General features: G+C 69.4%; 41 protein-coding genes. 31 read left to right on the plus strand and 10 right to left on the minus strand.

Going from position 1 to position 44062, the window contains the following annotated elements; translation table 11 throughout:
- Window positions 1-313: 313 nt before the first annotated feature.
- The 10 genes from rpoZ to Q0Q47_RS16385 all read left to right on the plus strand — a co-directional run bounded on the left by rpoZ (window position 314) and on the right by Q0Q47_RS16385 (window position 9364).
- The gene (gene rpoZ / locus Q0Q47_RS16340; RefSeq protein ID WP_293862069.1) at window positions 314-706 is read left to right on the plus strand and encodes a DNA-directed RNA polymerase subunit omega; all 393 of its coding nucleotides are present in this window, start codon (window positions 314-316) and stop codon (window positions 704-706) included.
- Window positions 707-907: 201 nt separating this feature from the next.
- Complete coding sequence (locus Q0Q47_RS16345) at window positions 908-3115, plus strand: bifunctional (p)ppGpp synthetase/guanosine-3',5'-bis(diphosphate) 3'-pyrophosphohydrolase (protein WP_293862072.1); 2208 nt, start codon at window positions 908-910, stop codon at window positions 3113-3115.
- Between the two features lie 238 nt (window positions 3116-3353).
- On the plus strand, window positions 3354-3938 hold the full coding sequence (gene pyrE, locus Q0Q47_RS16350) for an orotate phosphoribosyltransferase (RefSeq protein ID WP_293862075.1): 585 nt from the start codon (window positions 3354-3356) through the stop codon (window positions 3936-3938).
- 5 nt (window positions 3939-3943) lie between these two features.
- Window positions 3944-4708, plus strand: coding sequence for a pyridoxine 5'-phosphate synthase (locus Q0Q47_RS16355; protein ID WP_293862078.1), 765 nt, complete (start codon window positions 3944-3946; stop codon window positions 4706-4708).
- Window positions 4705-5118, plus strand: a complete 414-nt coding sequence (gene acpS, locus Q0Q47_RS16360; RefSeq protein ID WP_293862081.1) for a holo-ACP synthase — start codon at window positions 4705-4707, stop codon at window positions 5116-5118. Before Q0Q47_RS16355 ends, acpS begins: the two co-directional genes overlap by 4 nt.
- Window positions 5119-5251: 133 nt before the next feature.
- Entirely contained in the window at window positions 5252-6034 is a 783-nt protein-coding gene (gene lepB, locus Q0Q47_RS16365; RefSeq protein ID WP_293862084.1) for a signal peptidase I, read from the plus strand.
- Between the two features lies 1 nt (window position 6035).
- The gene (gene rnc, locus Q0Q47_RS16370) at window positions 6036-6743 is read left to right on the plus strand and encodes a ribonuclease III (RefSeq protein ID WP_293862087.1); all 708 of its coding nucleotides are present in this window, start codon (window positions 6036-6038) and stop codon (window positions 6741-6743) included.
- Window positions 6740-7672 (plus strand): GTPase Era, encoded by a 933-nt coding sequence (era, locus tag Q0Q47_RS16375; RefSeq protein WP_293862090.1) that lies wholly within the window; start codon window positions 6740-6742, stop codon window positions 7670-7672. Before rnc ends, era begins: the two co-directional genes overlap by 4 nt.
- 6 nt (window positions 7673-7678) lie before the next feature.
- Window positions 7679-8416, plus strand: coding sequence for a DNA repair protein RecO (gene recO, locus Q0Q47_RS16380; RefSeq protein WP_293862093.1), 738 nt, complete (start codon window positions 7679-7681; stop codon window positions 8414-8416).
- A gap of 375 nt (window positions 8417-8791) precedes the next feature.
- The gene (locus Q0Q47_RS16385) at window positions 8792-9364 is read left to right on the plus strand and encodes a hypothetical protein (protein WP_293862096.1); all 573 of its coding nucleotides are present in this window, start codon (window positions 8792-8794) and stop codon (window positions 9362-9364) included.
- A gap of 19 nt (window positions 9365-9383) precedes the next feature.
- Here the strand turns inward: Q0Q47_RS16385 and Q0Q47_RS16390 are convergent, their stop codons facing one another.
- Window positions 9384-10673: an alkyl/aryl-sulfatase gene (locus Q0Q47_RS16390; protein ID WP_293862099.1), complete on the minus strand. Its 1290-nt coding sequence runs from the start codon at window positions 10671-10673 to the stop codon at window positions 9384-9386.
- A gap of 209 nt (window positions 10674-10882) precedes the next feature.
- Here Q0Q47_RS16390 and Q0Q47_RS16395 point away from each other — a divergent pair, with 209 nt between their 5' ends.
- The 3 genes from Q0Q47_RS16395 (at window position 10883) to Q0Q47_RS16405 (ending at window position 14963) form a co-directional block, all read left to right on the plus strand.
- Complete coding sequence (locus Q0Q47_RS16395; RefSeq protein ID WP_293862102.1) at window positions 10883-11986, plus strand: Fic family protein; 1104 nt, start codon at window positions 10883-10885, stop codon at window positions 11984-11986.
- Window positions 11987-12072: 86 nt separating this feature from the next.
- Window positions 12073-14319 carry a DNA topoisomerase IV subunit A gene (gene parC / locus Q0Q47_RS16400; protein WP_293862105.1) on the plus strand — a complete coding sequence of 749 codons (2247 nt, stop codon included), beginning with the start codon at window positions 12073-12075 and terminating at the stop codon, window positions 14317-14319.
- Between the two features lie 80 nt (window positions 14320-14399).
- Window positions 14400-14963 carry a hypothetical protein gene (locus Q0Q47_RS16405; protein WP_293862108.1) on the plus strand — a complete coding sequence of 188 codons (564 nt, stop codon included), beginning with the start codon at window positions 14400-14402 and terminating at the stop codon, window positions 14961-14963.
- A 109-nt stretch (window positions 14964-15072) separates the two neighbouring features.
- On the opposite strand, the gene Q0Q47_RS16410 is transcribed toward Q0Q47_RS16405, so the two are convergent.
- The 6 genes from Q0Q47_RS16410 to hemB all read right to left on the minus strand — a co-directional run bounded on the left by Q0Q47_RS16410 (window position 15073) and on the right by hemB (window position 20646).
- Window positions 15073-15324, minus strand: a complete 252-nt coding sequence (locus tag Q0Q47_RS16410) for a helix-turn-helix transcriptional regulator (RefSeq protein ID WP_293862110.1) — start codon at window positions 15322-15324, stop codon at window positions 15073-15075.
- A 282-nt stretch (window positions 15325-15606) separates the two neighbouring features.
- The gene (locus Q0Q47_RS16415) at window positions 15607-16353 is read right to left on the minus strand and encodes an arginyltransferase (RefSeq protein WP_293862113.1); all 747 of its coding nucleotides are present in this window, start codon (window positions 16351-16353) and stop codon (window positions 15607-15609) included.
- A gap of 82 nt (window positions 16354-16435) precedes the next feature.
- A complete protein-coding gene (locus Q0Q47_RS16420) occupies window positions 16436-16900 on the minus strand; it encodes an RDD family protein (protein ID WP_293862116.1) in 465 nt (154 codons plus the stop codon).
- 71 nt (window positions 16901-16971) lie between these two features.
- A complete protein-coding gene (locus Q0Q47_RS16425; protein ID WP_293862119.1) occupies window positions 16972-18204 on the minus strand; it encodes a threonine ammonia-lyase in 1233 nt (410 codons plus the stop codon).
- Window positions 18205-18216: 12 nt separating this feature from the next.
- Window positions 18217-19563, minus strand: coding sequence for a branched-chain amino acid ABC transporter permease (locus tag Q0Q47_RS16430; protein ID WP_293862121.1), 1347 nt, complete (start codon window positions 19561-19563; stop codon window positions 18217-18219).
- A gap of 27 nt (window positions 19564-19590) precedes the next feature.
- A complete protein-coding gene (gene hemB, locus Q0Q47_RS16435; protein ID WP_293862124.1) occupies window positions 19591-20646 on the minus strand; it encodes a porphobilinogen synthase in 1056 nt (351 codons plus the stop codon).
- A 194-nt stretch (window positions 20647-20840) separates the two neighbouring features.
- On the opposite strand from hemB, the gene Q0Q47_RS16440 reads away from it, so the two are divergent.
- The 3 genes from Q0Q47_RS16440 to Q0Q47_RS16450 all read left to right on the plus strand — a co-directional run bounded on the left by Q0Q47_RS16440 (window position 20841) and on the right by Q0Q47_RS16450 (window position 23102).
- Window positions 20841-21926: an enoyl-CoA hydratase/isomerase family protein gene (locus Q0Q47_RS16440; protein ID WP_293862127.1), complete on the plus strand. Its 1086-nt coding sequence runs from the start codon at window positions 20841-20843 to the stop codon at window positions 21924-21926.
- A gap of 27 nt (window positions 21927-21953) precedes the next feature.
- Entirely contained in the window at window positions 21954-22385 is a 432-nt protein-coding gene (locus tag Q0Q47_RS16445; protein ID WP_293862130.1) for a DUF6163 family protein, read from the plus strand.
- Window positions 22386-22622: 237 nt separating this feature from the next.
- Window positions 22623-23102 (plus strand): MarR family winged helix-turn-helix transcriptional regulator, encoded by a 480-nt coding sequence (locus Q0Q47_RS16450; RefSeq protein ID WP_293862193.1) that lies wholly within the window; start codon window positions 22623-22625, stop codon window positions 23100-23102.
- 81 nt (window positions 23103-23183) lie between these two features.
- Here Q0Q47_RS16450 and Q0Q47_RS16455 read toward each other — a convergent pair whose 3' ends face one another.
- A complete protein-coding gene (locus tag Q0Q47_RS16455; RefSeq protein WP_293862133.1) occupies window positions 23184-24041 on the minus strand; it encodes a DUF1295 domain-containing protein in 858 nt (285 codons plus the stop codon).
- A gap of 276 nt (window positions 24042-24317) precedes the next feature.
- Between Q0Q47_RS16455 and Q0Q47_RS16460 the strand changes: the two genes are divergently transcribed.
- From Q0Q47_RS16460 to Q0Q47_RS16505, 10 genes are all read left to right on the plus strand, one after another.
- Entirely contained in the window at window positions 24318-25496 is a 1179-nt protein-coding gene (locus Q0Q47_RS16460) for a L,D-transpeptidase family protein (protein WP_293862196.1), read from the plus strand.
- A gap of 385 nt (window positions 25497-25881) precedes the next feature.
- Window positions 25882-27183 carry a serine hydroxymethyltransferase gene (gene glyA / locus Q0Q47_RS16465; RefSeq protein ID WP_293862136.1) on the plus strand — a complete coding sequence of 434 codons (1302 nt, stop codon included), beginning with the start codon at window positions 25882-25884 and terminating at the stop codon, window positions 27181-27183.
- 21 nt (window positions 27184-27204) lie between these two features.
- Window positions 27205-27711, plus strand: coding sequence for a transcriptional regulator NrdR (gene nrdR / locus Q0Q47_RS16470; RefSeq protein ID WP_293862139.1), 507 nt, complete (start codon window positions 27205-27207; stop codon window positions 27709-27711).
- Complete coding sequence (ribD, locus tag Q0Q47_RS16475; protein ID WP_293862142.1) at window positions 27711-28877, plus strand: bifunctional diaminohydroxyphosphoribosylaminopyrimidine deaminase/5-amino-6-(5-phosphoribosylamino)uracil reductase RibD; 1167 nt, start codon at window positions 27711-27713, stop codon at window positions 28875-28877. Before nrdR ends, ribD begins: the two co-directional genes overlap by 1 nt.
- A complete protein-coding gene (locus Q0Q47_RS16480; RefSeq protein WP_293862145.1) occupies window positions 28877-29515 on the plus strand; it encodes a riboflavin synthase in 639 nt (212 codons plus the stop codon). Before ribD ends, Q0Q47_RS16480 begins: the two co-directional genes overlap by 1 nt.
- A gap of 31 nt (window positions 29516-29546) precedes the next feature.
- On the plus strand, window positions 29547-30044 hold the full coding sequence (gene ribH / locus Q0Q47_RS16485) for a 6,7-dimethyl-8-ribityllumazine synthase (protein WP_293862148.1): 498 nt from the start codon (window positions 29547-29549) through the stop codon (window positions 30042-30044).
- Between the two features lie 3 nt (window positions 30045-30047).
- Window positions 30048-30515, plus strand: a complete 468-nt coding sequence (gene nusB / locus Q0Q47_RS16490) for a transcription antitermination factor NusB (RefSeq protein WP_293862151.1) — start codon at window positions 30048-30050, stop codon at window positions 30513-30515.
- A gap of 10 nt (window positions 30516-30525) precedes the next feature.
- Window positions 30526-31524, plus strand: coding sequence for a thiamine-phosphate kinase (thiL, locus tag Q0Q47_RS16495; protein ID WP_293862154.1), 999 nt, complete (start codon window positions 30526-30528; stop codon window positions 31522-31524).
- Window positions 31525-31534: 10 nt separating this feature from the next.
- The gene (locus Q0Q47_RS16500; RefSeq protein WP_293862157.1) at window positions 31535-32737 is read left to right on the plus strand and encodes an MFS transporter; all 1203 of its coding nucleotides are present in this window, start codon (window positions 31535-31537) and stop codon (window positions 32735-32737) included.
- 187 nt (window positions 32738-32924) lie between these two features.
- The gene (locus Q0Q47_RS16505; RefSeq protein WP_293862160.1) at window positions 32925-35078 is read left to right on the plus strand and encodes a sodium-translocating pyrophosphatase; all 2154 of its coding nucleotides are present in this window, start codon (window positions 32925-32927) and stop codon (window positions 35076-35078) included.
- 231 nt (window positions 35079-35309) lie between these two features.
- Here the strand turns inward: Q0Q47_RS16505 and trpE are convergent, their stop codons facing one another.
- Both trpE and Q0Q47_RS16515 read right to left on the minus strand, forming a co-directional pair.
- On the minus strand, window positions 35310-36833 hold the full coding sequence (gene trpE, locus Q0Q47_RS16510; protein WP_293862163.1) for an anthranilate synthase component I: 1524 nt from the start codon (window positions 36831-36833) through the stop codon (window positions 35310-35312).
- 4 nt (window positions 36834-36837) lie between these two features.
- A complete protein-coding gene (locus tag Q0Q47_RS16515) occupies window positions 36838-38739 on the minus strand; it encodes a SurA N-terminal domain-containing protein (RefSeq protein ID WP_293862166.1) in 1902 nt (633 codons plus the stop codon).
- Between the two features lie 379 nt (window positions 38740-39118).
- On the opposite strand from Q0Q47_RS16515, the gene tpiA reads away from it, so the two are divergent.
- From tpiA to argC, 5 genes are all read left to right on the plus strand, one after another.
- Window positions 39119-39880, plus strand: coding sequence for a triose-phosphate isomerase (gene tpiA / locus Q0Q47_RS16520; RefSeq protein ID WP_293862169.1), 762 nt, complete (start codon window positions 39119-39121; stop codon window positions 39878-39880).
- Between the two features lie 136 nt (window positions 39881-40016).
- Window positions 40017-40391 (plus strand): preprotein translocase subunit SecG, encoded by a 375-nt coding sequence (gene secG / locus Q0Q47_RS16525; protein ID WP_293862172.1) that lies wholly within the window; start codon window positions 40017-40019, stop codon window positions 40389-40391.
- Window positions 40392-40528: 137 nt separating this feature from the next.
- A complete protein-coding gene (locus tag Q0Q47_RS16530; RefSeq protein WP_293862175.1) occupies window positions 40529-42157 on the plus strand; it encodes a CTP synthase in 1629 nt (542 codons plus the stop codon).
- 196 nt (window positions 42158-42353) lie between these two features.
- Window positions 42354-42764, plus strand: coding sequence for a hypothetical protein (locus Q0Q47_RS16535; RefSeq protein ID WP_293862178.1), 411 nt, complete (start codon window positions 42354-42356; stop codon window positions 42762-42764).
- A gap of 231 nt (window positions 42765-42995) precedes the next feature.
- Entirely contained in the window at window positions 42996-43925 is a 930-nt protein-coding gene (argC, locus tag Q0Q47_RS16540; RefSeq protein WP_293862181.1) for an N-acetyl-gamma-glutamyl-phosphate reductase, read from the plus strand.
- Window positions 43926-44062: the final 137 nt, after the last annotated feature.

Genomic DNA, 44062 nt, shown 5'->3' on the forward strand with positions numbered 1-44062 from the left:
TGGTTCTGGCTGCCACGAACCTGATGATGTCAATTACTGTATACAATTGACTATCGCCGAGTGCGGGCGTTGCGCGTGTATCCGAGAAAGAGAGTCAGTGAATCTCTCTTCAACCAAAAGTTGCTGGAATTAAGGCTTAAATGCTTTCGGTGTCAATCTTTCCTTCTGGGTGGATTCATCGAGCGCAAGCTGTGCCATAAGGCGTAGGATCGCATCTTCGAAGGTGTAGCCGGGCGGCGCCTCTTGCCAAATCGGGGCGGAGGGTGTAGCAGGCCCAATCCCATCATGCCCGTCCTCGTTTCCGGGAGCCTCCATGGCGCGCGTTACCGTTGAAGACTGCATCGACAAGGTCGACAACCGGTTCGAACTGGTCCTTCTCGCGAGCCACCGTGCCCGCATGATCTCGGCCGGCGCTCCGCTGACCATCGAGCGCGACCGCGACAAGAACCCGGTCGTGGCCCTGCGCGAGATCGCCGACGAGACCATCTCGCCGGAAGACCTCAAGGAGGACTTCATCCACTCGCTGCAGAAGCACGTGGACGTCGACGAGCCCGAGCCCGAGACCGTGCCGCTGATCGGCGCGCCGGCCGCCGGTGGCGGGGCCGACGACTCGAGCGTCGAGTTCGACCGCATGACCGAGGAAGACCTGCTGCGCGGCCTCGAGGGCCTGGTGCCCCCGGCCGAGACGGACGACGAGGGCGAGTAAGCCTCGCTCCCGACCGCCTCTTCGAAAGCCCGGCCTCGCGCCGGGCTTTTTTTCATTGCGGCTGCTTTTTTCTCCGCCGATGCCCCCCTCGCGGCATCGTGCGGCCTTGCCGCCGCCCCCGGCGATCCCGATACTGGTTGGACGGTCGGAGTCCAACCCTGCCGGAGAGGCCCAGCTACCCCATCGGAAGGTCCAGCCGCCATGATGCGGCAGTACGAACTCGTCGAACGCGTCAAGCGCTACAATCCGAACGCGGACGAGGCTCTCCTGAACCGCGCTTACGTCTATGCGATGAAAGCGCACGGATCGCAGAAGCGCGCTTCGGGCGATCCCTACATGTCCCACCCGCTGGAGGTGGCGGCGATCCTCACCGAGTTGCGGCTGGACGACGCCACGATCGTGGCCGCGGTCCTGCACGACACCATCGAGGACACCGAGGCGACCCGCGAGGAGATCGACACCCTCTTCGGCCACGAGATCGGCGCGCTCGTCGAAGGCCTCACCAAGATCAAGAAGCTCGACCTCGTGTCGAAGAAGGCGGCGCAGGCGGAGAACCTGCGCAAGCTGCTGCTGGCGATCGCCGACGACGTCCGCGTGCTCCTGGTGAAGCTCGCCGACCGCCTGCACAACATGCGCACGCTGCACTACGTGCCGGTCGAGAAGCGCACCCGCATCGCGGAGGAGACGCTCGACATCTACGCGCCGCTCGCCGGCCGCATGGGCATGCAGGAGATGCGCGAGGAGCTGGAGGACCTGGCTTTCCGCCACTTCTCGCCCGAGGCCCACGCGATGATCTCGGCCCGCCTCGACGAGATTTCCGAGCGCAGCGGGCCGGTCATCGAGGAGATCGAGAAGGAACTCGCCACCAAGCTCGCCCAGTACGGCATGAAGGCCGACGTCAAGGGACGGCGCAAGCGGGCCTACTCGATCTGGAAGAAGATGGAGCGCAAGTCCGTCTCCTTCGAGCAGCTCTCCGACATCTTCGGCTTCCGCGTGATCGTGCCGGACGTCGCCGCCTGCTACGCGGTGCTGGGCATCGTCCACACCACCTGGCCGAGCGTCCCCGGGCGCTTCAAGGACTACATCTCGACGCCCAAGCAGAACGACTACCGGTCGTTGCACACCACCATCATCGGCCCTGGCCGGCAGCGCGTCGAGCTGCAGATCCGCACCCAGGATCAGGACCGGATCAACGAATACGGCATCGCCGCGCACGCGCTCTACAAGGACAACCGCGCCTCCGACAAGTCGGCGCTGGCGCGCGAGAGCCGCGCCTACGAGTGGCTGCGGCGCACGGTCGAGACGCTGGCCGAGGGCGACAGCCCTGAGGAATTCCTCGAGCACACGAAGCTCGAGCTGTTCCATGACCAGGTGTTCTGCTTCACGCCCAAGGGCCGCCTGATCGCCCTGCCGCGCGGCGCCACGCCCATCGACTTCGCCTACGCGGTCCACACCGACGTCGGCAACACGGCCGTCGGCTGCAAGGTCAACGGCCGCATCGTCCCGCTGCTCTCCGAGCTGCACAACGGCGACGAGGTCGAGATCTCGCGTGCGCCCGGCCAGGTGCCGCCGGCGGCGTGGGAATCCATCGTCGTCACCGGCAAGGCGCGCGCCGCCATCCGCCGCGCCACGCGCGCCGCGGTGCGCAAGCAATATGCCGGGCTCGGCCGCCAGATCGTCGAGCGCGCCTTCGAGCGGGGCAAGAAGGCCTATTCGGACGAGAAGCTCAAGGCGGCGCTGCCGCGGCTCGCCCGCACCTCGCTCGACGACGTGCTCGCCGCCGTCGGCCGGGGCGAGATCTTCTCCGGCGACGTCGTGAAGGCCGTCTATCCCGACTACAAGGACGAGAAGGTCACCGGCGTCGAGGCCAACCGCACGGAGGGGGGCTGGTTCGGCCTGAAGAAGGCCGAGGGCCTCGTCTTCAAGGTCCCGGGCGCCGCCCCGCGCACCGCCCCGTCCATCCCGATCCGCGGCCTCAACGGCGACCTGCCTGTGCGCTTCGCACCCAATGGCGGCGCGGTGCCGGGCGATCGCATCGTGGGCATCCTGACGCCTGGCGAGGGGATCACGATCTATCCGATCCAGTCGCCGGCGCTCACCGCCTTCGACGACCAGCCGGACCGCTGGCTCGACGTGCGCTGGGACATCGACGAGGCCGTGCCGCAGCGCTTCCCGGCGCAGCTGTCGCTCACGGTGATCAACGAGCCGGGCACGCTGGCGCAGATCGCCCAGATCATCGGCGACAACGACGGAAACATCGATTCGATCTCCGTCACGGGCCGCGGCGCCGCCGACTTCCGGGAGATCACCATCGACGTCGAGGTGTGGAACCTCAAGCACCTGAACGGGATCATGAACCAGCTCAAGCAGCGCCCGGTGGTGAGCTCGGTGCGGCGGGTGAACGGATAGCCGGACCGACGGTACCCTTGTTCGCTCGCTCTCCCCGCGCGTCATGCCCGGGCTTGGCCCGGGCACCCACGACTCAAGCTCTCAACCGCTGCAAAGTCGTGGATGGCCGGACCAGGCCCGGCCAGGACGGCGCAGGGAGCGCCAAGCATGGGCGGGCTCCCGCCCCACTCCATGACACCACGCCAACTTGCGTGGCGGGCCGGCATCTGCAATGCCTGCGCGGCACAGGAGGAAGACCATGACGACAGACGAGGTTCTCGCCGAATTCCGCGCCGCCGGCGCGCTGCTGGAGGGGCATTTCATTCTGTCGTCGGGCCTGCGCAGCCCCGTGTTCCTGCAGAAGATGTTCGTCTTCCAGGATCCCGTGCGCACCGAGCGCCTGTGCAGGGCCCTGGCCGAGAAGGTGAAGGCGCAGTTCGGCACCATCGACATGGTGGTCTCGCCGGCCGTGGGCGGCATCGTGCCCGGCTACGAGACGGCCCGGCAGCTCGGCGCCAAGGCGATCTTCGTCGAGCGCGAGGAGGGCCGCTTCCGCCTGCGCCGCGGCTTCGAGATCCCGGCCGGCGCCCGCGTGCTCATGGTCGAGGACATCGTGACCACGGGCCTCTCGTCGCGCGAATGCCTGGAGGCGGTGAACGAGGTGAGCCACGGCGTCGTGGGCGCCGCCTGCCTGATCGACCGGTCCGGCGGCAAGGCCGACATCGGCGTGCCGCTGGTCAGCCTCGCCCAGCTCGACATTCCCTCCTACGCGCCGGACCAGCTGCCGCCGGAGCTCGCCGCCATCCCGGCCACCAAGCCCGGCAGCCGCGGCATCAAGGCCTGACCCTCATGACCGACGACTTGCGCCTGGGGATCAACGTCGACCATGTGGCCACCGTGCGCAACGCGCGTGGCGGCTCGCGGCCCAACCCGATCCGGGCGGCGCTGCTGGCCGTCGAGGCGGGCGCCGACGGCATCACGGCCCACCTGCGGGAAGACCGCCGCCACATCCGCGATGGCGACATGCAGGGCCTCAAGGACGCCATCGGCGTGCCGCTGAACTTCGAGATGGCGGCCACGACCGAGATGGTGACGATCGCCCTCGACGTGCTGCCGCATGCCGTGTGCCTCGTCCCGGAGAAGCGCGAGGAGCGCACGACCGAGGGTGGCCTGGACGTGGTGGGCGGCAGGGCCCACCTGGAGCCGGCCATCGCGCGGCTGCGCAGCGCCGGCATCCGCGTGTCGCTGTTCATCGAGGCCGACGCGGCGCCGGTCGAGATGGCCGCCAAGCTGGGCGCGCCCGTCGTCGAGCTGCACACCGGCACCTGGTGCGAGGCGGTGGAGGCGGGCGAGAGCGAGCGCGCGGAACACGAGTTCCAGCGCCTGCGCCGGGCCGCCGAACTCGGCTCGGCGCTCGGCCTGGAGATCCATGCCGGCCATGGCCTCGACTACGCCACGGCCCAGCGGATCGCGACGCTGCCGCAGATCAAGGAACTCAACATCGGCCACTTCCTCGTCGGCGAGGCGATCTTCGTCGGGCTGTCGGAGGCGGTGAAGCGCATGCGCGCCGCCATGGCGGCCGGGCGGCAGGGCACCGGACAGGCGCCGCGATGATCCTCGGCCTCGGCTCCGACCTGTGCGACATCCGCCGGATCGAGAAGACGCTGGACCGTTTTGGCCGGCGTTTCGTCGAGCGGGTGTTCACGCCGGTGGAGCAGAGGAAGTCGGAGCGGCGCAAGGAGCGGGCGGCCTCCTATGCCAAGCGCTTCGCCGCGAAGGAGGCCTGCGCCAAGGCGCTCGGCACCGGGTTCAGCCGCGGCGTCTTCATGCGCGACCTCGGCGTCGTGAATTTGCCGTCGGGGGCGCCCACCATGGCGCTCACGGGCGGAGCGAGGGCTCGGCTGGACGCGCTGCTGCCCGCGGGACACGAGGCCGTGATCCACGTCACGATCACGGACGAGTATCCTCTCGCCCAGGCTTTCGTGGTGATCGAGGCGCGGCCCGGCACCGCCAACGCAGGATGACCGGGCCTTTCGCGCCCGGAGCGATGAATTGCCAGCGGCAGGGGGCGGGTCTATACCCGCGGCCTGCACCGTGGCGCGAGCCGCCCCCGCGGGCGCAGAACGGGGCTCCCGGCGAGACCCGGAGGACGACGAGATGACGGAGCCGAGCCGCGTGGCAAACGAAGCGAAGAGGACCGACGACGGGGGTCTCCTCGAGACCGTGAAGGTCGTGGTCCAGGCCCTGCTCATCGCCGTCGTGGTGCGCACGTTCCTGTTCCAGCCCTTCAACATCCCGTCCGGATCGCTGATCCCGACGCTGCTGATCGGCGACTACCTCTTCGTGTCGAAATACTCCTACGGCTATTCGAAGTACTCGGTCCCCTTCAGCCCGCCGCTGTTTTCCGGCCGGGTCTGGGCCGCCGAGCCCAAGCGCGGCGACATCGCCGTCTTCAAGCTGCCGCGCGACAACTCGACCGACTACATCAAGCGCGTGATCGGCCTGCCGAACGACAAGATCCAGATGATCGACGGCATCCTGCACATCAACGGGCAGGCGATCAAAAAGGAGCTCGTCGGCAAGAGCGACGTGTCCGCCGGCGCGGGGTACCGCGACCAGGCGACCTACTACCGCGAGACCCTGCCCAACGGCGTGAGCTACACGATCCAGGAGCTCGACCTCTACGGCAACAAGCTCGGCCGCAACACCCAGGTCTACACGGTGCCGCCCGGCCATTTCTTCATGATGGGCGACAACCGCGACAACTCGCTCGACTCGCGCGACATGACCTCCCAGGGCGTCGGCTACGTGCCGTTCGAGAACTTCATCGGACGCGCCGAGATCATCTTCTTCTCGATCACCGAGGACGGCGCTGCCTGGAAGATCTGGGAATGGCCCTGGACGGTGCGCTGGAGCCGCCTGCTCAAGCCGGTCGGCTGACGTGGCGAAGAAGTCGGGGCTCGGCAAGCTCGAGGCGGCCGTCGGTCACGTCTTCGCCGATCGGACCCTCCTGGAACGCGCCCTGACGCACATCTCGGCCCTGCCGGGAACGCCCGCCGACGGCCCGCACTACCAGCGCTTCGAATTCCTGGGCGATCGCGTCCTCGGGCTCGTCATCGCCGACATGCTGTTCCGGGCCTATCCGGCCGCCACCGAGGGCGAGCTGTCGCGCCGCCTCGCCCATCTGGTGCGCCGGGAGACCTGCGCCGAGGTGGCCATGGCCTGGGACGTGCCGCCGCACGTGATCCTGGGGCTGGGTGAACGCCAGTCGGGACTGCGCCGCAAGGAGGCCCTGCTGGCCGACGTGTGCGAGGCCATCCTCGCCGCCGTCTACCTCGACGCCGGGTTCGACGCCGCGAGGTCCGTCATCGAGGCCGCCTTCGGTCCGAAGATGGCGGAGCCGGGCCGATCCGTGCGCGACGCGAAGTCCGCGCTGCAGGAATGGGCCATGGGCCTGGGCTTGCCGGTCCCCGTCTACCGCGAGGTGGAGCGCAGCGGGCCGGATCATGCCCCCATTTTCAGAATCGAGGCTTGCGTGAACGGCTTCGAGCCGGCGTGGGCCGAGGGCCGCTCGAAGCGGCTTGCCGAGCAGGCTGCCGCCGTGGCTTTCCTGGAGCGCGAGAAGGTGATGCAGGGAGACCCGGAATGAGCGTCGAGACCGAGGCTGCCGGCACGCCGGGCACCGCCCAGCGCTGCGGCTACGTGGCGCTCATCGGCGCCCCCAACGCGGGCAAGTCCACCCTGCTGAACGCGCTCGTCGGCGCCAAGGTGTCGATCGTCTCGCGCAAGGTGCAGACCACCCGCAGCCTCGTGCGCGGCATCGCGCTCGCCGGCGACGCGCAGATCATCTTCCTCGACACGCCCGGCATCTTCGCCCCGCGCCGCCGGCTCGACCGCGCCATGGTGACCTCCGCCTGGGGCGGGGCAGGGGACGCCGACGTGGTGGCCCTGCTGGTCGACGCCCGCAAGGGCATCGACGAGGAGGTCGAGGCCATCCTGGCCAAGATGGCGGAGCTGAAGCGGCGCAAGGTGCTGATCCTCAACAAGATCGACACGATCGAGCGCTCCCGGCTGCTCGACCTCGCGGCCGCGCTGAACGAGAAGCACGCCTTCGTCGAGACCTTCATGGTCTCCGCCCTGACGGGCGATGGCATCGGCAAGGTGCGAGACAAGCTCGCCGCCATGATGCCCGAAGGCCCCTGGCTGTTCCCCGAGGACGAGGTCTCCGACGCGCCGCTGCGCTCGCTCGCCGCCGAAATCACGCGCGAGAAGCTGTTCGAGCGCCTGCACGACGAGCTGCCCTACCAGTCCACGGTCGAGACCGACCAGTGGAAGACGATGAAGGACGGGTCGGCCCGGGTGGAGCAGACCATTTTCGTGACGCGCGAGACCCAGCGCCGCATCGTGCTGGGCAAGGGCGGGCAGACCATCAAGGCCATCGGCGAGGCGGCCCGGCGTGAGATCGCCGAGGCGGCCGACTGCAAGGTGCACCTCTTCCTCTTCGTCAAGGTGCGCGAGAACTGGATCGACGATCCGGCCCGCTATCGCGAGATGGGCCTCGAGTTTCCCAAGGACTGACCCGCGATGGAGTGGCGCGACGAGGGCATCGTCGTCGGCGTCCGCCGCCACGGCGAGTCCAGCGTGCTGCTCGAACTGATGACCCGCTACCATGGCCGTCACCTCGGGCTGGTGCGGGGCGGCCGCTCGGCCCGCATGCAGCCCGTGCTCCAGCCCGGCAACGGCGTGGAGGCCACCTGGAGGGCCAGGCTGGAGGACCAGCTCGGCACCTACACGGTGGAAGGCACCACGCTGCGCGCCGGCGAGCTGATGGGCTCCGCCGCGGCGCTCTACGGTCTCGGCCATATCGGCCAGCTCCTGCGCCTTCTGCCGGAGCGCGATCCCCATCCCGCCCTCTACGAGGCCCTGCCGATCGTCCTGGGGGCGCTCGGCGAGCCGCGCGCGGCGGGCGCGCTCATGGTGCGCTTCGAGATCGCCTTGCTGGCGGAACTGGGCGTCGGCCTCGATCTCTCCGCCTGCGCCGTGACCGGCGGGCACGAGGACCTGGCCTTTGTGTCGCCGAAATCCGGCCGCGCCGTCTCGCGCGACGCGGCCGGGCCTTGGCTCGATCGGCTGCTGGTGCTGCCGCCCTTCCTGCATGAAGGCCAGGGCCGTGCCTGGCCGAGCCGCGACGACATCGCCGCCGGCTTCGCCTTGACCGGCCACTTCCTGGCGCGGAATGTCTATGAAGCACGGGGCCTCGCGCCCCCGGACACCCGCGCGGCCTTCGTGGCGGCGGTGTTGGCGCGGGAGGGGGACGGGTGACACGGTGGAGGGATCCTGCGTCCTTCGACACGCCGCCTCCGGCGGCTGCTCAGAGGGTGTGAATCTTTGTCTCTGTCCGGCTTGCACCTCCCTCTCCGCGTCCTGGCCGGGCTTGGCCCGGCCATCCACGACTTCAGGATGGCCCCGGCAAAGTCGTGGATGCCCGGGCCAAGCCCGGGCAGGACGGCTGAGAGGGTGTTGTGAACGCAAAAAGTGAGCCACGGGTCGACCCGCGGGATTGATTCACAAGCTTTCAGGACGAGGACCTTTGACGTTGAAAACCCACGATCTTGCTCATCCTGAGCAGCCCGCGGAGCGGGCGTGTCGAAGGACGCACCCTCTGGACGCAGCACGGATGCGCAAGGAATCGACGCGATGAAAACCGGCTGGCTCGCGCCCATTCTCGGCCTCATGGCGGCGCCCGCCCTGGCCCAGACGCCGCCTGTCCAGTCGCCGCCGACACAGCAGAAACCCGCGACGCCGCCGCTGGTCCAGGTGATCATCCGCGCGCAGGGCACGGCCGACCGCTTCGCCACCACGACCAGCTTCGTGTGCGAGGAGGGGCGCTTCTGCACCGCTGTGTTCGACGTCCAGCGCCGGCAGGCCGCGCCGCCGTCCCAGCCGCCGGCCCCCGGGACGCCGCCGCGCGCCGAGGGACGCCCTGCGCCGACCCCGCCCGCCCGGGTCGAGATCGGCGTGTGGTCACGGCCGGACGGCGAGGTGACCTTCGTCGCGCTGACCGCCGGCCAGAAGCTCATGCTCAACTGCAAGGCGTCCCAGACCGTCACGACGAAGGGCCGCGGGACGCCCCCGCGCATCCGCTATTCGGTCCACGAGCCCGATCCCGGCTGCGGCTCCGGGCTGGAGCGCGCGCCGGCCGAGAAGGCGGTCGCCGCCGTGGAGGTCCTGGTGCGTCCTGCGACGCTGCAGCCGGGGCAGGGGATCTGATCCGGGCGCTTTCGCAGCGTCAGTCCCGCTCCAGCGCGAGCGCGCAGGTGAGGTAGTAGTTCCGTGCCGTCGCATTGACCTGCCGCTCGGCAAGCTCCCGCAGCGCTTCCGCCTTCAGCCGTCTTGCCGTCGGGTGATGCTCGTCGAGGACGAGGACGTGGTCCACGAGTTCGGCCGCCCATTGCACGTCACCCCTGTTGACGGCGCTCCTGGCATGACCCAGCAGGGCATCGACCCCGCCGACCATCTCCAGCATGCGCGCCGCCCTGTCCGGCGGCGGTAGCGGGGAGATGCCGGTGGGATTGCCGTCGAACCAGCCGACCACGTCGGCATAGATGCCCCGGACGGTCCACGACACGGCGCCGTAGTACTCTTGGAGATAGGGGCTGGCGGCGAGCGCCGGTGGCAGCCTGACCTCCTGGACCAGTTCGTCCGGCGTGCGGCCACGGCGAATGCCGTCGAGCGTCTGCTCTAGGACGGAGCGCAGCCCGTCCCGGTACGCGCTCAGCGCCTCGCGGACGGCGGCACGGCCCGAGATGGGCCGCATGTGGCCCTGAACCAGATGCTCGGCATCGAGCCCGATCATCGTGTCGAGGCTGGCGATCCAGGGCTCGACCGGCCGGAGCTTCAGGCCCCGCAGGGGCGCGAGGTTCGGCCAGGACTTGTAGAAGTCGTCGCCCGGCAGCAGGACGCCCTTGTCCGCGATCCAGACGGCGACGTTTTCGGGCGACTCGCCGGGCGTATGGATCAGCTGCAGGCGCAGGCCGGCGATGTCGATCACCGTCTGCGGACCGTCGAACACGTGCGTCGGCAGCAGGAAGCCTTCGCGGGTGTGCGGCGTCCTGCGGCCGTATTCGAGCTGCGTGCCGGCATTGATGAAGAGCGCGTCGGGCAGCGCGGTCCCGAAGGCGTCGCCCCCGAAGCGCGGCCCGCGCCCGGCTTCCGGGCGTGCGTCGACCAGCGTGCGGTGGCAATGGATCGCCGGCGCGTCCTCGCCGGCGAAAACCCGCGCGCCGCCCGTATGGTCGGGATGGTTGTGCGTGTAGACGATGGCCCGCACCGGCCGGACGAAGCGCTCGCCGAAGGCCTCGAGGATCGCCTGCGCGTCGACCGGGTTGGCGCCCGTGTCGACGACGACGCTGCCGCCGTCGCCCTGCAGCAGGGTGACGTTGCTGGCTGAAAACCCGACGGCCGCGAAGACGCCGGGAGCCACGTCGATGACCTGAGGCACGAATTCGGCGTTGAGAGCTCGAAGGCGCTCGGCGGGGGTCGGGACGCCCGTGCCGTCGATGGGATGGGGTTCACTCATGGGATCGTCCGCCAGTTTGGGCGCGCGCGTTGGGCGCCGAGTGTCGCGCATTTCGAAACCGGCCGAAACAGCGACGGCAGGTTGGGCGGCAACGCCGCAGGGTGAGCCGCGCGGCGAATGGGTCTCCTTATCGCCGCAAATTATGCGGCGAAAAGACTTGCTTCATGCGGCGAAAACCATGATTATTCGCCGCACGAGGCGCGGCGAACATGAGCTACATTCACCAGAGTTCCGCGTGGCCGGCTTTGTCGTGGGACGAAGGAGCCATCGCTCCGCTTCTCGCCGACGTCCGTCACCGGCAAGGGCGCCTTTTCGGCCGCATGGAGGGCCTCGGCTTGGCCGCCCGGAGCGAAGCCATGCTGAAGATCCTCACCGAGGATGTCCTCAAGACGAGCGAGATCGAGGGCGAGATCCTGGATCGTGATCAGGTTCGCTCGTCGCTGGCAAGGCGTCTGGGGCTGGAGATCGGCGCGCTGGTCGCCGCCGATCGCCATGTCGACGGTGTCGTCGAGATGATGCTCGATGCCACGCAGAACAGCGCGAAGTCCTTGACCGAGGACCGCTTGTTCGGTTGGCACGCCGCTTTGTTTCCGACGGGATGGAGCGGAATGCACCGGGTAGCGGTGGGACGCTGGCGCGACGACGGGAGCGGGCCGATGCAGGTGGTGTCGGGCACCGTCGGGCGAGAGCGTGTGCACTACGAGGCCCCGGCGGCCCGACGCGTTCCGGTGGAGATGGCCGCCTTCCTGACCTGGTTCAATGGCCCAAGCGACATTGACCCCGTGCTGAAGTCCGGCCTGGCCCACTTGTGGTTCGTCACCATCCATCCGTTCGAGGACGGCAATGGCAGGATCGCTCGCGCGATCGCGGACATGCAACTCGCGAGATCGGAGGGTAGCACCAAACGCTTCTACAGCATGTCGGCGCAGATCCGGACCGAGCGAAGGGCCTACTACGAGATCCTGGAGGCGACCCAGAGAGGGCAGGGCGATGTCACCGCATGGCTGACCTGGTTCTTGAGCTGCCTCGGTCGGGCCATCGATGGTGCCGATCACCTTTTCACGGCTGTTCTCAGGAAAGCCCGGTTCTGGCAGCAACACGCCGCGGCTCCCTTGAACCTGCGTCAACGCGACATGCTCAACCGCCTGCTGGACGGCTTCGAAGGCCATCTTACCACGTCAAAATGGGCCAAGATCCAGAGATGCTCTTCGGACACCGGCCTGCGCGACGTATCCGATCTTGTGGAACGCGGTCTCTTGGCGAAGGCGGCTTCCGGGGGCCGAAGCACGCACTACGTCCTGGCCGAGTTCTGACGGTCCCACCCTGTTGACAAACCGCGCGCGTGCTTGCCGCGACTCGCCATGTTCGCTAGACGTTCCGCTCCTTTACGAGGTGCCGAATGGGTAAGCCGGTCGAACCGCCGTCGGGCGAAGGTGTGGAGAACGTCGATCTGAAGGCGGCGCTCGAGGAGCGTTATCTCGCCTATGCGCTGTCGACGATCATGCACCGGGCGCTGCCGGACGCGCGCGACGGGCTCAAGCCCGTGCACCGGCGCATCCTGCACGCCATGCGGCTGCTGCGGCTGGATCCGGGCACGGCCTACAAGAAGTGCGCCCGCATCGTCGGCGACGTCATCGGTAAGTTCCACCCGCATGGCGACCAGGCGGTCTACGACGCCCTGGTGCGCCTGGCACAGGATTTCGCCCAGCGCTATCCGCTGGTCGACGGGCAGGGCAATTTCGGCAACATCGACGGCGACAACGCCGCCGCCTACCGCTACACCGAGGCCCGCCTCACCGAGGTTGCGCGCCTGCTGCTGGACGGGATCGACGAGGACGCGGTCGATTTCCGCGAGACTTACAACGGCGAGGACGAGGAGCCCGTGGTGCTCCCGGCCGCCTTCCCGAACCTGCTGGCCAACGGCTCGCAGGGCATCGCGGTGGGCATGGCGACCTCGATCCCGCCGCACAACGCCGCCGAACTGTGCGACGCGGCGCTCTACCTGATCACCCATCCCAAGGCGACGTCGGAGCAGTTGCTCACCTTCGTGCCCGGGCCCGATTTCCCCACCGGCGGCATCATCGTCGAGCCGCGGGACTCGATCCGCGAGACCTACCGCACCGGCCGAGGGTCCTTCCGCGTCCGCGCCCGCTGGACCAAGGAGGACACCGGTCGCGGCACCTGGGTCGCGGTGGTGACGGAGATCCCCTACCTCGTGCAGAAGGGCCGGCTCATCGAGAAGATGGCCGAGCTGATCAACGAGAAGAAGCTGCCTCTGCTCGCCGACATCCGCGACGAGTCGACAGAGGACGTGCGCATCGTGCTGGAACCGCGCTCGCGCACGGTCGACCCGGCCATCCTCATGGAGTCGCTCTTCAAGCTCACCGAGCTCGAGAGCCGCATCTCCATGAACATGAACGTGCTGACCGGCGGCCTCGTGCCGCGCGTCCTCGGGCTCTCCGAGGCGCTGCGCGAATGGCTCGACCATCGCCGCGTCGTCCTGCAGCGCCGCTCGCGCTTCCGCCTCAACCAGATCGACAAGCGCCTCGAAATCGTGCGGGGCATGCTGATCGTCTACCTCGACCTCGACACGGTGATCCGCATCATCCGTGAGGAGGACGAGCCGAAGGCCGAGCTGATGCGCCACTTCGAGCTCACCGAGGTGCAGGCCGAGGCGATCCTCAACACGCGCCTGCGCTCGCTGCGCAAGCTCGAGGAGATGGAGCTCAAGCGCGAACTCGACCAGCTCGTCGTCGAGAAGGCCCAGATCGAATCCCTGCTCGGCTCGGAGGAGCAGCAGTGGAAGACGATCAGCTGGCAGATCCGCGAGGTGAAGAAGACCTTTGGCCCCAACACCGCCATCGGCAAGCGCCGCAGCGAGTTCGCCGAGGCGCCGGAAGCGAGTGACCTCGACCTCGCCGAGGCGATGGTGGAGCGCGAGCCGCTCACCGTGGTCGTGACGCAGAAGGGCTGGATCCGCGCGCTGAAGGGCCACGTGCAGGATCTCTCGTCGGTCCAGTACAAGGGCGACGACGGGCTGAAGATCTCCTTCCACACCGAGACGACGGCCCGCATCCTGGTGCTCGCCACCAACGGCAAGATCTTCACGCTGGAAGCCTCGAAGCTGCCCGGCGGTCGCGGCTTCGGCGACCCCGTCCGGCTGCTCGCCGACATCGACGAGGGCGCCGAGATCATCGACGTGTGGCCGCACCGGCCCGGCGTGAAGCTGCTGGTCGTGTCCACCGAGGGACGCGGCTTCGTGGCGCCGGGCGACGACGTCATCGCCAACACCCGCAAGGGCAAGAACGTCCTCACGGTCGACGCCCCCTACACGACCGCGCTCGCCGTGCCGGCGGAGGGCGACCATGTCGCCATCGTCGGCGAGAACCGCAAGCTGCTGGTCTTCCCGCTGGCCCAGGTCCCGGAGATGGGCCGCGGCAAGGGCGTGCGCCTGCAGCGCTACAAGGACGGCAACATGTCCGACGCCAAGGTGTTCAAGCTGGAGGACGGCCTCACCTGGACCGACACCTCCGGCCGCACCTGGACCGTGTCCCAGGCGGACCTGCGCGAATGGATCGGCAATCGCGCCGAAGCCGGCCGCCTGCCGCCCAAGGGCTTCCCGAAGTCGAACAAGTTCTCGGGGTGAGCCACCTCGGCCTTGAGCGTCCGCACCCGTCCCGGTAGCGTGGGGGTGGATCAGACGTTCCATCGGGGGAGTTCGCGACCATGTCTCTGCGTTTCATCGGGCCGGTCTCGGCCATCCTTCTGATGGGAGCCACCGGCTTCGCCCACGCCGCCGACGTCGACATCGTCGCCGTGTTCGGCAAGGCCGCGTCGGAGAACCGGGTCGGCATCGCCAAGAAGACCAAGCCCGTGGACGGGCGCCCGGCCAAGGCCGGCGAGGTGGTCGTCACCATCATCAAGAACGAGGGCGTCGAGACGAAGAGCAAGCCGGCCGAGGCCGGCGACCTCGTGGTGCGCAACCGCTGCCCGGAGACCGGCAACGAGGAGTATCTCGTCAAGGCGAACCGGGTGAAGGATCGCTACAGCGAGGCCAAGGGTGCGGCCGACAAGGACGGCTGGCAGGAGTACGAGCCCAAGGGCTCCGACATGAAGTTCTTCGTCGTCACCGCGGCGGACGGCGAGCTCGCCTTCCAGGCGCCCTGGGGCGAAGCGATGAAGGCCATCCCGGGCGACACCATCGTCCAGGACCCCGCCAATCCGAAGGACACGTACCGGATCGCGGCGGCGTCCTGGAAGTGCACCTACAACGTCACCAAGGCGCCGTGAGGCGGGTCTGAACCCTGCGGCGCTTCCTGGGGAAACGCCGCAAGGTCTTGAATCCATGGCGGCCGCGCGTCCTGCGAAGAGGCAGGATGCGGCCGGTCCGCGGCTCGCCCTAGGCGTCGTATCCCAGCCGGCTGTCCAGCGGCGGGGCGGGCAGGAAGAAGAGCCCCACCTTGCGGTGATAGATGCGGCCGAGCGTCCGCAGCTGGCACAGCGTGGGGCGCGCCGTGCCGTGCTCCCAGGCGTCGACGGTATCGACCCCGACGCCCAGGCTTTCCGCCGCGTCCTGAAGGGTGAGGTGCGCGGTGGTGCGTGCCCACGCGAGCAGGCCTGGACCCATCAGGTCCATCAGATCGTACGTCATGGTGCGTTCCAGGGTCGTTCGACGGGAGAACGTCCGTCGGTTCAGGTCCGCCGACGGGACCGAGCAATGTCGATGCAGGCTGAATATGCGCAGGCAGACCAGTGAAGCAGGGCCACCCGGTCCGGGGTGGCAGTCGATCTGCGAATCGATGCGGCAGTCACGATGTGAAGGTAGTTGGACGGTCAAGACCGTCAAGCAGCGATTGTGTCGCAGCAAGTAGACACGCGCGCTAGACTGCCAGGCTACAGGGTATTGCAACCCTGGATACGTAATCCGCGGCCTTCAGCCCACCCGATGCCATCCGCCGGGGAGCAGTCGCTCCTGCGGCAGGAAGCGCGACTTGTAGCCCATCTTGGTGGAGCCCTCGACCCAGTAGCCCAGGTACACGTGGGGCAGGCCCATTCGCCGGGCGCGGACGATGTGGTCGAGGATCATCATCGTCCCGAGACTCCGGTCGGCGAGATCGGGGTCGTAGAACGAGTAGACCATCGACAGGCCGTCGGCGAGCACGTCGGTCAGCGCCGAGGCGATGAGCGGTCCCTGGCCGCGGCCATGGATCGCCGTGTCAGGCCCGCGGCGGCGATACTCGACCATGCGGGTCTCGACATGGCTGTCCTCCACCATCATGGCGAAGTCCAGCGCGGTCATGTCCGCCATCCCGCCATGGGCGTGGCGCGCGTCGAGGTAGTGCCGGAACAGCGAATACTGCTCGGAGGTGGGTTCGTTCGGCCGCATGTCGCCGACGAGATCCTCGTTGGCTTCCATCACGCGGCGCATGTTGCGCGAGACGACGAAGTCGTCCACCAGGACCCGGACCGACACGCAGGCGCGGCACCCGTCGCAGGCCGGCCGGTAGGCGATGGTCTGGGAGCGACGAAAGCCGCCGTGGGTCAGGACGTCGTTGAGTTCGCCGGCCCGCCGGCCGATCAGGTGGGTGAACACCTTGCGCTCCTGGCGGCCCGGCAGATAGGGGCAGGACGTCGGAGCGGTGAGGTAGAACTGCGGTTGGTCCCGGGCCTGCGTGGTCAACCCTCGGTCCTTTCTTGGACGGCGCAGCGTCTGCCGACGGTGCAGGATAGCACTGGAGCCGCGTGGCTCAAGGGGACCGTGCTCACGATCCCCGGCGCACCGCGATCAGCCCGGCGAGGAGGTCGTGCAGCAGGCGCCGGTCGTCCCGCAGGAGGCCGACGAGCAGGACGAACGGCGTCAGCGCGCTCACGGACACGTAGAAGAACAGGGCGTGCACGGCGGCGACGACGAACGGCGCCGTCTGCCCGGACACCGTGCGGATCTCCACCCCGAACATCCGCATGCCCCAGGTCCCGCGCTTGCGCCCCGAGATGGTGAGGGCGTTGTAGAGCACGGCCACGATCGGGAAGAGCGGCGCGATCAGGAACCAGGACAGGCCGAAGGTCACGAAGCCGAGCACCAGAAGCACGACGACGAACATCAGCCACAGGATGCCGATGGCGATGAAGTCCACGCAGAAGGCGGCGACCCGCGAGCCCAGCATGCCACGGGTGTCGGGCACCGCGTCGAAGACGGGGCCGCGCACGATGGGAGGAACCTGCGACATCGATGTATTCATCCGCGCTGCTGGCCGACCGGGGTCGGGACGTTCAAGAGATGGCGAGTCTACGCCCTTTATCAACCTGTAGCATTGCTGCGGCGGTCGATCCGGCGGGGCGCGAAGCCGTCGGCCTCCAGCGCCGCGACGATCGCCTGCGTGTGCGCGGCGCCGCGGGTCTCGATGGTGAGGTCGAGCGTCACGCCCTTGGCCGGCACGTCGAGGAAGAGCCTGCCGTGCGACACCTCGAGGATGTTGGCGCCCAGCCCGCCCAGGCGCGAGGCGATCTGGCCCAGAAGGCCCGGCCGGTCGGGCAGGGCGATGCGCAGCGAGGCGATCCGCTGGTCGCGTTCCAGCGACCGGATCATGATGGAGGCAAGCAGGCGGGCGTCGATGTTGCCGCCGCACAGCACGAGCCCCACCTTCCGCCCGGCGAACCGGGCGGGATCGGCCAGCACCGCCGCCAGCCCCGCCGCGCCGGCGCCCTCCGCCATGGTCCGGGCCTGCGTCGCGTAGGCGTTCACCGCCGTCTCGATCTGCACCTCGTCGACGAGCAGGATGCCTGAGGTGAGGTCGCGGATGATCGGGGTCGTGAGCGCGCCGACCGCCTTCACGGCGATGCCCTCGGCCAGGGTCGGTCCGCCGACCGGCCGCTCCTCGCCGTCGATGGCGTTCAGCATGGCGGGATAGAGCGCCGCCTCCACACCCACCACGTCGATCGAGGGCTTCACCGCCTTGGCCGCCACGGCCATGCCGGCGCACAGCCCGCCGCCGCCGATCGGGACGACCAGGACGTCGAGGTCCGGCACATCCTCCAGCATCTCCAGGGCTATCGTCCCTTGCCCGGCAATCACGGCCGGATCGTCGTAGGGGTGCACCAGGACGGCGCCGGTGCCGGCCATCAGCTCCTCGACGCGCTGCCAGGACTCGATGAGCGTGTCCCCGTGGATGACGACAGTGGCGCCGTGGGCCCGCGTGTTCTCCACCTTCACGATCGGCGTGCCGTTCGGCATGACGATAGTGGCGGGAATGCCGAGCCTTGCGGCGTGGTAGGCGACGGCCTGGGCGTGGTTGCCGGCGGACATGGCGACCACGCCGCGCCGCCGCTCGTCCTCCGACAGCCGGGACAGCCTGACGAGTGCGCCCCGCTCCTTGAAGGCGCCCGTCGTCTGCATGGTCTCGTACTTGACGATGATCTGCGTGCCGGCGAGCCGGCTGAGACCGGGCGCGGGCAGCGTGGGCGTGCGCAGCACCTGGCCGTCGAGCAGGCGCGCGGCCGCCCGGATGTCGTCGATCGTGACCGCATGGGCCATGGCCAGTCCGCCTCAGACCCGGCGGGGGAGCAGGTCGCCGAAGCCCTTGAGCCCGCCGGGTCGCAGGGCCAGGACGATGGCCAGCAGCGCGAAGACGGCGATGTCGCGCGACTCGATGGGCATCGTGGCGGACCATAGCGCCTCGGCAAGGCCGATCACGAGTCCGCCGGCCAGCGCGCCTCCCGGCGAGCCGATGCCGCCCACGACCGCGGCGACCAGCGCCTTGAGCCCGAGCACCAGTCCCATGCCGTAGCCCAGCCCCCCGTAGTAGCCCGTCATGACGACGCCGGCGAAACCGGCGAGTGCGCTGGACAGCGCGAAGGTGCCACCGAAGATGCGCCAGCGGTCGACCCCGAACAGCGCCGCCGTGAGCGGGTCGTCCGCATAGGCGCGCCAGGCCCGCCCGAAGCCGGTGCGCCGCATCACGACGAGCACGCCGGCCGCCGCCACAGCGCAGCCGAGCGCCGAGGTGAGGCCGACGGGCGTGACGGTGGTGACGAAGCTGCCGGCGCGCATCAGGGCGATCGGCGTGTTGAACACCGGCGGGATCCAGCGCAGGTCACTGCCCTGGGCGATGCGCAGGTATTCGCCCAGCACCAGCATCAGCCCCGTCGTGCCGATCAGCACGGAGAGGCCCGACGCGGTGACGAGGGGCGCCACCACCAGTCGCCCCGCCACGGCGCCGTGCATGGTCGCGGCGACGGCCCCGAACAGGGCCGCCAGGGCGAGCCCCGCCACCGGGTGCTCGATGCCGACCTGCAAGGCGAAGAAGACGCCGAGCATGGCGCCGTAGCCGCCGATGGCGGCGATCTCCCCGAAGCCGAAGACGATGCGCCCGACGAGGCCGTAGATCAGGGAGTAGCTCGCCGCCAGCAGGGCGTAGACGCCGGCCTGGGGGAGGGCGCCCAGGAACTGCTGGACCCCGTAGGCGACCGCGCGCGGCACCTCGGGCAAGGCCTGGCCGGAGCCGATGCCGGCAGGATCGAGCAGCGTGAAGTCGGGTGCGCCGAGATAGAAGCGCCGCAGGAAGTAGTCGGCCGACTGGGACAGCGGGCCGGCCTCCGTCCCCACCGCCAGGAGTTCGAGCTTGTTGCGCGACAGTCCGGCTCCCGAGAAGGTGCAGGTGACGGCACGGTTGCGGACGGGCAGGCCGGGCTGGCGGGCCGTGTAGAAAATGCGCAGTTCCCGGGCCTGCGCGAGCGGCACGGTGCGGGTGATCGCGAGCACCGCGTCCGCCGGATTGAGCGCCGGGATGAGCGTGCGGCAGATGCGCGCCTGGTCGGCGTCGATCACCGACGAGCAGGCCGCCAGCGCGCCCAGCGCGAGAAGGCACGCCAGGACAAGACACCGCCGGAGCATGGCGCGGTCCGGCCCCGGCCCCGTCGGTCAGCGGGCCTTCTTGAGCTTCTCGGCCACCACCGGCGCGAAATAGGTGAGGATGCCGTCGGCTCCGGCGCGCTTGAACGCCAGGAGGCTCTCCATCATGGCCTTGTCGCCGTCAAGCCAGCCGTTCTGCGCCGCGGCCTTGATCATCGCGTATTCGCCGGACACCTGGTAGGCGAAGGTCGGCATGCCGAAGGTCTCCTTCACCCGCCGCACGATGTCGAGATAGGGCATGCCCGGCTTGACCATGACCATGTCGGCGCCCTCGTCGATGTCCAGCTGGACCTCGCGCAGGGCCTCGTCGCCGTTGGCGGGGTCCATCTGGTAGGTGCGCTTGTCGCCGGTCAGCGTCGTGCTGCTGCCCACCGCTTCCCGGAACGGGCCGTAGAAGGCCGAGGCGTACTTGGCCGCATAGGCCATGATCTGGACGTCGTGGAAGCCGGCATCGTCCAGGCCCTTGCGGATCTCGCCGACGCGCCCGTCCATCATGTCCGACGGCGCGACGATGTCGGCGCCGGCCTGGGCCTGGTTCAGCGCCTGGCGCACCAGCACGTCCACCGTCTCGTCGTTGAGGATCCGGCCGTCGCGCAGCAGGCCGTCATGGCCGTGGCTCGTGTAGGGGTCGAGCGCCACGTCGGTGAGGAGGCCGAGCTCCGGCACGGCGGCCTTGATGGCGCGGCAGGAGCGGCAGATCAGGTTGGAGGCGTTGAGGGCCTCCCGGCCGAGTTCGTCGCGCAGGCCCTGCTCGGTGTAGGGAAAGAGGGCGATCACGGGGATGTCGAGCGAGGCGGCGCGCTCGGCCTCCCGCACCGCCTCGTCCACGCTCATGCGCACGCAGCCGGGCATGGATCCCACGGGGTCGCGCCGGTTCTCGCCGTCGACGATGAAGATCGGCCAGATCAGGTCGTCGGCCGTCAGGGTGTTCTCGCGGACGAGCCGGCGGGCCCATTCGGCCTTCCGGTTGCGGCGGGGACGATGCACCAGGTCCAGGACCGGTCGGGACTCGGCCGGCACCACGCGGGGCGTGAGGGGAGATACCGGGGTGCTGCGCGTTGCCATGGCCTGAGCGTCCTCGCCTGAAGGGTCGCCGTCGCTTCATCGGCATCGGCGGATGGCGAGTCGTAGCACCGATCCGCACGCCGCCGAAAGACAGCGGTTCGCAGGGAGTGTGGCGGGCCTTGCCCGCGTTGACGGCCGAGGGTGGCGCGGGCTAACTCGCCGTCGGCGTGGTTAATGGACCGAGCGGAACGGCGATGGCGAGCGTGACGGCCGAAACCGGGCAGGAGCCCGAGGTGATCTGCACGCGCCAGGGGGCGGCCGGCCACATCCTCCTCAACCGGCCGCAGGCGCTGAACGCCGTGAATCTCGCCATGGTGCGCACCATCCACGCGGCCCTCGACGCCTGGGCCGAGGACGCCGCGGTCACGCGCATCGTTGTGGAAGGCGCGGGCGGCAAGGCGTTCTGCGCGGGCGGCGACATCCGCACCCTGCACGATCTCGGCAAGGCCGGGCGGGTGGACGAGGCGCGTGCCTTCTGGCGCGAGGAATACGAGCTCAACATCCGCATCAAGGCCTATCCCAAGCCCTACGTGGCGCTGGTCGATGGAATCGTCATGGGCGGCGGGGTCGGGCTGTCGATTCTCGGCAGCCACCGCGTGGCCGGCGAGCGCTGGCTCTTCGCCATGCCCGAGGTCGGCATCGGATTCTTTCCCGACGTCGGCGCCACCTGGTTCCTGCCGCGCCTGCCGGGCGCGACGGGGCGCTGGATCGCGCTGACCGGAACGAGGCTCAAGCAGGGCGACAGCCTCGCCCTGGGCCTGGCGACGCACGCGGTGCCGTCGGCCGCCTTCGCCGCCGTTCGCGACGCGCTGTGCGCGGGCGAGCCGATCGATGCCGTGCTGGCGCGCCACGCCATGGCGCCGCCCCCGGCGGCCGCGCTGTCCACCGACGATCGCGCCGTCATCGACCGCTGCTTTGCCGCCGACGAACCGCTGGCGATCCTGGCGGCTCTCGACAGCGAGGCCGCGCGGGGCTCCACCTTCGCCGCCGAGACCGCCGGCACCCTCCGGGCCCGTTCGCCCAACAGCGTCGCCATCGCGCTCGAACAGATCAAGCGCGGCGCGGACCTCGATTTCCCCGCGGCGATGCGCCTGGAGTTCCGCATCGCCTCGCGCATCTCCGACACGCCCGACTTCTTCGAAGGCGTGAGGGCGGTGGTCATCGACAAGGACCAGAATCCGCGCTGGTCGCCCGCCAGCCTGCAGGACCTGCGCCCGCAGGACACCGCGCGCTACTTCGCGCCGCTCCCCGACGAACTCGTCGGCGACGGGAAGCGCTGACATGGCCCGCGCCGCCCGGTTCGACCGATGAGCGAGCCCGTACGCCAGGGGAGGACGGGCGAGACGTCCGCGAGCCCCGCGCGCCGGATCGCGTGGGACCGTGTGCTGGTGTGGTTCATGCGGCTGGTCGCAGCCGCCTGGATCGCGAAGGGCCTGCTCTCCTGGCTGGTGATCCTGGGCGTCCAGGCGCCCGGCATCGCGCCGATGAGCACGTTGTCGACGCCCGCCCAGGCCATGGTCGTGGTTTTCGCCGTGCTCGATCCCGTCGCGGGCGTGGGACTGTGGCTCACCAGCACCTGGGGCGGGGTCATGTGGCTCCTGGCCGTCATGGTGCACGTGTTGCTGGCGGTGCTGCGGCCCGACGAGGCGCGCATCGGGCTGGAGGTGACGGGCGCCGAAATGGCCCTGGTGCTCACCTATGTGGGCCTGTCCTGGCTCGCCTCGCGCGAAGAGACGTGAAGCAAACCTTCACCTCTGTACGGCCATGATCAAGCTGGTCGTGTCATCGTGAATCATCGGTGAAGATCTGGCGAGAAGGCTCGCCTAATACCTAAACAGGCGATTCACGCCGTTGTTTAAACTCGTCTTCATGCCCGCGCGTTACAAGAAGGACAACAAGGCCAGACAAACATGGCCACAGGGTATTGCAGCGAGGCACATATGAAGAGCGCTCTGAAGAATCTCGACCAGCGCGACATGACGACCGCAGCTTCTCCCGAGGTGACGCCTCTCTACGTCGAGGCGTTGACCCTGGTTGAGCGGTTGCATCGCCGTCTGCTGGACGTGATCAAGGATGAATTCGATCGGCGGGGCCGTTCGGACGTTAACAGCGTCCAGGCACTGCTGCTCTACAATATCGGCGACAAGGAACTCACCGCCGGTGAGCTCAGGACACGCGGTTACTATCTCGGCTCGAACGTTTCCTACAACGTGAAGAAGCTTGTCGAGATGGGTTACCTTCACCATCAGCGCTCCCGCGTCGACCGTCGGTCGGTTCGGATCAGCCTGACGGAGCAGGGCCGCGAGGTTCACGAGATCGTCCGGTCTCTCTACGAGAAGCATGTCCGCACGGTCGAACAGATCGGCGGCATCTCCTCCGAAGACTTCAAGCAGGTGAATACCGCCCTTGCGCGCCTGGAGCGCTTCTGGACGGACCACATTCGCTACCGTCTCTGACGGGAGCAGCGGGCCGGTCATCACCCGCCCGCATTCGCGACGCTGCACCCTGGAGGGCAGGTCTGAGCCGGGCTGACCCGGTCAGGCCTGCCCGTCTTCGCTCAACGGCCGCGGCGCGGTGCCACGCACCCGCGGCGGCATGGGAATGAACGCACTGGTGGTCGCCGCGTAGTCGGCGAAGCCCGGGCGCGTGGCCAGATGGGCCTCGAGCGGCGGGATGCCCGACACCTTCAGGAGCAGGAGGGTGAGCAGGGCCGGTCCCAGGAAAACCGCCCACTGCCCGCAGATCCCGAAGGCGATCACGCCGAAGCCCCACCACAGGACGGTTTCGCCGAAATAGTTGGGGTGCCGGCTCCACGCGAAGAGCCCGGTCGTCAGCAGGCGTCCGGCATGCGCCGGGTCGCGCTTGAAGCGCATCAGCGCGGCGTCGGCCACGGCCTCCATGACAAAGCCGCAGACGAACATCCCCACGCCCAGCGCGATCGTCGCCGCATCTGGCTCCTGCGCGGCGGGCTGGACGCCCAGCGCCAGGTGCAGGGGCAGGGCGATGAGCCACATCACCAGGGCCTGGAGCATGAAGACCAGCCAGAAGCTGAGCGATGGCCAGCGCTCGCCGTACCGGGCGCGCATGTCGGCGTAGCGCGGGTCCTCGGCCTCCGCCCGGCCGTGGCGGAGCCACAGATGGGCGCCCAGGCGGACGGACCAGAGAGAGACGAGCCCGGCCAGGATCAGGGCATAGGTGTCGGTGTTGCCCGAAAGCCCCACCAGGAGCCAGGCGATCACGCCGAATCCGAAGCCCCAGTAGAGATCGACGACGCTGCAGTCGACGAGGCGCCGGCTGAGCCTCCACAGGGCCGCGAATACGACGATCGTGACGCTGAACGCGACCAGGGATGGTCCCAGCCAGCCTGCCGCGCCCGTCCACGCACCGAGTGACATTCCGATCACGCCTTCGTGCCTCGTTGTTGGGCTGCGGTCCGTGCCATAAAATTGCCCGCTAGCACCTGCTTAAGCGAAGTCGTACACGCAACGCCGACACTGCAGTCCATCGGGAACGGTTCGTTTACGCTGATCCGCCAAGGATCCATTCACGAACGCCGCCCCCTTAAACCGGTATTGATACGCACCATGACCGCTTTCAGATCGTTCACCCGCCGAGAGATCCTCCCGGTGCTCGCAGGCGCCGCCACCCTGACGGTCGCCGCCGGCCGGGCGATGGCTCAGGAAATGATGGGCGGCCAGGCGGAGTGGAAGCAGAACTACGACGCTGCGACCAACCTCAAGGTGTCGCGCTCGACGGTTCCGGTCCTGTCGCCGCTGACGCTGCAGGCCACCGAGCAGATGATCGAGACCTATCGCCGTCTCGTGTCGTCCGGTGGCTTCCCGCAGATGCCGCCGGCCAATCTCAAGCTCGGTGCGAAGAACGCCAACGTGGTGGCCCTGCGCCGCCGCCTCATCGCCTCCGGTGACCTCGACCAGAGCCTGGGCTCCTCGCCCGTGTTCGACAGCTTCGTCGAAGGCGGCGTGAAGCGCTTCCAGCAGCGCCACGGCCTGCAGCCGACCGGCGTCGTCACGCCCGCCACGGTGACGGCCATGAACGTCCCGGCCGACGTGCGCCTGCGCCAGCTCGAGACCAACGTGGTGCGCCTGCGCAGCTATGCCGGCAACCTCGGCAACCGCTTCGTCGTCGCCAACATCCCGGCGGCCCTGGTCGAGACGGTCGAGAACGGCCAGGTCATGACCCGCCACGCCGCCGGCGTGGGCAAGATCGACCGCCAGTCGCCGGTCATGACGACCCGCGCGACCGACATCAACTTCAACCCCTTCTGGACGGTCCCCGCCTCGATCATCAAGAAGGACCTGATCCCGAAGATGCAGGCGGATCCCAACTACCTGACCGAGAACAAGATCCGCATCTACAACGGCCAGGGCCAGGAGTTGCAGCCGACCCAGGTGAACTGGCGCTCGGACGAGGCCACCCGCTACCAGTTCCGCCAGGATCCGGGCGGCGAGTTCAACTCGCTGGGCTTCGTGCGCATCAACATCGCCAATCCCTACGGCGTGTACATGCACGACACGCCCGCCAAGGGCATCTTCGGCGACGACTTCCGCTTCGTCTCGTCGGGCTGCATGCGCGTCCAGAACGTGCGCGACTACATCACCTGGCTGTTGAAGGACACGCCCGGCTGGGGTCGCGAGCAGATCGACGCGGCCATCGAAGGCGGCCAGCGCGTCGACGCCCGCCTGGCCCAGCCCGTGCCGGTCTACTGGACCTACATCACCGCCTGGGCCACGCCGGACGGCATCGTCCAGTTCCGCGACGACATCTACAACAAGGACGGCATCGGCCCCGTGCCGGTCGCGTCCATGCAGAAGACCGAGGAAGAGGAGTAAGCCTCCTCCCACGCCGGGTGCCATTCGCACCACGGTCCTGCGTCCTGCAGCACGCGGCCATGGCCGCTGCCCAGGACGAGGTCCGTGGTGTTTTCTTTTGGAATTTCAAAGTTTTTCACTGGCACTCTCTCTCGCCGCCGTCCGGCCCGGGCGTCCACGACTTTGCCGGGGCCGTGCTCAAGTCGTGGATGGCCGGGCCGGCTCCCGGCCAGCATGCGGAGTGGTTGAGCGAGGTGGGCCAGGGGCCGCCGCCTGCGGCAACTGTCACCCACGTGTCGGGTGCCGTCTTGGTTGGCGACCTGCCCCCTGCGTGTTAATGCACCGCAGCACGGCGGGCCCCTGCCTGGCCCGCCGCACGATCCGTTTGCTTTCCAGGAGGTCCGACATGTCGGCGCAGGCCCGTGGCGACAGCCATTTGTCGAACAGCTTCTTCTCGGCGGCGCTCGCCGACCGCGATCCGGAGATCGCCGAGGCGATTCGCCTGGAGCTCGGTCGCCAGCGTGACGAGATCGAGCTGATCGCCTCCGAGAACATCGTGTCCCGCGCCGTGCTCGAGGCGCAGGGCTCGGTGATGACCAACAAGTACGCGGAGGGCTATCCGGGCCGCCGCTACTACGGCGGCTGCCAGTTCGTCGACATCGCCGAGAAGCTCGCCATCGACCGCGCCTGCCGTCTCTTCGATTGCAAGTTCGCCAACGTGCAGCCGAACTCGGGTTCGCAGGCCAACCAGGCCGTGTTCATGGCGCTGATGAAGCCCGGCGACACCTTCATGGGCCTCGACCTCGCCGCCGGCGGCCATCTCACCCACGGCGCCCCGCCCAACATGTCGGGCAAGTGGTTCAACGTGGTGAGCTACGGCGTGCGCCGCGACGATCATACGGTCGACATGGAGGCGATGGAGAAGCTCGCCCGCGAGCACAAGCCCAAGCTCATCATCGCCGGCGGCTCGGGCTATGCCCGCCACTGGGACTTCGCCCGCTTCCGCGCCATCGCGGACGAGGTCGGCGCCTTCTTCATGGTCGACATGGCCCATTTCGCGGGCCTGGTGGCCGGTGGCTCGCATCCCTCGCCGTTCCCGCACGCCCATGTCGTCACGTCGACGACCCACAAGACCCTGCGCGGCCCGCGCGGCGGCCTGATCCTCACCAACGACGAGGACATCGCCAAGAAGATCAACTCGGCGGTGTTCCCTGGCCTGCAGGGCGGCCCGCTGATGCACGTCATCGCGGCCAAGGCGGTGGCCTTCGGCGAGGCGCTGACCCCGCAGTTCAAGCTCTACGCGCAGGCCGTCGTCGAGAACGCCAAGGTGATGGCCGACACGCTGCTCAAGGCCGGCTACGCGATCGTCACCGGCGGCACGGACAACCACCTGATGCTGGTCGATCTCAGGCCGAAGGGCCTGAACGGCAAGGCGTCGGAGGCGTCGCTGGGTCGCGCGCACATCACGTGCAACAAGAACGGCGTGCCCTTCGACACCGAGAAGCCGACGATCACCTCCGGCATCCGGCTCGGGTCGCCGGCGGCGACGTCGCGCGGCTTCGGCACGGCCGAGTTCAAGACCGTGGGCGAGCTCATCGTCGAGACGCTCGACGGCCTCGCCAAGAACGGCGAGACCGGCAACGCGGCGGTCGAGGCCGCCGTCCAGAAGCGGGTGAGCCAGCTCACCGGCCGCTTCCCGATCTACTGAGCCTTCGCGGGAGAAGACCGGGTGCGCTGTCCCTACTGCTCGTCGCTCGACACGCAGGTCAAGGATTCCCGTCCGACGGATGACCATTCGGCCATCCGCCGCCGGCGCGTGTGCCCGGATTGCGGCGGCCGCTTCACGACCTTTGAGCGCGTGCAGCTTCGCGAACTCATCGTGGTGAAGCGCTCGGGCCGGCGCATTCCCTTCGACCGCGACAAGCTGGAGCGCTCGGTCGAGATCGCCCTGCGCAAGCGCCCGGTCGAGGCCGACCGGGTGGAGCGCATGATCAACGGCATCGTGCGGCAGCTCGAGAGCATGGGCGACGGCGAGATCCCCAGCGCGACCATCGGCGAACTCGTGATGGACGGACTGAAGAACCTCGACGACGTGGCCTATGTGCGCTTCGCGTCGGTCTACAAGAACTTCCGCGAAGCCAAGGATTTCGAGAGCCTTCTCGGCGAATTGTCGGGCGACGAGGCGGCCGAGGGCCCGGCCCGCAGGCAGGCGGCGCCCGCCCGCGAGAACGGCTGATGACGAGCGCGTCCGTCGCCTCGTCCGGCGAGAGGCGCCTTTCTCCCCAGGAACAGACGGCGGTCGATGAGCGCATGATGCGCCATGCCCTGGCGCTCGCGCGCCGCGGCCTCGGCAACACCTGGCCCAACCCCGCCGTGGGCGCCGTGATCTGGCGCATGACGGACGACGGGCCGGTGGTCGTGGGCCGCGGCTTCACGCAGCCGGGAGGCCGGCCCCATGCCGAGACCGTGGCGCTGGCCCAGGCCGGCGAGGCCGCGCGTGGCGCCTCCATCGCGGTCACGCTGGAGCCCTGTTCCCATCACGGCAAGACGCCGCCCTGCAGCGGCGCCATCCTCCAGGCCGGCATCCGCCGCGTCGTCTCCGCCATCGAGGACCCCGATCCGCGGGTCAACGGCCGCGGCCACATCATGCTGCGCGCCAACGGCGTCGAGGTCGTCACCGGCGTGCTCGCGCGGGAGGCCCGGCGGGGCAATTTCGGCTTCATCCGCAAGGTGGTGGACGGCCGTCCGAGCGTGACGCTGAAACTCGCGCGCACGGCCGACGGGTTCGCGGCCGGCTCCGGTCCCGAGCGCCTGATGATCACCGGGCCGCAGGCAAACGCCCGCGTGCACATGCTGCGCGCCCAGCACGACGCCATCCTGGTGGGCGCCGGCACGGTCATGGCGGACGATCCCCTGCTCACCTGCCGGCTGCCGGGACTGGAGGACCAGTCGCCGGTCCGGGTCGTGCTCGACAGCGCCCTGGCACTGCCCGCCGACCGCCGCGTCTTCACCGACCGTTCCGGGCCGGCCACCTGGGTCATGACCGGCGCCGACGCGTCCTGGGACAGCGAGCGCACGCTGGTGGGCCTGGGCATCGGCGTCGAGCGCGTGCGGCGCACGCCGGAGGGGCTCGACCTGCGCGGCGTGCTCGGCGCGCTGGCTTCGCGCGGCATCACGCGGCTCTTCTGCGAGGGCGGCCCGCGCCTGGGCGAGGCGCTGGCGCGCCTCGACCTCGTCGACGACCTCGTCCTGCTCACCGGGCCCGAGCCGCTCGGCGCGGCCGGGTTGCCGGCACTCGGCCCCATACTCACTCGCATCGCCTCGGGCGGCGCGACCCATGAACCCGCCCTGGAGGCGGATCTGGGCCGTGATCGTCTGCAGCTCTTCACGAGGAGGATCTGATGTTCACCGGTCTCGTGTCCGACGTGGGCACCGTCGTCGAGGTGTCGGACCACCAGGGTTCGCTGCGCCACATCAAGATCGCCTCGGCCTACGACCCGGCGTCGATCCCCATGGGGGCCTCGATCGCCTGTTCGGGCCCCTGCCTCACGGTCGTCGCCATCGAGCCGCGCGAGGGCGGCGGATGCGTGTTCGCCGTCGATGCGGCGGCCGAGACGCTCGCCCGCACCACGGTCGGCGCATGGCAGGCGGGCACGCGGGTGAACCTCGAGCGCTCGCTCAAGATCGGCGACGAGCTCGGCGGGCACATCGTGTCCGGCCATGTCGACGGGGTGGCCGAGATCGTCGCCCGCGACGACGTGACCGGGGAGGGGGCCTGGGGCGCCACCGCGCGCTTCACCATCCGCATGCCGGCCCAGCTCGCCCGCTTCGTGGCGGAGAAGGGCTCCGTGGCGCTCGACGGCACCTCGCTGACCGTGAACACCGTCGAGAAGGATCTTTTCACGGTGTTCCTCATTCCCCATACCCTGGCCGTCACGACCTGGGGCACCCTGAAGGCCGGCGACAGGCTCAATCTCGAGGTGGACCTCATGGCCCGCTACGCCGCCCGGCTTGCGGAAGCACGCGAGCAGGGGTACTGACCGCGTATCGTTTTCATCCCCGAGGCCACCGATGGCTCAACCCCGCTTTGCCACCGCCACGACCGACAGCGTGCCCACCCGCGGGCGCGTGCTGATCGTCGAAGCTCGTTTCTACGATGACATCGCGAACGAGCTGCTGGCTGGGGCGAAGACCGTTTGCGAGCTCGAGGAGGCGACGGCCGTCGTGGTGACCGTCAACGGCGCGCTCGAGATTCCCGGCACCATCGCGATCTGCCTCGACGCCGCCGAGGCGCGCGGCGAGCCCTTCGACGCGGTGGTCGCCCTGGGCTGCGTGATCCGCGGCGAGACGGGGCACTACGACATCGTGGCGGGCGAGAGCTCGCGCGCCCTCATGGACCTGTCGATCGCCCGCAAGATCCCGCTGGGCAACGGCATTCTCACCGTCGAGAACGAGGCGCAGGCCTGGGCCCGCGCCCGGGTGTCCGAGATGAACAAGGGTGCAGGCGCAGCCGAGGCGGCGCTGGCCGTCCTGCGCATCAAGCGCCGCGCCGCGGCCGGAAGGATCTGACCCATGTCGCGAGGCGAGAAACGCTCCGCCGCGAGGCTTGCGGCGGTGCAGGCACTCTATGAGATGGAGATGTCCGGCAAGGGCGTCGTGGAGGCCGTGGCCGAGTTCGAGGCCCACTGGATCGGCCGGGAAGTCGACGACGTCGAGTTCAAGCCCGCCGAGGCGCCGTTCTTCCGGGACCTGGTCGCCGGCGTGGTGCAGGAGCAGCGCCTCGTCGACCAGAAGGTGGACACCGCGCTCGCCAAGGGCTGGCCCCTCGTCCGCGTCGAGGCCGTGCTGCGCGCCATCATGCGCTGCGGCGCCTTCGAGCTCATCCGCCGTTCCGACGTCCCGGCCCGCGTCGTCATCTCCGAGTATGTCGACGTGGCCCATGCCTTCTACGATGGCGACGAGCCCGGCATGGTGAACGCCGTCCTGGATTCCATCGGTCGGGACGTTCGCGCCGACGAACTCTCCAAGCGCGTCGGATAGGGCAGGGATCATGTCGGCAGGCGACGGGCGACCCTCCGAGGACGACCTGATCGCCCGCTGGTTCGCGCCGATCGCCGGCCCGGCGGGCCTCGCCCTCAAGGACGACGCGGCCTGCCTCACCCCGCCTCCCGGCCACGACCTGGTGCTGACGGCCGATGCGCTGGTCGCCGGCGTCCACTTCTTCCCCGACGATCCCCCCGCCAGCATCGCCCGCAAGGCGCTCGACGTGAATCTCTCCGATCTCGCCGCCAAGGGCGCCGAGCCGGCGGGGTTCCTGCTGTCGCTGGCCCTGCCGCCGGACTGGCAGCCCGACTGGCTGGAGGCCTTCGCCTCGGGTCTGGGTCAGGCCGCCGGCGCGGGCCGGTGCCCGCTGCTGGGAGGCGACACCGTCAAGACGCCCGGCCCCCTGACGCTCTCCGTCACGGCGCTGGGGTCCGTGCCGACCGGCCGCATGGTCGCCCGCACCGGAGCCCGGCCGGGCGACGCGGTGTATGTCAGCGGCACCATCGGGGACGCGGCGCTGGGCCTGAAGCTTCGCCAGGCTCCCGACGCCGCGTGGGCGGCCGCGCTGTCGGCCGGCGACCGGGACCACCTCCTCGACCGCTTCCTGCACCCACGCCCGCGCCAGGCCCTGGTGCCGGCGCTGCGGGCGGCCGCCAGCGGCGCCATGGACGTGTCGGATGGCCTTCTCGGCGATCTCGCCAAGATGATGCGGGCATCGGGCACGCACGCGACGCTCGACCTCGACGCCGTCCCGCTTTCCGGGGCCGCCCGCCGGGCCGTCGCGGCCGACCCCGACCTGCTGGCGGTGGCGGCCACCGGGGGTGACGACTACGAGATCCTGGCGACGGTGCCGGCCGCCGCCGCGGCGGCGTTCGAAACGGCAGCGTTGCAGACGGGCATGGCTGTCACCCGATTGGCCATGGTGACAGCAGGGCCCGCCGGGATCATGGTCCTGCGCAACGGAAAGCCTGTCCCGATCGGGGCCGGCTCCTACAGCCATTTCTGAGGAAGCGCCCATGACCGCGGTGGCTGCCACCGACGACCGGCTCGCCCGCCGCAACGCCCTCATCCTCGCCGCCGCCACCGCGCTGGCCGGGGCCAACGCGACCGTCATCTTCGCGACGGGCGCCATCCTGGGCTCGATGTTGGCGCCGAACCCGGCGCTCGCCACGCTGCCCGTCTCCGTCTTCGTGGTGGGCATGGCGACGGCGACGTTGCCGGTCGGCCTCATCGCCCGGCGGTTCGGCCGCAAGGCGGCCTTCCAGTTCGGCACGCTGTGCGGCGCCATGGCGGGCGCCTTCGGCTGCCTGGCCACCATGAGCTCGTCCTTCGCGCTGTTCTGCGTGGCCACCTTCTTCGGCGGCCTCTATGCCGCCGTCGCCCAGTCCTACCGGTTCGCGGCCGCCGACACCGCGAGCGAGGGCTTCAAGGCCAAGGCCATCTCCTGGACGCTCACCGGCGGCGTCCTGGCGGGCTTCCTCGGTCCACAGCTCGTCCAGCACACCATGGGCATGTGGGCGCCCTACACCTTCGCCTTCACCTACCTGTCACAGGCCGCGGTGGCGATCGTCGCCCTCGTCGTCGTCTCGCAGGTGGACATTCCGCACCGGGCCGCGACCGTGCAGCGGGCGGGTCGACCCCTGGCCCAGATCGTCGCCCAGCCCGCCTTCATCGCCGCCGCGGCCTGCGGCGTCGTGAGCTACATGCTCATGAACCTCGTGATGACCTCGGCGCCGCTCGCGATGAAGCTGTGCGGGCACGACATCTCGGACTCCAACCTCGCCATCCAGTGGCACGTGGTGGCGATGTACGGGCCGGGCTTCTTCACCGGCACCCTGATCAACCGGTTCGGCGCCCCGCGCGTGATCGTCGCCGGGCTGCTGCTGACCGGCCTGTGCGGCGTGGTCGACCTCATGGGCACCGGGGTCTGGTACTTCTGGATCGGCCTCGTGCTGCTCGGCATCGGCTGGAACTTCGGCTTCATCGGGGCGTCGGCGCTGGTCGCGCAGACGGCTGCTCCGGCCGAGCGGACGCGGGTCCAGTCGGTCAACGACTTCCTGGTCTTCGGGACCATGGCGGTCGGCTCGTTCTCCTCCGGCCAGATCCTCACCTACTACGGCTGGGACATGGTCAACTACGTCGTGTTCCCCTTCGTCTTCGTGGCGCTCCTGGCGCTCATCTGGTTTGCGAGCCGAAAGACCGATCCACTGCCGGTTTGAGCGTGGTGCAACTCCGCCATTCCGCGAATTTCGCACCGTTTTCCTGCGTATTGTGAAAGTCCCGTTTGCGTCCGGCGCTCAAGTTTGGCACTCCTGTCGGGGCCTCGAAGAGGGCTTGAGTGAGAATGAGTATGACGTGGCGGTCCGGGGCTGGACCGACGCGGACTGACTTGGACAGGGACGGAACATGATCTGGCTGATAATTTTGGGCGGACTGCTGTCCGTCGCCTATGGCGCCTGGGCCATCGCGGACGTGAACAGCCGCGACGCCGGCACGCAGCGCATGCAGGAGATCGCCGCGGCGATTCGTGAAGGCGCGCAGGCCTACCTGAAGCGGCAGTACATCACGATCTCGATCGTGGGCGTCGTGCTCTTCGTCGTCATCGCGCTGCTGCTCGGCATCACCGTCGCCATCGGCTTCCTGATCGGCGCCGTGCTCTCCGGCGTCGCCGGCTTCATCGGCATGAACGTCTCGGTCCGCGCCAACGTGCGCACGGCCCAGGCCGCGGCCCAGTCGCTGGCCGCCGGCCTCGACGTCGCCTTCAAGGCGGGTGCGGTCACCGGCATGCTGGTCGCCGGCCTCGCGCTCCTGGGCGTCGCCGTCTACTACTGGGTCCTCACCGGTCCGCTGGGCCTGGCTCCCGCCAGCCGCGGCGTCATTGACGCCCTCGTGGCGCTCGGCTTCGGCGCCTCGCTCATCTCCATCTTCGCCCGTCTGGGCGGCGGCATCTTCACCAAGGGTGCCGACGTCGGCGCCGACCTCGTCGGCAAGGTCGAGGCGGGCATCCCCGAGGACGATCCGCGCAACCCGGCCACGATCGCCGACAACGTCGGCGACAACGTGGGCGACTGCGCCGGCATGGCCGCCGACCTCTTCGAGACCTACGCGGTGACCGTCGTCGCCACCATGGTTCTCGCCGCCATCTTCTTCGGCGGCCAGGCGGTCCTCGCCTCGGCGATGCTCTATCCGCTCGCCATCTGCTCGGTCTGCATCCTGACCTCGATCGTCGGCACCTTCTTCGTGAAGCTGGGCGCCAACAACTCGATCATGGGCGCGCTCTACAAGGGCCTGTGGGCCTCCTCGCTCCTGTCGGTCGTGGGTCTGGGTCTCGCCACCTGGGCCACCGTCGGCTTCGGCACGGTGGGCACGGCCAACGGCGTCACGATCACCGGCTCGGCGCTGTTCATCTGCGGCATCATCGGCCTCGTGGTCACCGGCCTGATCGTGTGGATCACCGAGTACTACACCGGCACGGGCAAGCGCCCGGTCGTGTCGATCGCCCAGGCCTCGGTCACCGGCCACGGCACCAACGTCATCCAGGGCCTCGCGGTCTCGCTGGAGTCGACGGCGCTCCCGGCCATCGTGATCGTCGCGGGCATCATCTCCACCTTCCAGCTCGCGGGCCTGTTCGGCACGGCCATCGCCGTGACGACCATGCTGGGCCTCGCCGGCATGATCGTGGCGCTCGACGCCTTCGGCCCGGTCACCGACAACGCCGGCGGCATCGCCGAAATGGCGGGCCTGCCCAAGGAAGTGCGCCACTCGACCGACGCGCTCGACGCGGTGGGCAACACCACGAAGGCCGTCACCAAGGGCTACGCGATCGGTTCGGCCGGTCTCGGCGCACTGGTGCTCTTCGCCGCCTACAGCTACGACCTGCAGTACTTCTCGGCCGAGGCCAACAAGGCCGGCTCGACGCTCTACCCGTACTTCAAGGGCATGGGGCAGGTCTCCTTCGACCTCTCCAACCCCTACGTCGTCGCGGGCCTGATCTTCGGCGGCCTGATCCCCTACCTCTTCGGCGGCATCGCCATGACGGCCGTCGGCCGCGCGGCGGGCTCCGTGGTGGAAGAGGTGCGTCGCCAGTTCAAGGAAATGCCCGGCATCATGCAGGGCACGCAGCGTCCGGACTACGGTCGCGCCGTGGACATGCTCACCAAGGCCGCGATCAAGGAGATGATCATCCCGTCGCTCCTGCCGGTGCTGGCCCCGCTCGTCGCCTATTTCGGCGTGCTGGCCATCTCGGGCTCGAAGGCCTCGGCCTTCGCGGCGCTGGGCGCCTCGCTGCTCGGCGTGATCGTCAACGGCCTCTTCGTCGCCATCTCGATGACCTCGGGCGGCGGCGCGTGGGACAACGCCAAGAAGTCCTTCGAGGACGGCTTCGTCGACAAGGACGGCGTGAAGCACCTGAAGGGCTCCGAGGCCCACAAGGCCTCGGTCACGGGCGACACCGTCGGCGACCCCTACAAGGACACCGCCGGCCCGGCCGTGAACCCGGCGATCAAGATCACCAACATCGTCGCGCTGCTCCTCCTCGCCGTGCTCGCGCACGCCGGCTGAGCCAGCCTGACAGTTGAAACGAAAGGGCCCGCGGGTGACCGCGGGCCCTTTTTCGTTCGTCTTCAAGGGATGCGTAGTGGCCGCCACCTCTCCGCGTCATGCCCGGGCTTGGCCCGGGCATCCACGACTTGAACCCTCAACAGCCGCAAAGTCGTGGATGGCCGGGCCAAGCCCGGCCAGGACGGCTGAGAGGCCGCAGGCAAACCCAGACGTTCAGATGAGTGCCGCGCTCTACTGCCCGCGCCGCGCGCTCGACGAAAAGCGCACCGCCTCCTCGGCGGCGCGGAACAGGGCCTTGGCCTTGTTGATGCATTCCTGCTGCTCGGAGGCGGGATCGCTGTCGTGGACGATGCCCGCGCCAGCCTGGACGTACATGCGTCCGTCCTTCACCACGGCGGTCCGCAGGACGATGCAGGTGTCCATCTCGCCATTGGCGCCGAAATAGCCGATGCAGCCGGCGTAGAGCCCGCGCTTGTCCTTTTCCAGCTCGTCGATGATCTGCATGGCGCGCACCTTCGGCGCACCGGAGACCGTGCCGGCCGGGAACCCCGCGGCCAGCGCGTCGAGCGCGTCGTGGCGGCGGTCCAGCACGCCCTCGACGTTGGACACGATGTGCATCACCTGGCTGTAGCGCTCCAGGAAGAAGCTGTCGGTCACCGTGACGGTCCCGATCTCCGAGACACGCCCGACATCGTTGCGGCCCAGGTCGAGCAGCATCAGGTGCTCGGCGCGTTCCTTCTCGTCGGCCAGGAGCTCGTCGCCGAGCGCCTTGTCCTGCGCCGCCGTGGCGCCGCGCGGCCGGGTGCCGGCGATCGGGCGGATCGTGACCTTGCCGTCCCGCACCCGGACCAGGATCTCGGGCGAGGAGCAGACCACCTGGTAGCCGCCGAAGTCGAGGTAGCACAGGAACGGCGCCGGGTTGACGCGGCGCAGCGCCCGGTAGAGCGAGAAGGCGGAGAGGTCGAAGTCGGCCTCGAAACGCTGCGACAGCACGACCTGGAAGATGTCGCCCGCCCGGATGTACTCCTTGGCGCGCGCCACCATGGCGTGGAACTCGTCCGGCGTGGTGTTGGACACCGTCGGACCGGCCGCCGCGTCGGCGGCCTGCTCGCGCGCGCTGGCGGGGAGGGGACCCTCGAGGGCGGCGACGACCGCCTCGACCCTCTCCTGGGCCACGGCGTGGGCGGCGCTGGCCGGCACGCCCGGCTTCGGCCGCACCGGCGTCAGGACCGCGATCTCGTCCTTCACCGCGTCGAACACCACCATGACCGTGGGGCGCACGAGCACGGCGTCGGGCACGCCCAGCACGTCGCGGTTCGGCTCGCCGAGCCGTTCCATGTGGCGCACCATGTCGTAGCCGAGATAGCCGAACACGCCCGCCGCCATGGGCGGCAGGCCTTCCTCGTCAGGAATGGCGCTTTCCGCCAGTACGGTCCGCAGGGCCGCCAGAGGCGGCTCCGCCATCGGCACGAAGGCGTCGGGATCCTGCAGCGCCGTGCGGTTCACCTGCGCCGTCGCGCCCTGGCAGCGAAACACCAGGTCGGGCCGCAAACCGATCATGGAGTAGCGGCCGCGCACCGCGCCGCCCTCCACCGATTCGAGCAGGAAGGACGGGCCGCCCGCGGCGGCGGCCGCGAGCTTCAGGTAGGCGGAGACGGGCGTCTCCAGATCGCCGACCAGGGTCGCGCGCACGATCTGGCAGCGACCCGCCTCGTAGGCGGCCGCGAAGGCGTCCAGGGCCGGCGTCAGGACCATGGCGTCAGCTGCCGCCGCCGACCGCCTGCCGCATCGCGGCATCGTTCACGGTCACGCCGAGGTCGTTCTGCACCTGCGCCACGTAGGCGTTGAGGAGGTCGTCCCCGAGCGCGACGCGGATCTGGTCCTCGAGCTGCACGGTCTGCTGCTGCGTCGAGATGATCGGCGGCACCTCGGCGCCGGTCACCTTCAGCACCACGCGGTCGAGCGGCGTGGCACCCACGGCCGAAGCCGTGCTGCCGACCGCCGTGGCGAAGGTCTGCGACACGGCCGCCGCCGGCAGGCCGCCGTCGGCCCCCTGGCGCTTCACGCCGTTCGCGGTCTTCACCTCGACGCCGAGTTCGCCCGCGGCCGCGGCCAGGGTCGCGCCGGCATTGACCTTCTTGACCACCTCGGCGGCCTTGTCGGCCACGCGGTTGGCGATCTCGTCGTCACGCCACTGGCGCTCGACCTCGGCCTTCACCTCGTCCAGCGTGCGATCGCGGGGCTGCTCGATGCCGGTGACCTCGAACCACACCCAGCCACCGTCCTTGGTGCTGATGGCCTCGTTGTCGGCGCCGATGTCGGAGGCGAAGATGGCGCGCAGCACCTGGTCGCGGTCGGGGAGGGCGACCGGCTTCTCGGCCTTGTCGCGGCCGGCACGGTCGAGGCCGTCGATGGCACGCAGGGGCAGCTTCACCTCCTTGGCGATCTCGGCCAGGGGGCGGGCGGACGCGCGCTGGTCCTCGATCTTGTCGTGCAGGTCCTGCACCGCGTCCCGGGCGCGGGTGGACGCGAGCTGGGCCCGGATCTCGTCGGCGACGCTCTCGAAGCTCTTCACGCTCTCGGGCTGCACGTCCCCGACCTCGGCGATGACGCCGCCGAACCGACCCTCGATGGGGTCGCTGACGCTGTTGGCCTTGAGCGCGAACGCGGCCTCGGCGACCTTAGGGTCGATGATGGCGTCGCGCGTCACCAGGCCGAGATCGGTGTCGGCCGCCTTGAGACCACGCTCGTCGGCGATGGACTGGAACGTAGCGCCGGCCTTGATCTTGTCGGACGCGGCCTTGGCCTCGGCGAGGGTCGGGAAGACGATCTGGCGGACGACGCGGCGCTCGGGCTGGCCGTAGCGCTCCTTCGTCCGCTCGTAGGTGGCGCGGGCGTCCGCCTCGCTGATCTCCTGGGGCTTGGCGACGTCCGCCGCCGTCAGCACCATGAGGTTGACCTTGCGGTACTCGGGGGCCCGGAAGCCCGCCTTGCGCTGCTCGAAGAAGGCCTTGAGCTTGGCCTCGTCCGGCTTGCCGGGGTCGCCCGCCTTGTCGGCGCCGATCACGATGTACTCCACCGACCGCGTCTCGTTCTGGAAGCGGTGCACCGCGTCGCGCAGGGCGAGGGGGGCCGGCATGGCGCCGGCGACCGCCTCGGCCAGCTGCTGGCGCAGGTAGACGGCGCGCTGGGCCCGGACGAAGCCCTGCTCGGTGAAGCCGCTGGCGCGCACCAGTTCGTTGAAGCGGTTGCGGTCGAACTGGCCGTTCGAGCCCTTGAAGTTCTGGTCCTCGACGATCGCCTTGGCGATGGCCTCGTCGGAGATGGCGAGGCGCAGGTCGCGGACGCGCTGGTCGAGGGCGGCCTCGGTGATCAGCTTGGAGAGCACCTGCTGCTCGAGACCCAGCGCGCGGGCCTCGTCGTTGGTGATCGGCCGACGCACCCGCCGCGACAGGCTCTGCAGCTCGTTCTGGTAGGCATCGCGATAGGTCTGGACGGCGATCTCGGAGGACCCGACCTTCGCCACCGTCTGGTGGCCCACGTTGCGGATCATGTCCGCCACGCCCCAGATGCCGAAGCTCAGGATCAGGAAGCCGAAAAGGATCGCGACGACGATGCGTCCGACCAGCGTTTGTCCTGCCCTGCGCAGTCCGTCCATCATGATGTGCCGTCCAGTGTGCCTGTCACGCGGTCAATGCCGAAAGCCCGCGCGGGCGGGCAAAAGGCCGCGCATCATAGGGATGGGCCTTCTGCGCCGCAACAAGGGTGCGCAGCGCCCGAATGCGTCCTTCGGCACGCCCGCAGGGGAGGCTGCTCGGAACGAGGACGTGCGCATCGATGGTCTTTCAGCCGGCCTCGCTCTCCCCGTCAGTCGTGGGTCCCCGGGCCAGGCCCGGGGATGACGGCCGAAAGGTCGGTTCGAACTGGACGGCCATTCCTCGCACGACGTCCAGACGCACCGTGCCGAGCCGGTTCGCCCGCTTCCCGCCTCACCCCGGCTCTGCTAACAGCAGCACACGCTCATCCAGGGAGAACACGCCATGCCCGCCGTCCGCCGCCCGCTCGTCGCCGGAAACTGGAAGATGAACGGCTCCCGCGCGGCGCTGGCCGAGATCGGCGGCATGGCGCAGGCCTTCGACGCCGGATTGCGGTCCAAGATCGACCTCCTTGTCTGCCCGCCTGTCCCGCTCCTGTGGGCCGCCGCCAAGGCCGCTCTCGGCACCGGGATCGCGGTCGGCGCGCAGGACTGCCACGCCAGGACCTCGGGTGCGCACACCGGCGACGTCTCGGCCGAGATGCTGGCCGACGTCGGCGCCACCGCCGTGATCGTGGGGCACTCCGAGCGCCGCGCCGATCACGGCGAGAAGGACCAGGACGTGCGCGCCAAGGCCGAGGCCGTGCGTCGGGCCGCGCTGACCGCCATCGTCTGCGTCGGCGAGACGCGCGACGAGCGCGAGGCCGGCAAGACGCTCGCCGTCGTCCGCCGCCAGCTGCGCGGCTCGATTCCCGAGGGCTCCACGGCCGCCGGCCTCGTCGTGGCCTACGAGCCCGTGTGGGCGATCGGAACCGGCCTCACCCCCACCGTCGCCGACGTGGCGGAAGTCCATGGCATGATCCGCGCCGAACTGCGCAAGCTCGTCGGCAAGGGCGAGTTCGAAGGCGTGCGAATCCTCTACGGCGGCTCGGTGAAGCCCTCCAACGCGGCCGAGCTGATGGCGGTCGAGAACGTCGACGGCGCGCTGGTCGGCGGCGCGAGCCTCAAGGCCTCCGATTTCATGGGCATCGCCGGCGTCTACCGCTGAACGGGCCCTGGCGGAACGGCGCGGGCATTCCCATCTTCCCACCGTCGGGGTGGCGTGCTAGACGCCTCACATTCGTACGGCCGGGGCCGTCGCCCATGGGGCGATGCCGACCCGGCCTTTCCGCTTGGAAGGTGCCATGCAGCAGGTCCTCATCGTCATCCACCTCATCGTGGTGCTCGGCCTCGTGGGAGTGATCCTCCTGCAGCGGTCCGAGGGCGGCGCGCTCGGGGGCCTGAGCGGCGGCGGCGGCGTGTCGGGCTTCCTGACCGGTCGCGGCCAGGCCAATGCCCTGACGCGCACCACGGCCATCCTGGGCGCCACCTTCTTCGTCACGAGCATGATCCTGGCCATCCTGGCCGGCGTTCATCGCGAGCCGAAGTCGATCCTCGACTCCGCGCCCGGTGCCAGCCAGAGCGCGCCCGCCGCGCCCAGCGGCTCCGGAGGCGTCCTCGACCAGCTCCGCCAGCTGGAGCAGGGAAGCGGGACACCCGCCCCCGCGCAGCCGAAGTAAGCGTGAACCGAGGGCCGGGCGACCGGCCCTCTCTCGTTGAGTAGGGACGTCTGGCGGGCAACCCGCCTGGGGACAACCGGCCGTGCCGTGTGCTCCCCCTCGTCGAATCGCGACCGAAGGCTTAAACGGAACTCCCCATGGCTCGCTATGTTTTCATCACCGGCGGCGTGGTTTCCTCGCTTGGAAAAGGCCTCGCCTCCGCCGCCCTGGGTTCCCTCCTGCAGGCCCGCGGCTACTCGGTTCGCCTGCGCAAGCTGGACCCCTACCTCAACGTCGACCCGGGCACGATGAGCCCGTACCAGCACGGCGAGGTCTTCGTCACCGATGACGGTGCCGAGACCGACCTCGACCTCGGTCACTACGAGCGGTTCACGGGCCGGCCCTGCAGCAAGGCCGACAACATCACCACCGGGCGCATCTACCAGGACATCATCGCCAAGGAGCGTCGCGGCGACTATCTCGGCGGCACCGTGCAGGTCATTCCGCACGTGACCAACGCCATCAAGGAGTTCGTGCTCACCGGCAACGACGGCGTGGACTTCGTGCTGGTGGAGATCGGCGGCACTGTCGGCGACATCGAGGGCCTGCCGTTCTTCGAGGCCATCCGCCAGCTCGGCAACGACCTGCCGCGCGGCCACGCCGTCTACGTGCACCTCACGCTGCTGCCGTTCATCCCGAGCGCCGGCGAGCTGAAGACCAAGCCGACGCAGCACTCGGTCAAGGAGCTGCGCTCCATCGGCATCCAGCCCGACATCCTGCTCTGCCGCACGGACCGCGAGATCCCGCGCGAGGAGCGCCGCAAGCTGGCGCTGTTCTGCAACGTCCGCGAGAGCGCCGTCATCGAGGCGCGCGACGTGTCCTCGATCTACGCCGTGCCGGCCGCCTACCACGCCGCCGGGCTCGACCAGGAAGTGCTCGCCGCGTTCGGCATCGAGCCGGCGCCCAAGCCCAACCTGGCGCGCTGGGCCTCGGTGACCGAGCGCATCGAGAACCCCGAGGGTGAGGTCACCATCGCGGTGGTCGGCAAGTACACGGGGATGAAGGACGCCTACAAGTCGCTGATCGAGGCGCTCACCCATGGCGGCATCGCCAACCGGGTGCGCGTGAAGCTCGACTGGATCGAATCGGAGGTCTTCGAGCACGAGGACCCGGCGCCCTTCCTCGAGCACGTTCACGGCATCCTGGTGCCCGGCGGCTTCGGCCACCGCGGCGCGGAGGGCAAGATCCGGGCGGCCGGCTTCGCGCGCGAGCGCAAGGTGCCGTATTTCGGCATCTGCTTCGGCATGCAGATGGCCGTCATCGAGGCGGCCCGGTCGCTCGCGGGCATCGCCGAAGCCAACTCCACGGAGTTCGGCCCCTGTTCGGAGCCGCTCGTCGGCCTGATGACGGAGTGGATGCGCGGCAACGAGCTCGAGCAGCGCGCCGCCGGCGGCGATCTCGGCGGCACGATGCGGCTCGGCGCCTTCCGGGCGCGTCTGGCCGAGGGCAGCCGCATCGCGCAGATCTACGGGGACACCCAGATCACCGAGCGCCACCGCCACCGCTACGAGGTCAACATGGGCTACCGCGAGCGCCTCGAGGCGCGCGGCGTCCAGTTCGCCGGCGTGTCGCCCGACGGCCTGCTGCCCGAGACGATCGAGCTTCCGGACCATCCCTGGTTCATCGGCGTGCAGTACCACCCCGAACTGAAGTCGCGCCCCTTCGAGCCGCATCCGCTGTTCTCGAGCTTCATCGCGGCCGCGGTCGAGCAGAGCCGGCTCGTCTGAGCCGAGCCCAGCCGGCCAACCGCGGACGGGACCGTGAATGTCCCATCCGCGTCCGACCGGATCTCCCCGTCGAGCGACTCCCGCGGCATGCTGCACTGCAGCAGCGCCGATGGGGAGCGACATGCGGACAGGGATGGGATGGCTGGTGGCGGCCTTGGCCGTCTTGGGGATGACGCCGGTCTGCGCGCAGACGCGCGTGGAGAAATCCCACCTCATCTATGTGGCGCGCCAGCACGACGATGGCCGCCTCACCAACGAAACGCAGGTGCGTTGCGACCTCTCCCTGGGCTGCTCGGTCGAGATCAGGCTCGGCGAATCCGTCGACAGCGTGCATCTGCGCGTCTTCGCCGAGGATAGCGGAGGCTTCAGCGTGGTGCCCACCGGGGCCGACCACGACGGCAACCTGGCCATCGGGCGGCGCTGCGACGTCGGCTGGGGCCCGGGGTCGACCGCCGCGGCGCTGGTGCCCGTGAAGCCGCTGCGCGAGGCGCGCGAGGACGAGATCACCATGTTCGGGATCGTGGTGCGCGAGGACCTGCCGCCGGTCGCGCAGATCCTGGTGGCGGTCAAGGAGCTCCGGCCGTTCCGGCCCGCCGCGACCCATTGAGGCCGGCGCCCCACGGGCGAGCGCTTGACAACAGCCGGCGTTTGACCGCAATGCATCGTCCCATGACGCGCGCAACGATCATCGACGGACTGCGACGCGCGCCCGGGACCCGACGTTCCGCGCGCCGATGACGCGCGTCCGCGCTCCCGGCCCCTGCCGTCCCGTTCCTCGCTTCCCATCTCTCCATTCTGCGCGCGGCCACGGGCCGCTCCCTTGCGACGAGGTCCTGCCATGACCGCGACTGTATTCATCGACGGCGAAGCCGGTACGACCGGCCTCGGCATCCGCGAGCGGCTCGATGCGCTCAGCGCCTTCAAGGTGCTCAGCATCGACCACGACAAGCGCAAGGACCCGCAGGCCCGCAAGGAGATGATGGCGGAAGTCGATGCCGTCGTGCTCTGCCTGCCGGACGACGCGGCCAAGGAATCGGCCTCCCTCGCCAAGTCGCTCGGCGGCAACGGACCCAAGGTGCTCGACGCGTCGACGGCCCATCGCGTCGCCGAAGGCTGGGCCTACGGCTTTGCCGAGATGGCGCCCGGCCAGGCCGACGCCATCCGCAAGGCGCAGTTCGTGTCCAATCCCGGCTGTTACCCGACCGGCGCGATCGCGCTCATCCGGCCGCTCGTCGACGTGGGCCTGTTGCCGGCCGACCACCCCGTGGCCGTGAACGCCGTGAGCGGCTATTCGGGCGGCGGCAAGTCGATGATCGAGGCCTTCGAGACCGGCAAGGCGCCGAGCTTCGAGCTCTACGGCCTCGGGCTGGAGCACAAGCACGTGCCCGAGATCCAGCTCTACGGCGCGCTGAAGCGGCGGCCGATCTTCGTGCCGTCGGTAGGCAACTTCCGGCAGGGCATGCTGGTGAGCCTGCCGCTGCACCTCGACACGCTGCCCGGCCAGCCGACCCCGGCCGCCCTCGAGGCGGCGCTCGCCGAACGTTTCGCGGGCAGCGAATACGTGTCGGTGGTGCCGGCCGGCGATCCGGCCATGAAGGGCGGCAAGCTCGAGCCCGAGGCCCTCAACGACACCAACAAGCTGGAACTCCGGGTGTACGGCAACGCCACCCGGGGACACGCCATCCTGGTCGCCAGGCTCGACAACCTGGGCAAGGGCGCATCCGGCGCGGCCGTGCAGAACCTGCAGCTCATGCTCGGGATGAACTGAGCGGCCGGGACGCCCTGCGTCCTGCGAACCGCCCGTTGCGGGGTCTGTTCAGAGCGTCTCAGTCGATCCCAGCCCCCACCTGCCTCATCCTGGAGACCTTTGCACGAGCGGGACGGTTCTGATTCACTGACGACGTG

It is taken from the genome of uncultured Alsobacter sp. (genome assembly GCF_945952055.1).
Lineage (GTDB): Bacteria > Pseudomonadota > Alphaproteobacteria > Rhizobiales > Beijerinckiaceae > Alsobacter.

Bases quoted from the DNA above. Each gene is read 5' to 3' on its own strand.
- Q0Q47_RS16450 (WP_293862193.1), top strand. From the start codon at position 22,623: ATGACGACCGCAGCTTCTCCCGAGGTGACGCCTCTCTACGTCGAGGCG.
- recO (WP_293862093.1), top strand. From the start codon at position 7,679: ATGGAGTGGCGCGACGAGGGCATCGTCGTCGGCGTCCGCCGCCACGGC.
- Q0Q47_RS16460 (WP_293862196.1), top strand. From the start codon at position 24,318: ATGGCTCAGGAAATGATGGGCGGCCAGGCGGAGTGGAAGCAGAACTAC.
- nusB (WP_293862151.1), top strand. From the start codon at position 30,048: ATGTCGCGAGGCGAGAAACGCTCCGCCGCGAGGCTTGCGGCGGTGCAG.
- parC (WP_293862105.1), top strand. From the start codon at position 12,073: ATGGGTAAGCCGGTCGAACCGCCGTCGGGCGAAGGTGTGGAGAACGTC.
- acpS (WP_293862081.1), top strand. From the start codon at position 4,705: ATGATCCTCGGCCTCGGCTCCGACCTGTGCGACATCCGCCGGATCGAG.
- Q0Q47_RS16345 (WP_293862072.1), top strand. From the start codon at position 908: ATGATGCGGCAGTACGAACTCGTCGAACGCGTCAAGCGCTACAATCCG.
- pyrE (WP_293862075.1), top strand. From the start codon at position 3,354: ATGACGACAGACGAGGTTCTCGCCGAATTCCGCGCCGCCGGCGCGCTG.
- Q0Q47_RS16420 (WP_293862116.1), bottom strand. From the start codon at position 16,900: ATGTCGCAGGTTCCTCCCATCGTGCGCGGCCCCGTCTTCGACGCGGTG.
- glyA (WP_293862136.1), top strand. From the start codon at position 25,882: ATGTCGGCGCAGGCCCGTGGCGACAGCCATTTGTCGAACAGCTTCTTC.
- secG (WP_293862172.1), top strand. From the start codon at position 40,017: ATGCAGCAGGTCCTCATCGTCATCCACCTCATCGTGGTGCTCGGCCTC.
- thiL (WP_293862154.1), top strand. From the start codon at position 30,526: ATGTCGGCAGGCGACGGGCGACCCTCCGAGGACGACCTGATCGCCCGC.
- era (WP_293862090.1), top strand. From the start codon at position 6,740: ATGAGCGTCGAGACCGAGGCTGCCGGCACGCCGGGCACCGCCCAGCGC.
- Q0Q47_RS16405 (WP_293862108.1), top strand. From the start codon at position 14,400: ATGTCTCTGCGTTTCATCGGGCCGGTCTCGGCCATCCTTCTGATGGGA.
- trpE (WP_293862163.1), bottom strand. From the start codon at position 36,833: ATGGTCCTGACGCCGGCCCTGGACGCCTTCGCGGCCGCCTACGAGGCG.
- rpoZ (WP_293862069.1), top strand. From the start codon at position 314: ATGGCGCGCGTTACCGTTGAAGACTGCATCGACAAGGTCGACAACCGG.
- Q0Q47_RS16505 (WP_293862160.1), top strand. From the start codon at position 32,925: ATGATCTGGCTGATAATTTTGGGCGGACTGCTGTCCGTCGCCTATGGC.
- ribD (WP_293862142.1), top strand. From the start codon at position 27,711: ATGACGAGCGCGTCCGTCGCCTCGTCCGGCGAGAGGCGCCTTTCTCCC.
- Q0Q47_RS16530 (WP_293862175.1), top strand. From the start codon at position 40,529: ATGGCTCGCTATGTTTTCATCACCGGCGGCGTGGTTTCCTCGCTTGGA.
- Q0Q47_RS16480 (WP_293862145.1), top strand. From the start codon at position 28,877: ATGTTCACCGGTCTCGTGTCCGACGTGGGCACCGTCGTCGAGGTGTCG.
- Q0Q47_RS16395 (WP_293862102.1), top strand. From the start codon at position 10,883: ATGAGCTACATTCACCAGAGTTCCGCGTGGCCGGCTTTGTCGTGGGAC.
- hemB (WP_293862124.1), bottom strand. From the start codon at position 20,646: ATGGCAACGCGCAGCACCCCGGTATCTCCCCTCACGCCCCGCGTGGTG.
- lepB (WP_293862084.1), top strand. From the start codon at position 5,252: ATGACGGAGCCGAGCCGCGTGGCAAACGAAGCGAAGAGGACCGACGAC.
- Q0Q47_RS16355 (WP_293862078.1), top strand. From the start codon at position 3,944: ATGACCGACGACTTGCGCCTGGGGATCAACGTCGACCATGTGGCCACC.
- Q0Q47_RS16425 (WP_293862119.1), bottom strand. From the start codon at position 18,204: ATGGCCCATGCGGTCACGATCGACGACATCCGGGCGGCCGCGCGCCTG.
- argC (WP_293862181.1), top strand. From the start codon at position 42,996: ATGACCGCGACTGTATTCATCGACGGCGAAGCCGGTACGACCGGCCTC.
- Q0Q47_RS16440 (WP_293862127.1), top strand. From the start codon at position 20,841: ATGGCGAGCGTGACGGCCGAAACCGGGCAGGAGCCCGAGGTGATCTGC.
- ribH (WP_293862148.1), top strand. From the start codon at position 29,547: ATGGCTCAACCCCGCTTTGCCACCGCCACGACCGACAGCGTGCCCACC.
- tpiA (WP_293862169.1), top strand. From the start codon at position 39,119: ATGCCCGCCGTCCGCCGCCCGCTCGTCGCCGGAAACTGGAAGATGAAC.
- Q0Q47_RS16515 (WP_293862166.1), bottom strand. From the start codon at position 38,739: ATGATGGACGGACTGCGCAGGGCAGGACAAACGCTGGTCGGACGCATC.
- Q0Q47_RS16385 (WP_293862096.1), top strand. From the start codon at position 8,792: ATGAAAACCGGCTGGCTCGCGCCCATTCTCGGCCTCATGGCGGCGCCC.
- Q0Q47_RS16455 (WP_293862133.1), bottom strand. From the start codon at position 24,041: ATGTCACTCGGTGCGTGGACGGGCGCGGCAGGCTGGCTGGGACCATCC.
- Q0Q47_RS16390 (WP_293862099.1), bottom strand. From the start codon at position 10,673: ATGAGTGAACCCCATCCCATCGACGGCACGGGCGTCCCGACCCCCGCC.
- Q0Q47_RS16500 (WP_293862157.1), top strand. From the start codon at position 31,535: ATGACCGCGGTGGCTGCCACCGACGACCGGCTCGCCCGCCGCAACGCC.
- Q0Q47_RS16430 (WP_293862121.1), bottom strand. From the start codon at position 19,563: ATGCTCCGGCGGTGTCTTGTCCTGGCGTGCCTTCTCGCGCTGGGCGCG.
- Q0Q47_RS16410 (WP_293862110.1), bottom strand. From the start codon at position 15,324: ATGACGTACGATCTGATGGACCTGATGGGTCCAGGCCTGCTCGCGTGG.
- Q0Q47_RS16445 (WP_293862130.1), top strand. From the start codon at position 21,954: ATGAGCGAGCCCGTACGCCAGGGGAGGACGGGCGAGACGTCCGCGAGC.